Below are 55,323 nucleotides of genomic sequence, written 5' to 3'. Positions count from 1 at the left end.
AGGAGCGGCAAGCGGCTTCGGCAATGGCGCTGGCGCAGCGACTCTCGGCCCATCCGCTGGTGGCCCGCGTGCTCTATCCCGGCCTGCCGCAGCATCCCGGCCACGACATCGCGGCGCGACAGATGGAGAACGGCTTCGGCTTCATGCTCTCGGTGCAGGTCACCGGCGGCGAAGGTGCGGCAATCGCGACAGCGGCTCATGTCGAACTGTACAAGAGGGCGACCTCGCTCGGCGGCGTCGAAAGCCTGATCGAGCATCGCGCTTCGATCGAAGGCGCCGGCTCGCCCTGCCCGACCGACCTGCTGCGCCTCTCCACCGGCATCGAGGATGTCGATGACCTCCATGACGATCTCGACCGAGCGCTGAAGGCCGGGCACCGCCCGTAAGGCGCTTGCCATGTCCGTGACAGGCTCCGCCCCCATGCCTGCCGGCCAGACGGTCGGCAAGGTCCTCCTCATGGCCACGGCCCTTGGCTGGGGCCTCAACTGGTCGGTCCTGAAGTTCGTCCTGCAGGACTGGCCGCCGCTCTTCGCGCGAGGGACGGCCGGCCTGCTCGGCGCGCTGTGCCTCGCTCTGCTGGCAATGGCGCGCGGCGACAGCCTCGCCGTACCGAAGGAAGCCCGTGCGCCTCTCCTGGCCGCGGCATCGATCAACGTCTTCGCCTGGATGGGTTTCACTGCGCTCGCGCTGAACTGGCTCAAGGTCTCGGAAGGCGCGCTGATCGCCTACTCCATGCCGATCTGGGCGATGATGCTCGCCTGGCCCCTGCTCGGCGCGCGTCCGACCCGACGCAGCCTGGTGGCGCTGGGCCTGAGCATCACCGGCATGCTCCTTCTGATGGGTGGTCCCGAATTCACGGCGACCAAGCTCCCCGGCGTACTGTTCGCCTTCGCGGCGGCCGTGCTGTTCGCGCTCGGCACGGTCAAAGCCCGAAAGCCCCTTGCCATGCCGGGGCCGGCTGTCGCGGCCTGGCAGGTCGCCCTCGGCTGCCTGCCCATGGTTGCGCTGGGCCTCATCCTGGAGCGACCGAATGTCCTCTCGCTCTCGGCCAAAGGAGCGCTGGGTTTGACCTATATGGCTGTCGGCCCGATGGCGCTCTGCTATCTCACATGGTTCGGAGCACTCAGAAGGCTGCCGACGGCCGTCGCCGCCACCAGCATGCTGATCGTCCCCGTCGTGGGAACGCTGACCGCCATGCCGCTGCTGGGCGAGACTCTGGGCCTGCGAGAGGCGGCCGCGATCACGCTGACCATCAGCGGCGTTGCGCTGGCCCTGCGATCGTGACCTCTACGGCAGGTGCCGCAGAGGTCAGCGCGCAAGCAAGCCGCCGCGGGCAGCGAGTGTGGCCGATGCTACGGCCTTGGAGAGTTCCGCAAATTTCCGTAAACTGCGCCTTGCAGATATTTTAAGCTTGAAACATTATGGCCTGCGCGAGCCGAAGAAATCCGAGGGAACGGGGCCGCGCTTCAACTTCGTCCGGGAGAGCATCGATGACGGCATTCAGGTTCGGTCTGGCACTCGGTTGCGGCGCGCTGGCGCTGTCCGTCGCTTCCGCACAAGCGCAGGAGCCGATCAAGATCGGCGTGGTCAGTGTGCTGACCGGCCCGGCCGCCTCACTCGGTCAGCAGGTCCGCGACGGCTTCCAGCTCGCGGTCGACAAGAACGGCGGCAAGCTCGGCGGCGTGCCGGTCAAGATCACGGTGATCGACGACGAGCTGAAGCCCGATGTCGCGGTCGAGCGCGTGCGCTCGTTCGTCGAGAGCGAGAAGCCGGCCTTCGTCGTCGGCCCGGTCTTCTCGAACATCCTCGGCGCCATCGCCAAGCCCGTGCTCGATTCCGGCGCCTTCCTGATCAGCCCGAATGCCGGCCCCTCGACCATGGCCGGCAAGGCCTGCAACAAGAATTTCTTCGTCACCTCCTACCAGAACGATCAGGTGCACGAGGTCCTCGGCAAATATGCGCAGGACCAGAACTACAAGCGGGCCTATATCATCGCGCCGAACTACCAGGCGGGTAAGGACTCGCTCGCCGGCTTCAAGCGCTACTTCAAGGGCGAGATCGTCGACGAGGTCTATGCGCCGCTGAACGCGATGGATTTCTCGGCCGACCTCGCCAAGATCGCCTCGTCCAAGCCGGATGTCGTCTTCGCCTTCCTGCCCGGCGGGCTCGGCGTCAACTTCGTCAAGCAGTGGTCGCAGGCCGGGCTGCAGGGCAAGATCCCGTTCCTCTCCGCCTTCACGGTCGATGAATCGACCTTGCCGGCGCAGCAGGACGCCGCGGTCGGCCTCTATGGCGGCATGACCTGGGCGCCCAACATGGACAACGCGCAGACGAAGGACTTCGTCAAAGCCTATGAGGCGGCCTACAAGATCGTGCCCGGCTCCTATGCCCAGCAGTCCTACGACGCGGCCATGCTGATCGATTCCGCCGTGAAGGCGGCGGGCGGCGCCGGCAATGCGGACAAGCTGCGCGAGGCGATCAAGAAGGCCGATTTCACGTCGCTGCGCGGCAAGTTCAAGTTCAACACCAACGGTTATCCGATCCAGGACTTCTACCTCGTCAAGGTCGCGAAGCGCGCCGACGGCAAGTTCCAGACCGAGATCGCCCAGAAGGTGTTTTCGGACTACGCCGATCCGCACGCCAAGGATTGCGCGCTGAAGTAAGGGTACCTCGGCACCACATCCGCCGCCGTCATCCCGGACAAGCCAAGAAGCGGCGCTGATCCGGGATCCATCGAAGGGCAAACCCTGCAGGGGATGCGCTCCATGATGGATTCCGGGCCTTCGCTTCGCTACGCCCGGAACGACGGTCGAGCCTGATCGCGACGGCAGAGCGAGCCACCGATCCCATGACCCTCAGCCTCCTGATCGTCCAGCTCCTGAACGGGCTCCAGTTCGGCGTCCTGCTGTTCCTGGTCGCGGCCGGGCTGACGCTGGTCTTCGGCGTGATGGATTTCATCAACCTCGCCCATGGCGTCCAGTACATGCTGGGCGCCTATCTCGCCGTGACCTTCGTCAGCCTGACCGGCTCTTTCGTGCTGGGGCTCGTGCTCGCGCTGGCCGCCGCGCTGCTGCTCGGCCTTGCCCTCGAGTTCCTGGTCTTCCGCCATCTCTATGAACGGGACCATCTCGATCAGGTGCTCGCCACGTTCGGGCTGATCCTGCTGCTCAACCAGGCGGTGAAGATGATCTGGGGCGCCGCGCCGCTGTCGGTGCCGGTGCCGGAATTCCTGTCCGGCAATGTCCGATTGATGGACGGCATCCTCTATCCCGTCTACCGCTTCGCCCTGATCGCAGCGGGCCTGGGCGTCGGTGCCCTGCTCTGGTTCGTGGTCGAGAAGACCCGCGCCGGCATGCTGCTCAGGGCAGGCGCCTCGAACGCGCCGATGGTCTCGGCGCTCGGCGTCGATATCCGCAAGCTCTTCATGGTGGTCTTCGCCTTCGGCACCATGCTCGCCGGCTTCGCCGGAGCAATGGCGGCCCCCATCCTCTCGGTCGAGCCCGGCATGGGTGACACCGTGCTGATCCTCGCTTTCGTCGTCATCGTCGTCGGCGGCATCGGCTCGATCCGCGGCGCCTTCGTCGGTGCGCTGATCGTCGGGCTGGTCGACACGCTCGGTCGTTCCTCGATGAACGACCTGCTCCGGCTGTTCATGGCGCCGGCCTCGGCCCGCGCCACGGGCGCAGCACTCTCCTCGATGCTGATCTATCTCGTCATGGCGGCGGTGCTGTTCGTCCGGCCCGAGGGGCTTCTGCCAGCCAAGGGGCGCTCGTGAGCATGGCGAGCACACCCGCGCATTCCGGGGCAGCAACACGGCCTCCGGCGCCGAGAATGCGCCGGCTCGCACCGCTCGTCATCTTCGCCCTGCTTGCCCTGCTGCCGCTCGGCTCCGTGCTCGGCCTGCCCGGACATTGGCTGACGCTGGTGACGCGGGCGATGATCTTCGCGATCGCGGCGCTCTCGCTGGATCTCATCCTCGGCGTCGGCGGGCTGATCTCGTTCGGCCATGCGGCCTATATCGGCATCGGAGCCTATGGCGCCGGCATCCTGATCACCGAAGGCCAGACCGAGCTGCTGGTGGCGCTACCGGTCATCCTGCTCGCCTGCGCCGCCTTCGCGACTGTCACCGGTTATGTCTCGCTGCGCACGCGCGGCGTCGCCTTCATCATGATCACGCTCGCCTTCGGGCAGATGGCCTTCTACCTCGCGCAGGCGCTTTCGGCCTATGGCGGCGATGACGGCCTGACGCTCTACGAGAAGAGCACGCTGCTCGGGCGCGAGATCTTCAGCAACCGCACCGGCTTCTACTATATCGCGCTCGGGACGCTGGCCTTCTGCTACTGGCTGGTGCGGCGGCTCGTCGCCTCGCGCTTCGGCCGGGTGCTGCGGGCGGCGCGCGAGAATGCCGTGCGCGTCACCGTCACCGGCTACGACGTCAATCATGTCCGGCTCGGCGCCTATGTGATCAGCGGCATGATGGCGGGGCTTTCCGGCTTGCTGCTCGCCAATCAGACCGATTTCGTCAGCCCGGCCTACATGTCCTGGCCGCGCTCGGGTGAATTGATCTTCATGGTCGTGCTCGGCGGCGTCGGCTCGCTCTATGGCGCGATCCTCGGGGCCCTCGCCTTCCTGATCACCGAGGACGTGCTCTCCAGCCTGACGCAGAACTGGAAGGTCATCTTCGGCCCCCTGATCGTGCTCTTCGTGCTGTTCACCCATGGCGGCATCGCCGGCCTCGCCAGCAAGCTGAGGGGGCGCCACGATGGCTGAAGCGGCGCTCGCACTCAAAGGCCTCGCCAAGTCGTTCGGCGCGCTCAAGGTCACCAACGGCGTCGACCTCACCATCGCGCCCGGCGAATTGCACGCGCTGATCGGCCCGAACGGCGCCGGCAAGACCACGCTGGTCCACCAGATCTCCGGGACGCTCCGGCCGGATGCCGGCGCGATCCTGTTCGGTGGCCAGGACATCACCCGCCTGCCGCCGCAGGCACGGGCGCGTGCCGGGCTCGCCCGCACCTTCCAGATCACCTCGACCATCGCCTCGCTCTCTGCGCTGGAGAATGTCGCGCTCGGCGTGCAGGCGCATAGCGCCCATCCGCTCTCGCTCTTCCGCCACGCGGCCAACGACGAGGCGCTCAACCAACCTGCCTGGGAAGCGCTTGATGCGGTCGGCCTGACCGAGCGCGCCCATGCGCCTGCCGGCAGCCTCTCGCATGGCGAGAAGCGCGCGCTCGAGATCGCGATGGCGCTGACCCTGCAGCCCAAGCTCATCCTGCTCGACGAGCCCCTGGCCGGCGTCGGGCATGAGGAAGGCGAGCGCCTGATCGCGCTTCTGAACAGCCTCAAGGGACGCTTCGCCATGCTGCTGGTCGAGCATGACATGAGCGCCGTCTTCGCGCTCGCCGACCGTGTCACCGTTCTGGTCTATGGCGGCGTCATCGCCTCCGGCGCGCCGGCAGCGGTGCGCGCCGATCCGGCGGTGCGACAGGCCTATCTCGGCGAGGAGGGCTAACGATGCTCAGCGTCGAAGGGCTCGATGCCGGCTATGGCGAGGCGCAGATACTGTTCGGCGTCGACCTCGCCGTCGGCGAAGGCGAGGTCGTGACCCTGCTCGGCCGCAACGGCATGGGCAAGACCACCACGGTGCGCTCGATCATGGGCCTGCTGCCGACCCGAGCGGGGCGCGTTTCCTTCGGCGGGCGCGATCTTACCGGCGCTGCGCCCTTCCGCATCGCGCAGGCCGGCATCGGCCTCGTGCCGGAGGGACGCCAGATCTTCCCGACGCTCTCGGTCGAGGAGAACTTGATCGCGACCGCGGCAAACCGCTCGGGCAAGGAACGCTGGGACCTCGAACGAATCTACGCCTTCTTCCCGCGACTCAAGGAAAGGCGTGCTAACCGCGGCAATCAGCTCTCCGGCGGCGAGCAGCAGATGCTGGCTATCGGGCGCGCACTGATGACGAATCCCAAGCTGGTCATTCTCGACGAGGCGACCGAGGGGCTCGCCCCCCTGATCCGCGAGGAAATCTGGAACTGCCTGACTGCCCTGAAGGCGGAAGGCGAGGCGATTCTCGTGATCGACAAGAACGTCGATGCGCTGGTCCGGATCGCCGACCGCCATGTCGTGCTGGAGAAGGGGCGCGTCGTCTGGCGCGGCTCCAGCGCGGAACTGCGTAGCGACACTGCCGTGAAGGACCGCTTCCTCCACTTCTAGCAGATCACGTCACCGCCATCCGGCCCTCGCGCCGGCAGATGAGGAGAGCCAAGACCATGAACCCGCTGACCGCCGGCGTGACGCGCGCCAATGAAGGCCTCGACGGCATTTCCTGGAATATCCTCGGCCAGACCTATGTGCCGAAGACACTGACGCAGGAGAGCTTCTCCTGGCATGCGACCCTGCCGCCCGGCACCTTCGTGCCACCGCATATCCACACGACGCAGGACGAGTTCATCTACATGCTGGAGGGCCGGCTCGACCTGCTGCTCGACGGCAAGGAAAGCTTCGCCACCGCCGGCGACCTGATCAGGCTGCCGCGCAACATCCCGCACGGCCTGTTCAACAAGAGCGACGCGACCGTGAAATGCCTGTTCTGGGTTTCGCCGACGGCCCGGCTCTACGATCTGTTCTGGGGTCTGCATTCGATGGCCGAGCAGAAGCCGGCCGACGTCGTCGCGCTCTCGGCCAAGCACGAGGTCGACTTCCTGCCGCCTCCGCCCGACGCGGGCTGACGCCGCTCCCGCCAGGCAACACCGAGCCGATCCGCCGATTGCTGCGGATCGGCCGATATTAAGGCTAATCAAACCTTAAAGGTGAGACGGCGCTCGGCATCTGCTTAATAGGTTCTGAAATTCGAGGCCGTTGCAATCGGGAGCCTTGGCTATGGATGCCGAACGTCGCCGTTCGATGCGCCAGCGCACGTTGCTTGGCGGGGTCGTAGCATTCAACAGTCGGCGCTCGACGCTCGATTGTGCGATCCGCAACCTCTCCGACGAGGGCGCTCTCATGGTGCTGTCGGATGCGATTGCACTGCCCCAGGCATTCGAGATCGAGATTCCCTCGAAGCAGCGTCAATATGCTGCGCGCGCGATCTGGCGTCGCGGCGAACGGATCGGCATCGTCTTCACCGAACCGGCCGAGGCGGTACCGCTCGACCTGATGCGCCGCCTCAAAGCTTACGAGACAGCGAATGCCGGCCTGAAGGCGCGCATCCGCCAGTTGACCGAGGCTGGCTGATCAACCCTTGCGCCCTGCGAGCTGCTCGGCCGAGAATCCGGCCTTTCCGGCATAGCCCTTGACGATCTGTTCGCGGCTGGCTTGGTCGAGTATCTGTTCGATGTCGTCGAAGCCTTGCGGCGCCAACGCCTCGACCGCGTCGATCACCCGCTCCGGTCCACCTACCCGGTTCATCGCAACGATCTCCGCCGTCGCCGGCAGGCGCTGTGCCTCGTAGGCAGCCAACGCCTGACGCGGGTGCTCGGCCTTCGCCAGCCAGTCGGCGAGGCAGCGCGCGTCGAGGATCGCCTGCGAGGCGCCGTTCGAGCCGACCGGATACATCGGATGGGCGGCATCGCCGAGCAGCGTGACGCGGCCATGGGTCCAGCGCGGCAGCGGATCGCGGTCGCACATCGGATATTCCCAGAAGATCGAGGTCGCCCGGATCAGCGCCTGGATGTCGACGCCCGGAACGCTGAAGCGCCGCGCGAACGGTAGTACATCCTCGAGCCGGCCGGCTTTCGACCAGGCCTCCTTCGGCGGCGGCCTCTCGGGATCGCCGGTGCGGATATTGACGACCCAGTTGGTAAGGCGCGTCTGCGGCGTCGCGCCCTGACCGATGGGGTAGAGCACCAGCTTGCCGGCCATACCGCCGGCGATGATCATGCTTTCACCGTCGAGGAAGACGGGCCAGTCGCAGGCGCCGCGCCACATCTGCACGCCCTGCCAGCGTGGCGAGCCCTGGTCCGGGAAGTAATGGACCCGCACCGCCGAATGGATGCCGTCGGCGCCGATCAGGATATCGCCGCGCGCGGTCTCGCCGGCCTCGCCCAAGCGGGCATCGCTGAAATGCGCGGTGACACCGCCCTCGTCCTGGATGAAGCCCTGCAGCCGGCGCCCGGTCCTGATCGCGTCCTCGCCCAGCCGCTCGGCCACCGCATCGCGAACAACGCGCTGGAGCCGGCCGCGATGGATCGAGAATTGGGGTACCGGCGCCCCAGCATACAGGCCGCGGGGCTCGCTCCAGACCGTCTGCCCGAAGCGGTTCATATAGTGCAGTTCGCGCGTGCGGATGCCGGTTTCGTCCAATGCCGGCAACAGGCCGAGATCGGCGAGCTCACGAATGGCATGCGGCAGGGTGTTGATGCCGACGCCGACCTCACGGATCTCGCCGGACTGCTCGTAGACCGTCGCGGCGATCCCGCGGGCATGGAGCATCAAAGCCAGCGTCAACCCGCCGATACCGCCGCCGACAATGATGACCCGCATGACGTCGCCCCTCAGCGATCTTGATATTTTAAACTTGAAATATCTCCGCCCGCCTTGTCAATCGCGTACGATCCGGACCTTGAAGCTGGACCGGTTTTCCGGAACCGGATTCACCGACCGCGGCCAGCTTCTCACCCGGGAGGATATCAGACGACAGTTGACGACCAGGCGGAACAGACCGGGTGGAAATCGAATTCGACACCTGGTTACGGCCCGACAGGATCAGGCCGGCGGTCATAGCCGAATCTCGCAAAGGACGGAGCCATTGAACCAACATCCAGATCGACTTTCACGCGAGCCCTCAGCGTCCCTCAACCAAGCGCTCCGTCTGGATGGAGCCTCCGCGGTCGCCGCTTCGCTTCCGCCATGCGTGTCGCAAGCGCTCGGGACGACATGATCCTGGTCGGCCCGGCCGCCCTCGCCCCCGATGAGGCGCAGGCCATGCCGCTCCTGACCTGTCCCCAGCGCAGCTTTTTCGGCGAGGTGATCTGGCAGAAGGTCATGCCGCAGCTGATCAAGCGCTACCGTTGCGAAACGATCTGCGTGAAGTCGCTCAGCAGCGCACTGCGCGAGCTGCTGCTCGCAGGGCCGGGCTTCGCCTGGCTGCCACGCAGCCTCGTGCTCGACGATCCGGGGCGGGAGCAGATGATGCAACTCGACGAAGGGACGCTCTTTCATTCCATCGGCGTCGCAATCTACGCGTGTCCGCACGATTCAGGAGATTGTCACCAACGGTCCCGGAGCGCCTGCGTGCCGTCGATTTGCAGGCGCTGATCAACCGGAGGATTGAGAACCCTTAAGATCAGCGCCAGGGTCGTTCAGCATACGCCCCATCGGAGCCGTGGAACGGTCTGCGCCCTTGTTCAGCATCGCAACTCTTCGGCAAGTGGATTTCACGTCCGAAGATGCGATGTTCCAACCCCCTTTACGCGGGTGACGATTTCCTCGGCGAGCACGTCGAGCGCATCGAGCACCGGCACCCGCGCCTCGATCGAATCGGCCATGATCGACAGTTCGGTGCACGCCACCAGAATGACCCCCGCACCGCTTTGCACGAGTTGCTCCGCGATCTCGGCCAGCACTCTGCGCTGGGCTGCCCCGGTATCACCGGTCTTGACGGCACGGATGAGCGCCATGACCTCATCCTGGCGGTCGGGCGCGCCGATCGATAGGCCCCGACGTTTGAATGCCTGCTCGTAGAGGCCGATCTTGAACACGGCCGTCGAGGCCAGCAGCCCGACCCGGGTGCCAGCCGGCATCAGAGCCGCAATGCGCTCCACGCTCAACGCGACCATATTCAGGAAAGGCAGCGGCACGGCCTCGACGAGGCCGTCGGCATAATAATGCGCGGTGTTGCATGGCATGGCGAGCATCGTGGCGCCATTCGCGGCGAGACCTTTGGCCATGCGAACCAGCTCGGGAAGGGGGCTCGCACCCGTCCCGTCGATCAGCGCCGCGATACGCGACGGCACCCCCGGATTGTTGTCGACCAGCATGTGAACATGGTCGACGTCATCTCGCGCCGGCGTCGCCGCGATGACGCGCCGCATCAGGTCGACCGTCGCTTCCGGCCCCATGCCACCCAGAATGCCGACGACCGCCGGCCTCGCCTGGGACGGCTCAGCCATTGGTCAGGAATTCCCGCGGATAGGCGGTGAGCCCGATCTGGCCGCCGGTATGAAGGAAGACGACGGTTTCGCCCTTGCGGAATTGCCCCTTCCGCACCAGGTCGATCAATCCGGCCATACCCTTTCCGGAATAAACCGGATCGAGCAGGATGCCGTCGAGCGCGGCCAGCATGCGGATCGCCTCGATCGTACCCGGCGCCGGAAAACCATATCCTTCACCGACATAGTCACAATTTGCCACGACATGCTCGCGCTTGACCGCACCAGGCATGCCGAGCAGCTCCGCCGTGGCGCAGCCCAGCTTGAAGACGTTCTCCTCCTGCCTGTCCTTCGGCGCCCGAACGCCGATGCCGAGCAACCTGATGTCGCTATGCACGCCAGCGAGCCCGGCGATCAGACCGGCCTGCGTACCTGAGCTGCCCGTCGCATGGACGAGGTGATCGACCTTGAGGCTGGCCGTGTTCGCCTGCATCACCAGTTCCAGCGCCGCATTGACATAGCCGAGCGCGCCGGTCGGATTGGAACCACCGCCGGGAATGCAATAGACCTTGCGGCCGGATGCCGTGAGCTTCGCGCCAAGCTTGGCCAGCTCGCCATTCATGTCCGGGTTCGGCCCGCAGCGCTCGATGACCGCACCATGGAGGACGTCGAACAGGACGTTGGCGTTCTGCGTATAGTCGAAATCGGTCTTGCCGGTACGGTCCTCCAGCAGCACGTGGCAGGCCATGCCGAGCCTGGCTGCCGCCGCTGCGGTCTGGCGCGCATGGTTGGACTGGGTCGCGCCCTGCGTCACCACGGTATCGGCACCCTCGGCCTGAGCCGCCGCCATCAGATACTCGAGCTTGCGGGTCTTGTTGCCGCCCGTCGAAAGCCCCGTGCAATCGTCGCGCTTGATCCAGATTTCCGGACCGTTGAGCTCCCGCGTCAGATTGTCGAGCCGCTCCAGAGGAGTCGGCAGATGCGCCAGCGAGACGCGGGGAAAGCGAGCCAGATTCATGGGAAAAGTCACCTCGGTTTTCTGGTTGACCTTATCGCCCCAGTACCTTCGCGCGTCCAATGCAAAGGACGGGAAGTGGGGCGCCTTGCATGCAAATCCTGCATTCAGGAGCGGCGATCGCCTGCATCGGGCAGCTCTTCCGTCAACCTTGCGCAGCTCTGGGAAAAGCAACCCGTCAAACTCGATCGGGATGATCGAGCGCGCGGGGCGCGGGCCAGGCAAAGCCACTCGTTCGCCCCCTGACGCGCAAACCAGCGTTGCCGCATTCGGCGGGATCGCAAGGTGACGCCGTCGAGCCTCCCCACCGGTTTCGCCGCCGGCCGGAACGTGCCCGCGGGGCACGGCCAGACGTGCTCAGGCAGCCCTGTCTTGCGGCAGTTTCACGGGCTTTCCGCTTGAGACAGAGCCTCGGTCCAGCTTGAAGAACGAAACCAAAGCCGCGAGTTTATCTGCCTCCACCGCGAGAGAATGGGCCGCGGCCGTCGACTGCTCCGCCATTGCGGCGTTCTGCTGCGTCGCCTGATCCATCTCGCCGACGGCCGAGTTGACCTCCTGAAGGCCGGAGGCCTGTTCCTGCGCGGCGCCGGCGATCTCTGCGACGAGATCGGTGGCGCGCGCAATCTCCGTCGCCATGCGCTGAAGCGCCCCGCCTGTCTGCCCGACGAGATCGACCCCTTTCTCGACCTCGAGGGTCGAGGCGTCGATCAGGACCTTGATCTCTTTGGCCGCGGTGGCCGAGCGTTGCGCCAGGGCGCGCACCTCCGAGGCGACGACCGCGAAACCCTTTCCGGCATCGCCGGCCCGCGCGGCCTCGACACTGGCATTGAGCGCCAGCAGATTCGTCTGGAAGGCGATCTCGTCGATCAACCCGACGATCTGCGCGATTTCCTGTGCCGACTTTTCGATGCCTCCCATCGCGATCACGGCATCGCGGACGATACTGGTCGATTGCTCGGCCTCGCCTTTGACCTGCTCCGTCGCCTGGTTCGCGAGACGCGCGCTCTCGGCAGTCTGACGCACCGTGGCGGTGAGTTGGTCGAGCGCCGTCGCGGTCTCCTCCACGGAAGAGGCCTGCTGCTCGGTACGGCTGGCGAGATCGTCCGCCGCCTGACGGATTTCCGTCGATCCCGCCTTCATGCTGTCGGTATTCTGCGCAATCTGCCGCATCGTTTCCTGAAGCTTGGCGATAGCGGCGTTGAAATCATCCTTGAGCTTGACGTACTCGGCCGAGAACTCGGCGGAAATTCGTCCGCTCAGATCGCCGTTGGCCAGCGCCGCCAGCGCCTCGCCGAGCGCATCGACGACAAGACCGAGCTGAACCATCGCCTGCTGGCGCTCCGCCTCGTTTCGCAGTTGCTGCTCGTCCGCCGAGCGGCGTTGACCGTCGATCTCGCGCTCGGCCTCCTTCTGCGCGAGCTGCAGGCGCTCATTCTCGACCGCGGCGAGCTTGAAGGATTCGACCGCGCGAGCCATCTCGCCGATCTCGTCGCGGCGAGACAGCGACGGGATTTCCACCGCCCTGTCGCCGCCGGCCAGTTGCGTCATCGTGCGGGTCATGCCGCGGATCGGCGCCGCGATCCAGCGACGCAACAGCCAGGCACAACCCAGCGCCGCCATCAAGCTGACGAGCGCAATGCCGATCGAGGCGAGCTTGGCGGCATCCATGATCGAACTGAAGCTCGATACGTCCGAGGCGAGCGCATAGACACCGATGACGTCGCCGCGATAGTCCCGGACCGGAGCGTAAACCAGCGCGCTGTCGCGCCCGGCTATCCGGGCGTGCTCGATATCGGTTACGCCCTCGATGCCTCGCCGAAGCATGGCCTCCGAGAGCTGGAAATCGTCCGGCAGCGTCGAGGCGAAGCGCTTCAACTTGCCGTCCGCAAGAAGGAAGAAGGCGATGTCCTGCCGGAACGTCTTCTTGAACCTGTCGAAGAAAGGCTGCCCGAAGCTTAGCCCGATTTCGACCGTACCGATCTGCTTTCCGGCGGCCGATGCAACCGGGACCACACCACGGACACCCAAGCCTTCGACACCGTTCTCGAGACCATGGACGGGCTTGCCCGTCTTGTTCGCCTCCACGACCGTGAAGCGGAAAGAAGCGAGATCGTCGCCGAACTTCTCGGGTCTGTGCACACGCAGGAACGAGGTGGCAGGCGCCAGATGGAACTGAAGCTGCGTAACGCCATCGGCCTCCTTCAACGCAGGGAAACCGGGGACCATCGCGGCAGCGAGCGCAGCCCGGTCGCCCATGGCGAACTGAGACTGAACCTGTGCATTGCGCGCGATCATATGCGCCATGGACAGCGCGCGCTTGGCTTCCCCCTCCAGACTGGTCAACAGGCTGTCGCGCGCGCCAGCCATTTCACGGTTGATCGTCTCATGCAGAATGCGGTTGCCGAGCAACTGCGTCGATAGGGCGCCCGCAGCGGCAACGATGGCAACGGCCGCCGTCAACGCCACCCCCAGCACCCCTCCTATGCCGAGCCTTGCCTGTCGTCCCTTGCCGATTTCAGCAGCCAACATGACGTTTCCCCACCTGCCGCAAGGAAACATATTCATAAATTCGCTAATTTCGAATTAATCGCCGCCGAAGCGACGAGCCTCACATTTTTTTGCCGTCCTTGCCGAACTGCTTGAGGAAGGCCGTCAGGTCCGCGACTTCCTTCTCGTTCTTGATCCCGGCGAAGACCATCTTGGTGCCCGGAATCTTCGCTTTCGGATCCTTGATGTATTCCGCGAAGATCGCCTCATCCCAGTTCAGATTCGCGGCCTTGTTCGCTGCCGAGTAGCTATAGCCTTCGACGGCGCCGGTATGGCGCCCGAACAAGCCATTCAACTGCGGGCCGACGCCGTTCTTCGCGGTTTCACCGACCTGATGACAGGCGCGGCATTTGTTGAATGAACGCTCGCCGGCGGCGATGTCCTGCGCCTTGGCGACATGAACGGTCGCCAAGGCGAGCAGGAGGGTCACGGAAGTCAAAATCTTCATGCGTAGTTCCCTGAGCTTCAATCCACGAGCATTGATGTCCAGCGGCCAGAGCCGGTCCAGTTTTGTCGCATTGTCTTCGCGAACGGGTGTCCGCCTCACTCGAAAATACGCTACCCGAACATGTCCGCGGTGATCGCAGCGTACCAGCCGAGGTTCTCGGCCTGGTTCTGCCGGCGCTGATCAGCGGGCTCGTCTTTCTGGGAGACGAAGGTTTCGACCGCCGCGATGCGGCCGTCGCGCGGCTCGTAACGGCCACCGACCTTGATCGCATCATCGGCATCGACCAGCGACCAGCAGGTGTTGAGGTAGCGCGGCGGGAAGCTGCGTGCCCCCGCCAGCTCCGCCCGGATCGTCATCGCGGCGACCTTGGCCTGGCTGTTGGCGGCGAAGGCCGATTTCGGCATATCGCCGGCGATGCAGGCATCCCCCAGAACATGGATATTCGCATCGACCGTCGACTTCATCGTCGCCGGATCGATGGCACAATAGCCGCCCTCCGGTGCGAGCCCCGCATTGCGGGCGATCTCACCGGCCATCTGTGCCGGCACGACATTGACGAGGGCGCAGTCACGATACGTCTCGAAACCGGTGACGACGGTATTCGTCGCGGGATCGACCGATTTGATTCCGTCATGCACCTTCGGCCCGAGCCATTCGATCATCGTGCCGTAGTGTTTCTCCCAGCCTTCCTGGAAGACGCCCTGCTTGGAGAAACTCTCCTTGGGGTCAAGGATCACGATCCTGGCGTCGCCGCGCCCGGTGCTCTTCAGCACATGGGCGAACATCGAGGCGCGCTCGTAAGGCCCCGGCGGGCAGCGATAGGGATTGGGCGGCGCGATCATCACGATCGTTCCGCCATTAGGCACGGCGTCGAGCTTCCGTTTGATGAGCTGCGTCTGCGGGCCGGGTTTCCAGCCATGCGGCATGGTCTCCTCGGCCGCCTTCGACCAGCCGGGCACGGAATCATATTTGAGGTCGATACCGGGCGAGACGACGAGGCGGTCGTAAGGCAGGCGCTGTCCCTGCGCGAGAACGACCTCGCGTTTATCCCGATCGATCCGCATGGCCCGCGCCCGGGCGAGCGCAACGCCGTATCGATCCGTCAACGCATCGTAGCGGTGCGTGATCTCCCCGTAGGATTTGAAACCTCCGAGGTAGAGATTCGAGTGGAAGCAGGTGTGATAGACCTCATTCTCCTCCACGAGCGTCACGGCCCATGCGCCGTTCGAATCCTTGGCAAGATAGCGTGCCGCAGTGGCGCCGCCCGCGCCGCCGCCGATCACCACGATGCGTGGTTTGGCTTGGCCGAGCACGGCCGGCGCCGCCAGCGTCGCCGCAGCCGCCAGCCCGGAGCGCAGAACCGTTCGTCGATCGAGTTTCATGGCGTCCTCATGCGATCTTCAGATAGGAGAAGCCCTTCGCCTGCAGCACCGCGACTGCCGCGACGCCGGAGGGAACGAAGCTGATGAAGGGGAAATCCCTCGCGTTCGCCTTGTCGATTTTGTTCCGCTGGAAGGTGATTTCGCACAGATGAATCTTGAGGCCGTTCTTCGCGAGCCCCTCGACCCGCTCGAACGACTTCAGCGCGGCGCCGTCACCCGCCCAGGCCGTCGCCTCGAGGTCCTTCAGGAAGAACTTCACGCCTGCGCCATGCGCGACGATGGCGAGTTGCAGTGCGAACGGATCGGCACCATACGCCGAATAATGGTTCGCGATATTGGTCAGCATCTGGTCGAACCTGGCCGCGTCACCGAAGTCGCAGTGGTAGACGCAGGCGATATCGGCCTCCTTCTTGATGTCCGCGAGATCGAGCGCCTTTGGAGCCGCCACGGCGGAGGTGGCCGCGACCGCGAGACCGGCGCCGGCAGCCCCGAGCAGGCCACGGCGCGAGGGTATCACTGCGTTGTGCGTCATCATTTCCTCCCTGTTTGCCGCCGCATATCGACGGTCAGGGGGCTTTCAGCCCCTCGTAATAGGCGGCCAAGGCCGCGACATCCTCTTCCGAAAGCTGCTTCGCGATGTTACGCATCGCGGCATTGTCGCGAATACCGCTGCGATACGTCATGATCAGCGCGGTGAACTGGTCGGCGGGCATCCCCGCGAGCGGTGGTATGGCGCCGGCCTTCGGCGCGGTGCCCGCATGGCAGGTCGCGCACTCGGCCGAGAGATATTCCCCGAGCGCCCGGTCGGCCGCTGCATGGGCCGGGGCCGCGGCGAGCCCCGCGGCAACCGCAGCGAAACTCATCCAGCCCGATCCTGCTTGGGGGCCCGGCATCAATCCACCTTCGGCGCCGTCTTGGAGTCCGGGGTGACGTCGAGCACAGCGGCGCGGCCGGTGATCTTCACCTCGCTCTTGCAGTCCTTCATGCAGGGCTGCTTGCCCCAGAACGCCTTCTCGGTCGTCTCGCGATCGTCATCGTAGAAGGCCGCGGCATTGGGCAGCTTGATCGAGGTGAAGTTCTTGTCCGAAAGCTCGAAATCCTCATCCTTCACGATGTCGTTGAGATAGAGGAGATAGGCCGTCAGGGCATAGACCTCGTCCGGCTGCAACGACTGCGCGTTGCCATAGGGCATGGCGCGGTGGATATAGTCGAAGACCGTGGAGAGATCCGGCCAGAACGAGCCGATCGTCTTCTCCGGCCGATCGTCCTTGAGCGACCCCTGCCCGCCGGCCAGGACCGGCCAGCGCCCGTTGCCCTGCCCGAACTCGCCATGACAGGCCGCGCATTGCGCCTGGAAGAGTTCGTCGCCCTGCCGGACCGTACCCTTGCCGGGAGGCAAACCCTGCCCGTCCGGCCGCACACCGATCGACCATGCCTTGATCTCCGCGGGCAGCGCCTCGCGCCCCAGCCCGAGCTTCGGGGCTGCGGCCGGGGCGACCGGAGCAGCGGCCTGCGCAGCATGAGGAGGCTTCGCCGGCGCGTGGTTCTTGGGCGCCGGCTGCGCCAGGAGCGGCCCGACCAGGGCGACGGCAAGCCCGGCGGCACCGGCCAGCAGCGCGATCCTAGGAGATTTCGACATTCTCGGTCTCCCCGTTCGGCTTCACATGCCAGGTCTGGATGCCGTTGTTGTGATAGATCGAATTGGCGCCGCGGATCTTGCGCAGCTCCTCCTTGGTCGGCTGAAGGTAGCCGGTGGAGTCCATCGCCCGCGACTGCACCAGCAACTCCCCGCCGTTCCAGTCGAAATCGACGTAGAAGCGGGTCAGGGACTTGTCGAGCACCGGCCCGTCGATCCGCGCGCTCTGCCAGTTCTTGCCGCCGTCGAGCGTGATGTCGACACGCTTGATCGTGCCGCGGCCGGACCAGGCCAGGCCCGAGAGCACATTGCGGCCCTTGTGCTTCAGGGGCGCCTGCGGCGACGGGTTGGTGACGACCGACTTGGCATCCATGAAGAAGGTGAAGCGGCGCGAGCGCCCGTCGGCCAGGAGGTCGGTGTATTTCGAGGTCTCCTCGCGCGCCATCCAGGGCATGTCGCCAACCTCGATGCGACGCAGCCACTTGACCCAGAGATTGCCCTCCCAGCCCGGGATGACCGCACGCAGCGGATAGCCCTGCTCCGGCCGCAGCGCCTCGCCGTTCATGGCGAAGGCGATCAGTACATCGTCGAGCGCCTTCTCCAGCGGCAGCGAGCGGTTCATGCCGGAGGAATCGGCGCCCTCCAGCATCAGCCATTTCGCCTTCGGCTTCAGGCCGGCCTCGGCCAGGATCACCCGCAGCGGCACGCCGGTATACATGACGTTATGGACCATGCCGTGCGTGAACTGGCAGCCGTTGAGCTGCGAACCGCGCCATTCCATGCCGGAATTCGCCGCGCATTCCAGGAAGTAGACGCGGTTCTCGCGCGGCATCCGCCTAATGTCCTCCATGGTGAAGACGAGCGGCTTCTCGACGAGGCCGTGGATCATCAGGCGGTGATTGGCCGGGTCGATATCGGCGATCCCGCCGTGGTGGCGCTCGAAGCACAGGCCGGAGGGCGTGATGATCCCGTCGAGATCGTGCAGCGGCGTGAAATTCACCGAGGATTCCGGCGAAGCCGTCAGCCATGGCACGTCGCGCCGGATCACGTTCTTCTCGTAACGCGAGGGCACACCGTAGGGGTGCTTGTCGACCCCTTCGCCGAGATAGCGGTTCCAGTCCTGGACGTCGGTGATCAGGGGATCGGGCTTGCCTGCCTCGGCGCGGGCGGAACCGGCCGTGACGAGGCCTGCACCGGCCAGGGCCGCGCCACCCAGGAAGCGGCGCCGGCTCGGGGCCGGATCGTCTCGATGCGAGGTCATCGTCTCATGTCCTCCGATTGCGGGGCGATGCGGCACGGCGGCGCTCAGGCGCCGCTGACCTTCACCGCGGTGTTCGGCTTGAGGAAAATGGTCTTGGCCTTGGCGACGTGATCGCGCACGACGTCCCAGATCGGCGGGCCCTGCGTGCCTTCGTTGACGCTGGCCCAGCCCGAAACGACATAGCGCTTGCCGGCCTCGATCGGCTGCCCCGTCTTCAGATGGGTCAGTTCCGAGATGCGGCTGCCCATCGGCCGGGCGATGTCGATCGCGTAGCCCATGCCGCCGACGCGGACCATGTCGCCGCCGCCCTGAAAATACGGATCGGGATGGAAGATGTTGTCGGCGACATCCTCCAGCACATCCTTGAGCTGCTGGCCCGTCATCTCCATCCGGTAGCAGTTCGGATAGGTGATGGCGGTGGCGTTGGTGATCGCCTCCCAGGTGATGGGATCGTCCGGCAGGAGCGTGCCGCCCCAGCGGAAGCCGGGCGACAGCGTGATCTCGGCATCGCGCTGCTCCATCATCGCGGCGCAGATCAGGTCGTCGAAGGTGCCGTTGAAATTGCCGCGCCGATAGAGCAGCGAATCCGTACGGCCGATCTCCCGGGCGAGATCCGCGGCAAAGGGCTCGCGGGCCTTGCTGATCAGGGCCGCCATCTCGGCATCGGGCGTGATCGCATCGGCAAAGACCGGCATCAGCTTGAAGCGGATATCGGAGACCTTGCCGTCCTTCACCGCGATATCGAGCCGCGACAGGAACTTGCCATGCGAGCCGGTGGCGACGAGGACCGTGTCCCCGACCCGGACCAGACCCGGCATGGCGTCATGGGTATGGGCGGTCAGGATGATATCGATGCCCTTCACCCGCGAGGCGAGCTTGCGGTCGACATCGAAGCCGTCATGCGACAGCAGCACCACCACGCCCGCGCCCTCGGCACGCGCCTCCTCGACCTGCTTCTGCAGCTCCTCCTCGCGGATGCCGAACTCCCAGTCCGGGAACATCCAGCGCGGATTGGCGACAGCGGTGCGCGGCAAAGCCTGACCGATGACCGCGACCTTGGCGCCCCCCCTCTCGAAGACCTTGCGCGGCGGAAAGACCGGCTCGTTCCATTCCTTGTCGCGGATGTTCTGGGCGAGGAAGGCGAAGGGAGCGGCCTCGACGATCTCCTTGACGCGGTCCGCGCCGAGCGTGAACTCCCAATGCGAGGTCATCGCATCGAGCTTCAGGGCGGACATGGCATCGACCATGTCCTGGCCCTTGGTCTTGAGCGCGCTCCAGCTACCCTGCCAGGTATCGCCGCCATCGAGCAGCAGCACCTTGTCGTCGCCGCGCTCGGCGCGAATCGCCTTCACCAGCGTAGCCACCCGGTCGAGACCGCCCATCCGGCCGTAGTTGCGCGCGAGCTGGACGAAATCGTCGGAGGTCAGCGCGAAGGCGTCCGGCGTGCCGGCCGCCACCTTGAAATGGTCGCGGAAGGCCGCGTCGGTCAGATGCGGCGGCAGGCCCTTGACCTCCCCGACGCCGAGATTGACCGACGGCTCGCGGAAATGCAGCGGCATGAGCTGCGCATGGATGTCGGCGAGATAGAGGATCGTGACCGTACCGAGCGGATCGAAGCGCAGGATGTCGGCCTGTGAGAGTCTCTGCTGGGCGGCGGCGCGCCCGAGCGGCCCCAGCCCACCGGATACGGTCAATGCCCCGGCGACAGCAGTCGCCTGCAGGAATTCGCGTCTCGAGATCATGACTCATCCTTCGGGCACGCGCATGCTGCGCCCCGGAAAGTGATCGGATTGTCAGGCATGGGCCCGGCGCTGCACCCTCGCGCCCGCCGGGCGGAAAGCGGGCGTCAGCCCACCGTCAGCTTGCTCTTGGCGGTGTATTCGGAGCCGTCGTCGTCCTTCCAGGCGAAAGTGAACTCACCGGACTCGGCCGCCTTGAAGAAGAAGGACTGGTAGGGATTCGCCGAGATCGCCGGATTCCAATCCGCGACGAAGACGGGCTTGCCGTTGAAGCTCGCCGTGAACTTGTTGATGATCTTGCGCGGGATGGTCTCGCCCTTGGAATCCTTGCGCTGGCCGGATTCCATCTCGTGCGAGATCAGGGTCTTGATCTCGATCATCTCGCCGGCGGCGACCTTCGCGGGAACGCGCACCCGGGGCGTGGGCTTCGTGGTCATGGGTTTCCTCGCCTTCTTGGTTTTCTGATCAAGCTGGAGGGCGGCCGGTCAGCCGCCGCAGCCGCCGATCGTGACCTTGACGTTGGCCTTGGCCGAGTAGAGATCGCCATTCGACATCTCGGCGATGCAGATCACGTCCTGCGTCTGAGCGAGGCGCATGCGGGTCGCCGCGGAAGCCTTTCCGCAAGCGGGCGTGAACTGGTAGCTGACGATGCCCGGCTGCGGATTGCCGTCGGCGAAGACGTGTACCGCCTTGACGTAATCGGCCTCCGTCATCGGACTCTCGATCTCGACATTGACCGGGACGACGAGGCCGTTCTCCGCGATTTCGGGAACGTCGAGCTTGATCTTCCCCTCGGCCATCTTCTTGTCGCCGTAGAGTTTCTTGATCTCGGCCGCGACGGCCTTCTCATCGGCGAAGGCCAGCCGCGGCGAGATCGCCCCGACAGCGAAAGCCAGGGCCGCAGCCCGAACGGCATCGCGGCGTGACAGCCCTGAAAGGCCCTTGTTCATGCGTGTTCCTCCCTGGAACTGGTCGATTTTTATAGCTTGACGAAGCGACCGATCGCCGCACATCATTTGCACGTATCGTTATATTGTTTTTTTTGAATGTAAAGCCCGGAACGGCTTTGCGCCAAGCCGCAGCATAAGCGGCTGATGGGGAAACGAAAGGGCGAGGAATGAGGATTCCGCTGATTGCGGCAGCCGCACTGATAGCTGCCATGGGCCTGGCAGGCACCCGTCTGGCCGCGCAGTCGCCGCCGGACGACAGCGAGAAGGAGATCGAGCGTTACCGGCAGATGCTGTCAGACCCGTTCTCGAATCCGGGCTTCCTCGCCGTCGACCGCGGCGAGGTGCTGTGGAGCGAAGCACGGGGACCGAAGAGCGTCTCGCTCGAAGGCTGCGATCTCGGCGAAGGCCCCGGAAAGCTGGACGGCGCCTATGCCAAGCTCCCCCGTTACTTCGCCGACAGCGACAAGGTCATGGATCTGGAACAGCGCCTTCTCTGGTGCATGGACAAGGTGCAGGGCCTCGACACCAAGGATGTCGTCGCCCGCCGCTTCTCCGGCCCGGGCAAGGCCTCGGACATGGAGGATCTGGTCGCCTTCATCGCCAACAAGTCCAACGGAATGAAGATTGCGCCGCCGCTCTCCCATCCGAAGGAGAAGGAGGCCGCCGCCGTCGGCGAAGCGCTGTTCTACACCCGCGGCGGCGTCAACGATTTCTCCTGCGCCACCTGCCATGCCGAAGAAGGCAAGCGCATCCGCCTGCAAGGCCTGCCCAACCTCTCGGTCAAGGGTAAGGCCGCGCAGGAGACGATGGCCTCGTGGCCGACCTATCGCGTCTCGCAGAGCGCGCTGCGCACCATGCAGCATCGGCTCTGGGACTGCTATCGCCAGCAGCGCTGGCCCGTTCCGGAATATGGCTCGGACGCGCTGACCGCCCTCACCGTCTTCCTGGAAACCCGGGCGGAAGGCGGCGAGATCAACGTTCCGTCGATCAAGCGGTGAGGACCTGACGATGCTGAAGCTCACCATCACCCTCGCAGCCGGTCTCCTCGTCGCCGGCCAGGCCTGCGCCCAGGATCGCCCGAGCCAGGCGGTCATCGACGCCTACATCAAGTCGACCTTCGGCAAGGCCTCCCCCGAATGGCAGGCCCGCATCAAGCCGGACGAAACGCTCGCGGTCTGCAATGCGACGCGCAACACCCCCTCCTCGGCGCAATCCGAGGAGATGCTGAAACGCGAGGCGGCCCGCGTGGCCTATCCGGCCGACGGCAAGTTCCTCGGCGACTGGAAGAAGGGCTATCAGGTCGCGAACAATGGCCGCGGCGGCCAGTTTTCCGATCCGCCGGGAACGGTTTCGGGCGGGAACTGCTTCGCCTGCCACCAGCTCGACCCCAAGGAGGTGAGCTACGGCACGCTGGGCCCGAGCCTCTCCGCCTATGGCAAGGACCGCAAATACGATCCCGAGAGCATCAAGGACGCCTACACCAAGGTCTATGATTCGATGGCGGTCGTGGCCTGCTCGAACATGCCGCGCTTCGGCGTCAACAAGGTGCTGAGCGTGGAGCAGATCAAGGACGTGATGGCCTATCTGTTCGACCCTGAATCTCCGGTCAACAAATAGGTCGGGCATGCTGACGCGTCGCTTTATCCTTGCCGCCGGGGTTGCAGGCCTTGCCGCCCCGGCGCGGGCACAGGTGGTCACCACGCTCGGCTCCGAAGCGGAGCGAATCACCATCCTGAGCGACGGCGGCTTCGAGATGCCGCTGTCGACCCTGGCCCGCGACGTGCCGGCCGCCGAGATCACCGCACAGGCGGGTCCGTCCGATCCTTTCCGGACGCCCCTCAACGTCACCTGTCTGCGACGCGGCAAGGAGCTGATTCTGTTCGATTGCGGGGCAGGAGCCAATTTCCTGCCCGGTACAGGCCAGCTGCAGGACAGTCTGCGCGCCGCCGGCATCGAGCCCGAAGCGGTGACGCATGTGCTGTTCACCCACCTTCACCCCGATCATTTCTGGGGGGCGCTCGATGAATTCGACAGCCCGCTCTTCCCCAATGCGCGCTGGCTCGCCGCGAGCCGGGAGATCGATTTCTGGACCGGCGCCAAGGTCTATGACCGTCTGCCCGCGGACCGGCACGCCTTCGCCGCCGGGGCGCAACGCATCGCGAAGGGCTTAGGTGACCGGTTGGAGCGAATGGAACCGGGGCGCGAATGGCTGCCGGGCATCGCCTCCATCGACACGGCCGGGCACACGCCGGGCCATGTCTCCTTTGCGCTCGCGCTGGCTGAAGGCCCAGTGATGGTGCTGGGCGATGCCCTCACCCATCCGCGGATCTCCTTCGCGCATCCCGACTGGCGGCCAGCGTCGGACCAGGATGCCGAGCAGGCCGTCGCGGCCCGCCGTCGGCTGCTCGACGAATTGAGCCGGAGCGGCGCGCGAGCGATCGGCTACCACCTGCCCGGCGCCGCCGGACGCGTCGAACGGCAAGGAACGGCCTATCGTTTCGTCGGTGCCTGACTCACGATCCCGATCGTCCCGACGCAAGCCCGTGCGAGCGGCCCGCAGCGGGATGATCGGCCCTCAGCCGCCAATGCCAAGATAGAACTTGGCCTTGTCGGGCTTGTAGGTCCAGGGCAGCCCGGCATTCCGCCAGCCGTTGACGTTTCGATGTCCCGCCGGGGACATGTCGCCTTCGAAGCCCTCATATTGACTGTAGACCTGCGTGTAGCCAGCCTCCGCCAGCTTGTCCGCCGCCCGCGCCGAACGATCGCCCGAACGGCACATCAGGATGACCCGGTCCGTTCTGGCCAAACCTTTCGCGGCGAGCAGACGGCCGACACCCTGGGAGAAGGTGGCGTTCGGCTCGAGCTTGTAGCGGTTTTCCTTGTCGTCCCAGTCCCAGAACTCGGTGACCTCCACGAACGGCACGTTGCCGTCGATCAGCGGCGCCCAGCCGGTGAACATCATTTCCGCCCGCGTGCGCACGTCGACGAACAGCGTCCTGGTGCCATCCCTCGCCATCACATCCGCCGCTTCGCGCGGCGTCATGTAAAGGCCGAGCGAGGTCTGCTTCGGCTTGGGGACGCTCCCTGGCACCGCGTCAGCCCGTGGAGCAGCCGGCTGCTGGGCATATGCCCGGCCTGCGATCGCACCGGCGGCCGCGACGCTCGCAAGAGACAGGATGGTTCTGCGGTTCATGTTGCCCTCCTTCAGGCGCGGCTGCTCAGGCCATGACGACCGCGTATCCGCGCCAAACGACATAGAGACCGACGAGCGCGACGATGCCCGCGAAGACGCGCGTCAGCGCCGCCTTCCGGGTCGAAAGCCGCTGAGCCAGCAGCGTGCCGCCGATGCCGCCGGCCACGCCACCGGCAACGAACAGAAGCGCGATGTGCCAATCGACAAGGCCGGAGAGCGCATAGGAGACCGCCGTCGTGATTCCGAAAGCCGTGACGGCGACCAGCGACGAGCCGATGGCCGCGATCATCGGCATATGCGCGGCACCCATCAGCCCGGGCACGATCAGGAAGCCGCCGCCAATACCGAAGAAGCCCGAGAGGCCGCCGACAAGGCCGCCCGTTCCGAGCAGTCGCGGCAGCAGGGTCGCAGCGGTCGCCCTGCAGAGCGGCTGGAACCGCGCGCCGTGCTCCTGCCGGCGAACGAGCATCATGAACGCGATGACGAGCATCAGAAAACCAAAGAGGAGAAGCAGCTTCTGCCCATCGAAGCGCTTGCCGAGAGACGACCCCGCCGCCGCGCCGGCAATGCCAGCCGCCGAGAAGACAAGAGCACAGGGCCAACGAACGTTGCCGGCCCGTGCATGGCCAATCAGATTGGAGAATGCGCTGAGTGCCACGGCGACCGAGCTGGTGCCGATGGCAACATGCGGCGAAGCGACTCCCACGACATAGACGAGCAGCGGGACGGCAAGGATCGAACCGCCGCCGCCAATGAGACCGAGCACGAAACCGACAAGAGAGCCGGAACCGACCGAGGCGATATCGGGTGTCGCAAACATACCTAATGTTCCGGCTGGAGAGCCATTGGCGGCGTATTATAATCATATATCTGAATAAATGAATATTTCAATCTTCGCCGCGAAACTTGATCGCCGGTCCGCGCTCGTCCGGCGCCGATCATCCACGATCTAGGCCGCAATCCATCCGCTCAACGTCTCTGCAAGAGGCCCCTGAGCGAGCCTTCCATCAGAAAGGCGATGCCGATGCGCGCTCCGACCATCATGCCGGCGACGGATATCGGCCAGGACAGCGCCATCATCGATCCCGCAGATATCCCCTGGCCGATCGTGCAGCCACCGGCCAGCACGCCGCCGCCTCCCATCAGCACCGCACCGACGAGGTGACGTCTCATCTCCCGGTCGTCGTCGAAGGCCTCCCAGCGGAACTCCCGATCGTAGAGGGCGGACAGAAAGGACCCAGATACAACCCCGACAAGTGCCCCGATGCCGAATTCGAGCAAGGCGGCCGGCACTGACAGAACGGCATAGAGGGCGCGCCCGACCGGGGAGACGAATGTCAGGCTCTGTGCCCGCGGAACATGATCGAAGGCATCGACCGCAACCCCTGTAACCCACCACCCCGCCACCACGCCGAGGCCTAATGTCGCGCCGGCCATCAACAGGCGCGGCGACCGGCGCAGCCTCGAATCGACCGCGACTGCCGCCACCAGCACCAGCACCGCGATGGCCGTGAGCGCCAGGCGGGAATGCGGTGCGCCGAGATAGGCAAGCACACTGTTGAAATCGCCTTTCAGGCCGCCGGGAACGGGCCACGCGACCTTTTCGAGGATTTCGATCCTGACCGGCGCCAGCATGCCGCGCAGCGTCGCATAGGCGACCGACCCGAACACCATCATCACGATCAGGCTGCGCAGGTCCCCCGAACCCAGCCGCACAAGCGAGCCGAAGCTGCAGGTGCCTACCAGCGCCATGCCGAGGCCGAACATGCTGCTTCCGACGACGATCGAGAGCCAGGGCAAGGCCGGCTGCACATAGGTCGAGTTCGACGGATCGAGCCAGCCGAGCCCGACCAGGGACTGCGCGCCGATCAGCGCGATCGCCAGCGCGAGACCGAAAATCCGCAGGCGGCGCGTGTCGCCGCCCATCCATGCGTCCTCGATCGCTCCGAAGGAGCACAGCCGCGCGCGACGCACCGTGAAACCGCAAGCGGCACCGACGACGACGCCGATCAGTGTCGAAGCCCAGACCGAGAGACCTGTCATGGCGGTTCTCGCAGAACTGGGCCGGGCTTCGTCACGACCTCGGATTGTCGGCCGCGTTGGCCCCGCAGAAGATGTCGTAGATCAAGGCCACGACGCGGCGAACGTCGTCATTGGCGATGCTGTAATACATCGTCTTGCCATCGCGACGGGTGGTCACCAACTGATCGAGTCGCAGCCGTGCAAGCTGCTGGGACACCATCGGCTGGCGGAGCGAGAGCAGGTTTTCCAGCTCGGTCACGGAGCGCTCGCGTTCCGCCAGAAGACAGAGCAGCAGAAGCCGGTTCTCGTGTGACAAGGCTTTGAGGAAGTCGCTCGCCTTGCGCGCCTTCCGCATGAGCTGGTCGAGTTCGAAGGAGAACTCGGCGCCATCGCGCATCTCGTCCTCTAGGACCTTCGAGACGATCGCAGTCATCGTGAATTCACCTGAAGGCGTGGATTTTCTTCGCTTCGGTCAATGCCAGCAACGAGCGATCCAAGCAAACCCCAAAACATGTCGTCGTTCAGATAGCCGGTGATGCGCCCGATCTCGCGTCCGCCTTCGAACAGCACGAAGGTCGGCGTCGCTATGACCGGTTCCTTGAGACCACCGCCCCGCACGCCGCCGGCGGGAAGCTGAACCCATTTGAGCGGCGCAAGCGCACCTTGCCGCGTCTTCGGATAGATCGGAGCGACCTCGCGCTCAAACCGGGCGCAGTACGGACACCCGTCCCGCCGGTATACGGCGAGTTCGGCGCCACCTGCCGAGGCGCAGCACAGAGCCGACAGCACGGCCGCTGCCGCAATGCTCTTGCACCCAAGAAGCCAGCTTGCAATCATGCCGATAACATAGTCGTATTCATATGTTTATACCAGAGACTTCCACACTGCTGCGGGAGGCTGCCGATGATTACCCGTAGACGCTTGCTTGCTCCGGCCCTGGGGGCAGTCCTCGCCGTCTCCGACCTGCTTCCGGCCCTCGGCAAGGCGCGGCTCAGCGAGGATGGACTCTACGAATTCGACTGGTATCTGAAGAGCTTTCTCGACCTCGCCGACGATCTCGCCGCGGCCACACGGGACGGCAAGCGTTTCGCGATCCTGTGGGGACTGCGCAACTGCCCCGCCTGCCGGCGCATGCATGAAGTCTACATGGCCGACCCAGCGGTCGAGGCCTATATCCGCGACCATTTCGCCATTCTTCACCTCAACATTCTGGGTTCTCGCGAGGTGACCGATTTCGACGGGGCCCGATTCACCGAAAAGCGCTTCGCCGCACATTACGGGATCGTCGGGACGCCAGCGATTCAGTTCTTTCCCGAAAAGGCCGAAGGCCTTTCTGCAAAACAGCCGCGGGATCGCGAGCTGTTCCGGATGGAGGCCCTGCCGGATCAGGATCGGTTTCTCGCCCTGTTCCAGGACCAGCTTCGATAGAGCCGCCCGAAACGCGCCGCTGCGTTGAAGGCAACCTGTTTTTCCACGCGATTTCCGACATTGCCGGCCCGTTACTCCGGCCAAACGGGCGGACGGCACCGCACCGAGTTCTGTAACGACCGCGGATTCGCGCGCGAGGCGAATATGTACGCACTGCATGGAATGCAATGTCATTTGCTATTGCTTTCAAGCGGGGTTTGATCACGAAATCGGCGCTCACCCTCTGGTACTCTGCATGCCTATCTCCCAGGCGTTCTTCCAACGCTCGAACGCCCTGCTTCTGGCCATCGGCATCGCTGTGCTGGTCGCCATCGTAGCGACGTCGCTGTGGTTGACGAACGCAAGCGAGCGCTATTTCGGCGAAGTGACGGCGACACGCGCGGTCCGGAGCGCCACTGCCGATCTGCTGTCACTGGTGCAGGATGCCGAGACAGGCCAGCGCGGCTACCTGCTGACGCGCGACGAAAGCTACCTTTCGCCCTATCAAGCCGCGGTCTCACGGCTTCCGGATCAGCGCGCCCGACTTGAACGGGCTGCAGCGAGGCTGCCCGAGATCGATCCCCTCCTGCAGCGGGTGACGAGAGAGCTCGACCAAAAGATGGCGGAGCTGGCCGCAACTGTCGAAGCCACCCGCAAAGGCGATACCGAGACCGCGCTGAATCTCGTCCGCAACGGCACCGGCAAGCGCCTGATGGACGAACTGCGCACCGATCTCAACGCCATTCTCGAGACCTCGGAAAAGGAGCTCGGGGAGGCGATCGATGCCCAGCTTACCGCTTCGGCGAGGTTGCGCTGGACAACGACCATCGGCGCGATCCTGATCCTCGCCATGGCCGGCGCCGCGAGCTGGACCATTATCGGCTATACGCGTGAACTCGTCGCCGCGCGCCGCGAAGTCGAAACGCTCAATGTCGGTCTCGAAGCGCGCGTGCGTGAGCGCACCGACGCACTCGTCAAGGCGAACGAGGAGGTCCAGCGCTTCGCCTATATCGTGACGCATGACCTGCGGGCCCCGCTGGTCAACATCATGGGCTTCACCAGCGAACTGGAGGCGATGTTCAAGCCCATCGACTCCTATGTCACCGCCGGAAGCACAGCCTCCCCGGAGCAGAAGGCAGCGGCCGAAGAGGCGCTGCGCGTCGATGTCGCCGAGGCAATCGGCTTCATCCGCTCGTCGACGCGCAAGATGGACGGCCTCATCAACGCCATCCTCAAGATCTCGCGCGAGGGCCGGCGTGAATTGCGGGTTGAAAGCGTCGATCTGACCGCACTCATCGAGACCGCGGCAGCGGCAGTCCATCATCAGGCAAGCGCGGAGGAAGGTGGCGGGATCGAGATCGACTCGCAGGTTCCCCGCATCACGAGCGATCGCCTCTCGCTTGATCAGGTCATGGGCAATCTCCTGGACAACGCCATCAAGTACAGGGCGCCGGAGCGCCCGATCCGGATCGCCGTCCGCACGCGCAGGGAGCGCCGCGGCTGGGTGAAGATCGAGATCGAAGACAATGGCCGCGGCATCGCGGCGACGGATCACGAGCGCATCTTCGAGCTGTTCCGGCGCTCAGGCACTCAGAACACGGCAGGCGAAGGCATCGGCCTCGCCCATGTCCGCACGATGGTGCGCAATCTCGGCGGCGACATCGCCGTGCGCTCAGAACTCGGGAAGGGCACGACCTTTACCGTGACCCTGCCCCCCAATCTCGCGGCCGACAGACGGAGTGCCGAAGCATGACCAAAGGAAAGCCCGTCTCGATCATCATGATCGAGGACGATGAAGGCCATGCCCGCCTCATCGAGAAGAACATCCGTCGCGCCGGCGTCAGCAACGAGATCATCCCCTTCGCCAACGGTACGGATGCGCTGAACTACCTGTTCGGCGCCGACGGCTCCGGCACCGTCAGCGCCGGCCGCCAGCTCCTGATCCTGCTCGACCTCAACCTGCCCGACATGGGCGGCGTCGACATCCTCGAGAAGGTGAAGGCGAACACGCATACGAAACGCTCGCCGGTCGTCGTGCTGACCACGACCGACGACAGCCGCGAGATTCAACGCTGTTACGATCTCGGCGCGAATGTCTATATCACCAAGCCCGTGGACTATGACGGCTTCGCCCATGCGATCCGCCAGCTCGGGCTGTTCTTCTCCGTCATCCAGGTTCCGGAAACGCCATGACCGGCTTGCGTGGCCACCGCTGATGCCTAACCGGCCGATCAACGTCCTCTATATCGACGACGACGCCACGCTGGGGCGGCTCGTGCAGCGCATGCTCGCGCGCCACAACTACCTCGTCGAGCATGTCGAGGCCGCCGAGGCGGGCCTGTCGCGCGCCCAAGCTGGCGGGATCGATGTCATCATCCTCGACCACGACCTCGGGACGGCGTCCGGGCTCGACGTGCTCGCCGAGCTGTCTACCCATGCCACGCCGCCCGCGGTCATCTACGTGACGGCCTCCTCGGAACTGTCGATCGCCGTGACCGCGCTGAAGGCCGGGGCCATGGACTATGTCGTAAAGACCGTTGGCGAGGATTTCGAGGTGCTGCTTCGGGCGGCGCTGGAGCATGCGGTTGTGAAGGCGCGCCTGACCCGCGCTCGCGAGCAGGCCGAGCAGGACGTGCGTGCGGCTCGCGACCGGGCCGTGATGCTGCTGGCCGAGGTCAATCACCGCGTCGCCAACAGCCTGGCACTGGTCGGCTCGCTCGTCAGGATGCAGGCCAACTCGGTCGAGGATCCCGGCGCCAAGGCCGCACTCGCCGAGACGCAGGCGCGCATCACCGCGATCGGCAACCTGCATCGCAGCCTCTATACCTCGGACGATGTCCGCGCCGTCGATCTCGCCGGCTATCTCCGTTCGCTGCTCGAGGAGTTTGCGCAATCGCTGGCCGCCTCCGGACAGATGCCGGCAATCCGCTTCGAGGCCGTGCCGGTACTGGCGAAAACCGACAAGGCGATCTCGATAGGGCTGATCGCGACGGAGCTCGTCACCAATGCATTGAAATACGCCTATCCGAACGGCCAGGGTGAAGTCCGGGTCAGTCTCTCCTGCAAGGGCGAGACCGTCACGCTCAAGGTCGTCGATGACGGAATCGGTTGGACCGGGACCGGCACGATCAGGGGAACAGGCCTTGGCAGCAAAATCGTCCGCGCGATGGCAAAGAGCCTCGCCACCGAACTGGAATACGAGGACACAGGTGGACGTGGCACGCACGCCATGATGAATTTATCCCTATCGGAGATCACGGGCGCTCACTGAAATGATCGCGGTCATCGCGGGAAAACGCGCCAATGTCGTTTTGCGCGTTTCGACAACGCCGTTCCCGGATTTGATTCCGATGTTGTGACCACGCATTGCACTCGCGCCATGCTGGAAAGGACTGCCGGCCTCATGGGCTGCCGGCCGTTCAGGCAGCGGACGAGCCCGCCGTGGTCTGATCGCCAAAAGCCGCGGCCGGGTCTTTGCGAGAGGGGGAGATCAAGCGGTCGCGCGCCCTGCCCTCGCGGGCGCCACGATGACGACACCAGAACGAAGGTCCCGATCTCTGGCGAAAGCCTCACCGAGCACCTGCCGACCCCTTTGACATCCGGACTTGCCCTTATCAGGCCGCCGAGGCTGTGCGCTTTCGGAGCACCGGGGGGCGCCGACCAATTTTTCGTTTTTTGCCAATATGCTACGCGGAATTCGACTTGACGGAATCCGAGGCTGGATGATTGACTGGCGGGGCGGGAGAGATCGCATGTCTTCGACGATGCGGCGCCGATGGAGCAACCACCCCGGAAACTCTCAGGCAAAAGGACCGCACCACGTTTCGACTCTGAAAAGCGAGGCCGCATGCCTCGCGCCGATGGTGTAAGTTCGGGCTCGAAATCACGAGCCGGATGAAGCTCTCAGGCCAATGACAGAGGGGGTTCCAGGTCCCGCATGACGGGCAGGAGCACCTATGTCGAATCGTTCCCTACGCGTCGCCGTGATCGGCGCCGGCATTACAGGCGTGACGACCGCCTACAACCTCGTCAAGCGCGGCTGCGCGGTGACGGTATTCGAACGCCAGCCTTACGCCGCGATGGAAACGTCCTTTGCCAATGGCGGGCAGCTCTCCGCGTCCAACGCCGAGGTGTGGAATAGCTGGGCAACGATCGCCAAGGGCCTGAAATGGATGTTCACGCCCGGCGCGCCCCTGCTCGTGAACCCTCGTCCAAGCTGGCACAAGCTGTCCTGGATGACCCAGTTCGTCGCCTCGATCCCACAATACGAAGAGAATACCGTGACCACCACGCGCCTGGCGATCGAGGCCAGAGCCCATCTCAAGCGAATGGCGGCCGAGGAAAACATCGATTTCGACTGTGAGGACCGCGGTATTCTTCACGTCTATCAGTCGAAGGCGGAGTTCGCGGCAGCAGCGAAAGTAACGGCTCTGCTGGCCAAGGGCGGCCTCGAAAGGCGCGCCGTCGGGCCGGAGGAAATCCGTGCGATCGAGCCTGCGCTTTGCGGCGATTTCCATGGCGGCTTCTTCACGGAAAGCGATTTCACCGGCGACATCCACAAATTCACCAACGGTCTTGCCCGTGCCTGTGAAAGGCTTGGCGTCGCCATGAAGTTCGCGACGGAGATCACCGCGATCGACCAGGGCTCCGATACGATCACGGTCTCCTCCCTGCCGGCCGGCGAAGCGGCGAACACCTCGCCGTCTCAGGAGACGTTCGACAGGCTGGTCGTCTGCGGCGGCGTCGGCTCGCGCGCGCTGGCCGCCCGCCTTGGCGATCACGTGAACGTCTATCCGGTGAAAGGCTACTCGATCACGGTCAATCTGCTCGAGCCGGCCGACAGGCAGGCCGCGCCATGGACGAGCCTGCTCGACGACAGTGCGAAGATCGTCACGAGCCGCCTCGGACCCGATCGCTTCCGCGTCGCTGGCACTGCGGAGTTCAACGGTTTCAACAAGGATATCCGTCGCGCCCGGATCGATCCGTTGATTGCATGGTGCCGCAAGCATTTTCCGGGGATGAGCACCCGGCAGGTGGTCCCCTGGGCCGGCTTGCGCCCAATGATGCCCGACATGATGCCGCGCGTGATGCGCGGCCGTGACCCGCGGGTGCTCTACAATACCGGGCACGGCCATCTCGGCTGGACGCTGTCCGCTGCGACCGCCGATGCCGTGGCGGCGCTGACGGTGGCGAAATCCAACCTGGCCGACTGAAGGCCTAAGGGGCCGCCTTTCCTCTTGCAGGCGGCCCGGAATATTGACGGGAACTGGATGGTCCCTTCCAGCACTACGCCTGCTGTCCCGGGGCTTCGCGGAATCAAGAACCCGGGACGGCAAGGCATTTCCAGGACACTACGAGCCAGTTTCAACAGACGCGGGGAGGACCGCCGATCATCGAGCCCGCCGCGCTACCGTCCCGCAGCCGCTCCACGGCGACGGGCTTGACCTCCGGCCTGCTGCCGGCTTTTTGAACACCGGGATTGGCGGTTTCATGAAACCGACAGTATCCTGAAAATGGCCGGAGCCTTCTTCGCGAAGGACGTGACATGTGGTTGGCGTTCATCGCGAAGCACCGGGGAATTCGGCCTGTGACGTCGCTTTGCGAAGCGCTGGACGTGTCACGATCGAGCTTCCATGCCAGCGCTCCCCGTCGCCGAACCGGCATACGCGGATTGCGGCCTTCATCGATCTCAACGCTTCAGGAATTTCTCCCGCGCTCCCCTGCCCTCGTCGCTGTCACGGCAGACCATGGCCTGGTCGGCGTCCATGTAGATGCCGATGCGGTGCAGCGGGGTCGCGCAGGCATTCACCGCTTCCTTGGTCATTCGCAGCAGGGCGGGCGGGGTGACGCCAGCGGCCGTGGTCAGGGCGAGCGCCGCCTCCACCGCCTGTCCGGGCTCGGCGATCTCCTCGACGATGCCCCAGTCCAGCGCCGTCTCGGGCGAAATCCGTTCCGCAAGCAGGATCGCCCGCTTGGCCCGCGCCGCGCCGACCAGCGCGACGATGCGCGGGATCGCGCCCCAGCCCATGTTAAGTCCGACCTTGGTCTCCGGCAGGTAGAGGAAAGAGGCCCGGTCCATGACGCGCCAATCGCAGGCCAGCGTCAGGGCGACGGCGCCGCCAACGGCAGGGCCGTTGATCGCCGCCACGGTCAATTGCGGCAGGTCCTGCCAGAGCTGACAAAGCCGCGCCCCGCGCTGGGCCACGCTGCGGCGCGCCAGCAATGCGGTGTCGTCCTCATTCCATTTGGCCGGGTCCTTCAGGTCGATGCCGGCCGAGAAGATGTCCGCCGTGCCGGTCAGAACGACGCTGTGGATGTCGAGCGTATCGGCAAGGTCGTGCGCGAGCTCGGTCAAGGCGAGGATCGTGTCCTGATCGATGGCGTTGCGGTTCGCGCCGCGGTCGATGCGGACGATCGCGGTCGTGCCGTCCTGCGCGACCGTCACGCTCTTGCCATAGGTGGTCTTCATCGATCGGTCCGGTTCATTGTTGCAGGTTGATGCGGCTGCTGTACTGGAATTCGTACGGCGGATAGTAGGAGACGGAGACTTCGACGAGCCTGTCCTGCGCGCTGTAGAAGCGCCGGATGATCAGCAGCGCCGGGTCGCGCGGGTCGTATTTGAGGATGCGGGCGATGTGCTCGGGGAAGACCGAGGCCGAGACGTCGATCTCGACATGCTTGATCGCGACATCGTATTTCTTCGACACCATCGCGTAGATGCCGCCGCGGAACTGGCCGATGAGATCGGCGATGCCGTCATATTCCTTGCGGATATAGATATAGGACCATGAGATCGGCCGGTTGATGCCGGGTACGCTGCGATATGTGTTGAGCAGCGACCAGCCGGCGAGATCCCCGTCGAGCTTGAACTCGGCCGGCTGCGCGGTCAGCGGCTCCGCCGCGCCGACGAGGTTCAGGTCGGTATGGCGGAGGTAGCGGCCGAGGCTGTCGGCGGCTTCGATATCGAGGCCGTAGCGGGCGCGCGACTGGCGGTTGATCACCTTGGTGCCGGCACGCTTGCGTCGCTCGACGAGGCCGCGCTCCTGCAATTGCCGGATGGCCTCGCGCATCATGTAGCGGCTGACGTCGAACTCCTCGCAGAGCTGCAATTCGTTGGGGATGTTGGACCCGACGAGATACAGGCCGTCTTCGATCCGGGACGACAATATGTCGATGATCTTGCCGACATTGTATTTGGCGGGCAGCGTTTTCGGCATGCATTCCATCCTGATGGGAGAATCGCGTCTCTACGGGCTGTCCTGATCCAGCATGCTCCTGATCCTGTCCTTCAGCATGAATTTTTGCACCTTCCCCGAGGAGGAATGCGGCAGCGCATCGAGGATGACGAAACGCTTGGGGACCTTGAAGGCTGCGAGCTGCGCGCGGCAGAAGGCCCGCAACTCGGCGACATCCGGCACCGTATTGCCGGCCGGCACCACAGCCGCGACCAGCTCCTCGCCCCAATATTCATGCGGCATTCCCAGCACGGCCGCTTCGGCGACCTGGCCGTGGCGGACGAGGCAGTTCTCGACCTCCAGCGCGGCCACGTTCTCGCCCCCGGTCTTGATCATGTCCTTGCTGCGACCCATGAAATAGGCAAAGCCGTCGCTGTCCAGCCGGATGATGTCCCCGGTATGCAGCCAGCCGTCGGGCGACAGGGTCTCGGCCGTCAGTTCGGGCTGGCGCCAATAGCCCTTGAAGATCGTCGGCCCCCTGATCTCCAGGATGCCCGGGCCGTTCTGGTCGGCGAGGAGTTCGCGCTGCTCGTCGACGAAGCGGTAGTTGAAATGCCGCCAGAAATAGCCGGTCGAGCCGGGATGCGTCAGGATCTCGTGCGTGTAACGATTCTTGATCGTGGTCACGCAGCTTTCCGTCTGGCCGAAGCCCCAGCTGAACTCGGCCTTGGAGAAGACCTGGCGGATCTGCTCCTGGCGCCATTCGCCGAGCGGGGCTGCGGCAGTTTGCACGAAGGTCACCGAGGGGACGCTGTGCTCGGTGAAATCCGGCAGGTCGGTGAGGCCGACCCACATGGTCGAGAGCAGGAAGAGATGTGTCGGCTTGACGGTGTGGAGCACGTCCAGCGTGTCGCGGGGCCGGAAGCGCGGCAGAATATGCAGGGAGCCGCCGGCATAAAGCACCGGCCCGTTGACGACGCCGAAGCCGCCGACATGGAAGAGCGGTGTCGCCAGGATCGCGCGCGCCGTCTCGTCGACGCCGAGCTCGACCATGTAGTTGATCGCGTTCCAGGCGAGGTTGCCATGGGTGATCATCGCACCCTTGGGGCGCGAGGTCGTACCGGAGGTGTAGAGGATGATCGCGACGTCGTCGTCGGCGACGGTGCCGAAGCGCCGGGCCAGAACCGATAGTGCGTCATGGTCCGGCAGGTCCGCCGGCAGGGCATCCAGGATCGCGATGCTGCCGCCGAGCCTCTCCTCGATCATGGCGACGGTCGGCCGGAATTCGGGATCGACGATCAGGACGCGCGGCTCGCAATCGTTCAGCAGGTAGAGAAGCTCGTCAGCGCTGTAGCGGATATTGACCGGCACGAGGATGAAGCCGGTCACCGCCGCCGCATGCATCAGGGCGAGATAGTCGATGCTGTTATCGGCCATGATCGCGACGCGCTCGCCGGGCCTGGCGCCGAAGCCTTCGAGATAGAGCGCCAGCGCCCGCGCCCGCTCGCAGAAGCGCCCGAAGCTCAGGCTCGACGCGGCGTCGGAGACAGCGACTTTCCCGGGAAAGCGCTGCGCGTTGAACATGGCACTCTGGTAAATATTGGGCATCCACGCATCCGCTTTTCGCGATCATTTCCCCGGCGCCGGAGGCCTCGGGTCACCGCCGGCCGCCCGGAGATACCGGATGGGCGCGGATATCTCTTCGGGTAATATGTTCGACATTTATTGTCTACATATTGTTCAGAGAGCAGGCATGCCACAGTACGATATGATCGATATTGTGACGTATCGCGCTTGGCTTTCCGCCGCTTGACGCTTGATTGCGTTATATGTACGACATATCAAATCGAACGCAGAGTCGATGAGTTACCGTCTCAATCAATGATAAATATGGGAGGAGGCGCGCATGCGGGCCGGCCTTAAGATCATCGCCGTCATGGGCGGCCTCGTTGCGTCTGGAGCGCTGGGTGCAGCCCATGCCGCGACGCTCGACGAAATCAAGCAGAAGGGCGAGGTCGTCTGCGCCACGCAGGATGCCGCGCCGCCCTACGGTTTCCGCGATACGGCCAGCGGCGGCTATGCCGGCTACGACGTCGAGATGTGCAAGGCGATCGCCGAGCATATCGGCGTGAAGCTCACGCATAAACCCGTCTCGACGGAAGCGCGCATCGGCGAATTGAAGATGGGCCGCGTCGATGTCCTCGCCGGCGCCGTGACCTATCTGCCGGAGCGGGCCGAGCAGTTCGACTTCAGCGTCCAGTATCTCCAGGCCGCGGTGCGCGCCCTGGTGCGCGAAAGCTCCGGCATCAAGTCGCTGGCCGAGCTGAACGGCCAGAAGATCTGCGCCGCCAAGGGCTCCAGCGGCGCGGCGCTCGCGGCACAGAAGTTCAAGGATTCGCAGCTCGTCACGCTGCCGGGCCTGGCAGCCTGCTATCTCGCCCTGCAGAGCGACAAGGTCGCGGGCGTGATCGGCGGCGAGCTCACCATGGCGCGCTTCGCCATCGAGGCGAAGGAAGGCGGCAAGGACCCGGTCAAGCTCCTCGAAGAGCCGGTGGCCCAGGAGCATATCGGCATCATCGTCCAGAAGGGCAATGCGAGCCTGCTCAAGGCGGTCGACGAAACCATCGTCGCCATGGACAAGGCCGGCAAGCTGAGCGCGGCTTACGACAAATGGTTCGGCTCGCAGTCGATCTACAAGTTCAAGCGCGATTTCGCAGTCGAGCCGATCGCCCGCTAAGCCGATGACGCTAGACCTGAGTTTCCTGGCGCGGGGAGGTCACCTTCCCGCGCTGCTCGACGGGCTCCTCACGACCTGCAAACTCTTCGTCGTCTCGTGGATCTGCGGGTTCCTGATCGCGCTCGTCCTGGCCAATCTCAGGGATGTCCGCTTCGCGCCGGTGCGCTTCGTCGCCGGAATCTACCTCGAATATCATCGCAATGTGCCGACCGTCGTGCAGATGCTGGTCTGGTATTTCGCGATGCCCGACCTGCTGCCGGATTCGATCCGGCTCTGGATCAACCGGGGCAATACCGAATTCCTGTTCGCCTGGATCGCGCTGTCGCTGAATGTCAGCGCTTATTTCGCCGAGGATATCCGCTCGGGAATGCGGGCCATTCCCCATACCCAATATGAAGCCGCCCGGGCGATCGGGCTCGGGGCGCTCGGCGCGCTCGTCTACGTCATTCTTCCGCAAGCGGTGCGGATCACCATTCCGACGATCCTCAACCGCACGCTGATCCTGTTCAAGGATACCAGCCTCGCCATGGCGATCGGCGTGTCCGAATTGACCTATCAGGTCCGGAATATCGAGAACGCCACCTTCCGCGCCTTCGAAGTCTATTTCATCGCGACCATCACTTATCTCGTGATCTCGCTCGTCATCATGTTCCTCGGGGCCTGGTTCTCCCGGCGCTTCGCCGTGACGCACAGGGCCTGACAGCGATGCTCGGCTTCCTCGAGAAATACGGGCTGTTCTATCTCACCGGCGGCTGGCCGGCCTCCGAGATCGGGGGCTTCGCGGGCACGCTGATCCTGGCCGGCGTCGGGCTTGCCGTCTGCTTCCCCCTGGCGATCCTGATCGGACTGGCACGGACCTCGCAGCGGCACGCCTTCTTCATCTCGGCGACAATCTGGGTCTATGCGCTGCGCGGCATCCCGCTGCTGATGGTGCTGCTCTGGTCGTATTTCCTGCTGCCCGAGCTGACCGGACATTCGTTCACGCCCTTCACCACGGCGATGGCGGCGATCATCGTCTATGAATCGGCCTTCATGGCGGAGATCGTGCGCGCCGGCATCCAGGGACTGCCGAAGGGCCAGATGGAAGCGGCGCGCTCGATCGGGCTCGGCTACTGGCAGGCAATGCGCGAAGTCATCCTGCCACAGGCGCTGGTCAACATGATCCCGTCCTTCGTCAACCAGTTCGTCTCGACGGTGAAGGCGACCTCGATCGTCTACATCATCGGCGTGTCCGAGCTGACCTTCGTGGCGCAGCAGATCAACAATGTCGAAGTCGGCAACCCGATCCGGACCTATGTCGTCCTGGCCTTCTTCTACTTCATTCCCTGCTGGGGTCTCTCGCTCCTGTCGCGGAAGATCGAGCACAGCATCAAGGCGCGGCAATCGAGCGCCGCCGCCGTCCGGTGAGGAACTCCATGGCAAGCGATAGGCAAGGCGCGATGGTCGAGCTGCGCGGGCTGGAGAAATCCTTCGGCTCCTACAAGGTGCTCGACGGCATCTCGGGCGCGGTGAACAAGGGCGAAGTCATCGTCGTCTGCGGGCCGTCCGGCTCCGGAAAATCGACGATGATCCGCACGATCAACCGCCTGGAGGAGATCGACGGCGGCTCGATCATCGTCGACAGCCGCGACATCCACGACAAGGCCTATGACATCAACACGCTGCGCTCGAAGATCGGCTTCGTGTTCCAGCAGTACAACCTGTTCCCGCATCTCTCGGCGCTGCAGAACGTCACGCTCTCGCCGATCAAGGTCGCGAAGATGCCGAAGGCCGAGGCCGCCGACCTCGCCGCGCATCTGCTCGAAAAGGTCGGGCTGAAGGACAAGATCAACGCGATGCCGGCCAATCTCTCCGGCGGCCAGCAGCAGCGCGTCGCGATCGCCCGGGCGCTCGCGCAGAACGCCTCGGTCATGCTGCTGGACGAGCCGACCAGTGCGCTCGACCCCGAGATGGTCGGCGAGGTCCTGCAGGTGATCCAAAAGCTCGCCGAAGAGGGGATGACGATGATGGTCGTCACCCATGAAATGGGCTTCGCCAGCAAGGCGGCAGATGTCGTCTGGTTCATGGACCAGGGCCGGATCATCGAAAAGGCCAAGCCCGAGGCCTTCTTCAACAACCCGACCCATCCGCGCCTGCAGAAATTCCTCTCCGACCTGCTGCACTGAGCGGCCGGGCCCCGCTTAGCGGACCAGGGTGGCTCCGGATCGGAACTTATCGAACGGCCTGAAGACGATCCCGATCTGGCGGTCGAAACCGCCGATATCCGCAATCGCGCCGGATCTGGAACCAACTCAACGCCGATCGGTCGGCCTTCTTTCCAGGCAGGCGATTGAACTCATCGGCGATCGGATTGTGTGAACCTTGCTGTCAGGCGGGATGGCTCACACAATCCAATCGCCTTGCTTGAGCTTGCCCGGCCACGAGCTCTCAGTCGCCGCTGCCACGCAACCGACCTGCGCCATAATCAGACATAGAGCAACTGCCCGGAAGTGAGCGCTTCCAGACCTGTTTTCCGATGCCGCCTTCGACCCAAGTCGGACATCGGACATTAGGTGAGGCTGTGACCCCAGATTGGCCCGTGGCGACATTCGGACGGCTGGGTCCGGGCCGGTGACCTGTTGGTCTGGCAAGACAGAGGCCAAGGCGGCATGTCGCCGCGCTCTGCGGATGCGCTCCAACTACTCGATGGCGCGACGGGCCAAGCGCCGTCAAAATACGTCATCCCAGCCCTGTCGACGGGCCGCTGCCGATGGCTGGGAATACCTGCTTTACAGGCCGTGGCTGCGTCTTGGAGCGGGCTTCGCTGCACGACTGCGATCTCTGCCGTGCGGCATACCGCACCCTTGCTACGCCCGGCATGAAGCGTGCGATCCGAGCAAAAGCTGATGAAATTCGGCGTGCTGCCCGGCCGACGGCTCAGAGGCGCCCCTCTATCAGATGACAAGCAACCTCATGCTCATCATCTGTGCGCAGAAGCGGCGGAGAGATCGTGGCGCAACGATCGAAGGCGCGTGGGCAGCGCGGATTGAAATGACATCCTGCCGGCGGGTTCAGCGGACTGGGCAATTCGCCCGTAAGGGCCGTGAATCTGCGGCGCGCCGGATCGAGCCGTGGGATCTCGGACAGCAAGGCCTGGGTATAGGGGTGCTGGGGCGCGCGGAAGATCTGATCGACGCTGCCCTGTTCGACGATACGCCCGAGATACATGATCGCGACCCGGTCCGAGATGTGCTCGACCAACCCGAGGTCGTGGCTGATGAACAGATAGGTCAGCCCCAGCTCATGGCGCAGGTCCATGAACAGATTGATGATCTGCGCCTGGATCGAGACGTCGAGCGCTGCGACCGATTCGTCGCAGACCAGCAAATCCGGCTGCACGGCAAGAGCCCGCGCGATGCCGACCCGCTGGCGCTGGCCGCCCGAAAGCTCGTGCGGGTAACGATTGCGCAGATGGGCCGGCAGGCCGGCATAATCGAGATAGCGGCCGACATAACTCGCTTCGTCGAGCCCACTTGCGGCGATAAGCCCATGCACGCGCGGCGCTTCGCCCACGATCCGCTCGACGGTGATGCGCGGGTCAAGCGAGGCGAACGGATTCTGGAAGATCATCTGCATGCGCAGCTTGGCGGCGCGCCAGTCGCGCCTTGCAAGCATCGCGGTATCGCGGCCACCCCATAACAGCCGCCCACCGCTGAGGGCAGTGATGCCGGAGATCATCCGGCCAAGGGTCGACTTCCCGCAGCCGGATTCGCCGACGAGGCCCAGGACCTCGCCACGCCGAACCTCGAGCGTCACCGCATCGACCGCCCGCACCTGAGGTGGCGGCGACAACAGCCCTGCGCGCTCGGCGAGCCGGCCGATCAGATCACGCTGCGACCCGAAGCTTTTCGAGCCCGCATCGAGCCGTGCAATACAATCGCCGATACTCATCGCACGCATCCCTCCTGGACGGGGTGGGCGCAGCTATGCCACCGATCACCGTCGGCGCGCCGGCTGGGGAGGGCGCGGCAGGCATCGTCGGCGGCCTCACAGCGTGGCCGAAAGGCACAGCCCTGCGGCATGGCGAAGATCGAGGGCGCAGTGCCGGGGATCTGGAAGAGGCGCTGGCCGCGGCCATTGCGGCTCGGCACCGAATGCAGGAGCCCGTTGGTGTAGCGGTGGCGCGGATTGCGGATCACCTCGCCGACCGGACCGTGCTCGACGATCCGTCCGCCATACATGACCGCGATCTCGTCGGCGAGGCCGCAGACGATCGACAGATCATGGGTCACCCAGATCAGCGCGGTGCCATGGCGCTCGGTCAGGCGCTGCACTTCGGACAGGATCTGCGCCTGGATGGTCACGTCGAGCGCCGTGGTCGGCTCGTCCGCGATGATCAGATCCGGACGATGCAGCAGAGCGATGGCGATCGACACGCGCTGCCGCATCCCCCCCGAGAATTCGTGCGGATAGCTGTCGAGCCGCTCATCGGGGCGGGGGATGCCCACCTGGCCCAGCGCATCGCGGGCCCGCGCCCGGGCTTCCTCCTGCGAAACCTTGTCATGCGCGAGCACGGTCTCGATCAATTGGGTGCTGATCCGGAGCACCGGATTCAGCGTCATCATCGGATCCTGGAAGATCATCGCGATGCGCTTGCCGCGCCATTCGCGCATCTCCTCGTCGGACAGCCTCGCCAGATCGGTCCCATCGAACAGGATCTGTCCTGCGGCGATCCGCCCGGGATTCTCGATCAGCCCCATGATCGAGAGGCCGGTCACGGATTTGCCCGAGCCCGATTCACCAACCAGCCCGAGGATGCGCCCCCGCCGCAGCGAAAACGAGACATCGTTGATCGCGATCCCCTCGCCGCCTTCGCCGCGGAAGGCGACCGTCAGGCCGCGCACGTCCAGAAGCGGGGCTTCCGATGAACGCGCTGCAATCGGGCCATGGGTCATTGCAGTCTCCGCACGTTGATGACGTCGCGCAGATGATCGCCGACCAGATTGATCGCCAGGATGATCACCAGGAGCATCAGGCCGGGATAGAGGCTGATCCAGTACTTTCCCGACAGGAGATACTGGTAGCCATTCGCGATCAGCAGTCCGAGGCTCGGCTCAGTGATGGGCACACCGATCCCGAGAAAGGACAGCGTGGCCTCGAGCGTGATGGCGCGTCCCGTCTGCACAGTTGCGATGACGATCAGCGGCGGCAGGCAATTGGGCAGGAGATGCTGGAACAGAATGCGCCAGCGCGGGATGACGAGGCATTCCTCGGCTTCGATATACTCCTTGCGCCGCTCGACCATGGCGACGCTGCGGGCCACGCGGGCATAGGTTGCCCATTCCACGATCACGAGAGCGAGCACGACATTCATCACCCCGCGCCCGAGCACGGCGAGGATCATCAGCGCGATGAGGATGGTCGGGAAGGAGAGCTGCAGGTCGATCACCCGCATCACGAGCGCTTCGATCCGGCCCCCGCGATAGGCCGCGAAAATGCCGATGCTGGTGCCGAGAATTGCCGCAGCCAAGGCCGAAACCACGCCGACCATCAGCGAGGTTCGCAGCCCGTAGACGATGCCGGACAGCATGTCGCGGCCCTGATCGTCGGTACCGAGCCAATAGGTATAGCCCGCTGCCGAGGGCGAGCCGGGAGAGAGCTGTCCGTCGAGCACATCGAGCTGCATCAGGTCGTAGGGATCCTGCGGCACGACCAGCGGTCCGAAGACCGCCAGCAGGATCAGGCCGAGCAGCACGCCGAGCCCAGTGACCGCCAGCCGCGAGCCGACGAATGCGCGCCATATCCGGCGTGCAGGCGAGCGCGATCGCGGCGGCGCAATGTCGGAGTCCGATGGGTCGAGACTGGTCATCAGGAAGCCATCGTCAAAAGCTGGACAACCGCACGCGCGGGTCGAGCAAGGTGTAGAGGATGTCGACGATCAGATTGATGGCGACGAAGAGGAAGACGATGATGATCAGGTAGGCGACGATCATCGGCCGATCGAGCATGTTGATGCTGTCGATGATCAGCTTGCCCATGCCTGGCCAGGCGAAGATCGATTCCGTCACCACCGAGAAGGCGATCAGCGAGCCGAATTCGAGCCCGATGATCGTGACCACCGGGATCATGATGTTCTTCAGCACGTGAACGTAGAGGATGCGCGGCCGCTTCAGCCCCTTGGCCCGGGCGAATTTCACATATTCCTGCGGCAGAACATCCCGCACGCCAGCGCGGACCATCCGCATGACCAGCGAAATCTTGAAGATCGCCAATGTCATCACCGGGAGCGCGAGGTGGCGCAACCCGTTGCCGGTCATGAAGGACCATTCGATACCGAAGAGCTGCCCGGTTTCGCCGCGGCCTCCGGCCGGAAACCAGCCGAACTGCACCGAGAAGATCAGGATCAGGATCAGGCCGAGCCAGAAGACCGGCACCGAGAACCCGATAATCGAGCCCGACATCGCGATCTTTGCGGGCAGCGATTCCGGGTGCAGTCCGGTATAGAGGCCGAGCGGAACCCCGAAGAGCAGCGAGACGATCATCGTGCCGATGGCGAGCTCGATCGTCGCCGGCATCCGTTCGAGGATCACCTGCAGGGCCGGCATGCCATAGACGAAACTGTTGCCGAAATTGCCCTGGAGCGCACCGGCGAGGAAGGAAAAGTACTGCCGCCAGAGCGGCTGGTCCAGGCCAAGCTGGGCGATGATCCGCTCACGCTCGATCTGGTTGGCATCAGGCGAAATCAGGATCGCTGCCGGATCGCCGATCACGTTGACCGCGAGAAATACGATGATCGTCATCGCGACGACAACGATGAGCGATTGAACGATTCGCCGTGCGAACCAGGCCAGCATGATCTCTCCTCGGTATGGTCGGGCTCTTCTGTACGGCCCTTTTCGCTACCCGTCCGGATGGAGCGGCCGCGGCGACATGGCCGCGGCCGCTCCTGTCTGTTGCACAAGGCGGGCCGTGATCAGCGGGAGGGATGAACGTCCTGCGGCATGGATGCCTCGTCGGCCCGTCCGGCGTAGCTGAAGCCCTTCTTCACCGCCCAGACATTCTTCTGGATGTAAAGCGGCAGGATCGGCATGTCCGCGACCAGCATCCGCGTGACGTCCTGGAGCATCGCTTCACGCTTGGCGTCATCCATCTCCGAGGTCGCCGCGGCCAGGGCCTGGTCGAAGGCAGGATTGCTATAGCGGCCGCGGTTGATCGAGCCCGTGCCCTTTGCCTTGTCGAAGGTGGCCAGCGTGTTGGTCATGCCGATGCCCGGCTCGCCGCTACTACCCCAGGTGCCGAGGAAGGCTGCGAATTCCTGCGCGCTGGCGCGGCTCTGGAACGGGCCGTAGGGCATGGCATCGACGGCGGTGCGCACGCCGATCCGGGTCCACATCTGGCCGATCGCCTGCAACACGCGCGCGTCGTTCGGGAAACGGTCATTCGAACCATGCAGGGTGATCCGGAAGCCCTCGGGATAGCCGGCCTCGGCGAGAAGCTTCTTGGCGCCGGCCGGATCGGCCGACGACGGCGCCAGGTCCTTGGCAAAACCATAGGCGTCGGGTGGCATGTACTGCATCGAGGGGATGGCGGTTCCATCCATCACCCGATCCGCCAGCACCTGGCGATCGATCGCCAGCGAAAGGGCCTTTCGCACCCGCACGTCCTTGAGAGGATTCGTCGCCAGAGGCTTGCCGGCGTTGTCGGTCAGGAACACCGGATCCTTGGTGCGCGCGTTGTCGAGGTTGATATACATCAGCCGCAGCCCGACTTTGCTGACCACCTTGGCATTGGCATTCTGCGAGATGCGCGGCACGTCGGCGCTGGCCACCTGATCGATCAGGTCGACATCTCCGGCGAGGAAGGCCGCGGTCCGGGCAGCGCTGTTGGTGATGATGCGGTAATCCACGCTTTCCCAATCGGGCGCCGGACCCCAGAAATCCTTGTTCCGCGCGAGCTTGATCCCCGCATTGGTGCTGCCCGAGACATAGCGGAACGGCCCGGTGCCGATCAACGCCCGGCCGGCATTGAAATCCTCCGTGGTGGCATTGGCGTGGGTGGCGCTGTCGAGGATGGCGATGTTGTGCATCATCAGCGGCAGGATGGGCACCGGATATTCGGTCTTGATGCGCAGGGTGTAGGGGTCGACGATCTCGGTCGCGCTGATCCCGCGCAGGTAGCTGGTATAGGGGCCGGGGCTGTTCACCACCCGGGGGATGCGCGCGAAGGTGAAGACCACATCCTCGGCGGTAAAATCATTGCCGTTGTGGAACTTGACCCCCTTCCGCAGCCGGAATTCCCAGGTCAGCGGGTCGATCATTTTCCAGCTTTCGGCCAGCCCGGGCAAGACGCGGGAATTCTCGTCCGTCTCGGTCAACCGGCTGAAGATCGTATACGCGAAGGCCGAATTGGGTCCGGCGCTGTGGTAATGCGGGTCGAGCGAGGTGACGTTTCCGCCAAGCCCCATGGTCAGACCCTGCGCCTGGGCGAGAACCGGGGCGAGGACGGCGAGTACCGAGGTCAGCAGAAACTTCTTCATCTGGTTCACTCCCTGTCATGATCCCTGACGAACGAGAGCACGGTGCGGCTGAACGTGGCGGCGTGCTCGCGGAACGGGTAATAGCCGGCGCTGTTGAAGATGCGCAGCTCGGTATCCCTCTGCCGGGGCGTCAGGAGCTCCATCAGATATTCGGCATTGGCAACCGGCGCGATCGGGTCGTTCAACCCCCAGACCACCAGCGTCGGACAGGGGAGGCCCGTCTTGTCCATCACGCGGTGGATCGCCGAGCGGCGCGCTGTCCAGGATTTCACATAGGTGCGCAGATAGCGGTCGTCCTCGCGCATCGTGGCGACGGCGGCGCTGGTCTTGCCTGCCGCGCCGACGGCAACCGGCTCGTCGAGCCAGTCTTCGGTCACGACCTGGTGGCTGAAGGATGCGGTCTCGTAGATCCAGCGCAGGCTTTGCCGGCTGAGGAGAGGCTGTGGCGGGTGGGCCTGGACGATGCTGCGCCGGTCCGAGCCCGGCGTCAGCGCATTGGCCGAAACCAGCGTCAGGCTGCGCACCATTTCGGGATGCTCCACCGCGATCTGCGCGGCAATGAAAGCACCCTCGTCATGGCCGACGATATGGCAGCTCGCCTTGCCGAGCCTGCGCAGCGTCGCCACGACATGGGCGGCGATCGCATCGACGGTGTAGTCTTCAGGCCGCTTCGGATTGTCGGTGAAGCCCTGGCCCAGCCGGTCGATGGCGATGGCATTCACCGCCGGGCCAAGTCGCCGCAGAATCGGCGCCCAGATCGCGGCGCTCTGAATCTCGACCGGATCTCCCGGATACCCGCCGTGAAGGAACAGAACCGGGATGCCGTCTCCGTGCTGAACGACCCGGGTCCGGATGCCGTCCACGTCCAGCATCTGCGGCGCTTCGAAGCCTGCCTCAGTTTCCATCGTAGCAGCCATCGAGGTGGTCCTTCAGGGCGCGGATAAATTGCATCGGGCGTTCGCGATAGAGCGAATGGCCGGACTGGTTGACGACATGCATCGACACGCGCGGCTGATGCTTCGAGACCAGGTGCAGAAGCTGGTACCCCATGCTGATCGGGGCCGTCGGGTCGTTATAGGCCCACAGGATCAGCACCCGCCGCGTCAGCGGCTGATGCTCGAGCCGCATGAACAGATCCTCCCGGTCGGCGAGCAGGCCAGGCAGATAGCGCCGCACGCGCAGCCCGCCCTCGCCCATCGTGCGGATCGCCTCGCGGATCTTGGGTTGGGCCAGAATCTCCAGCTCCTTCTCGAAGCCGCCATCCGCCTTCACCGCCGGATCGAAGTAATAGTAGCGAGCGGTGAACTCCATCGCCTCGCGCGTCCCCGGCGGGTGGGGATTGCGGATGTGGATCGCTTCGTTGCGGGCACCGCCGGGCGCCACAGTATTGCTGTCGCCGATAGTCAGACTCTCGACCAGATCGGGGCGTTCCAGCGTGGTGCGTGTCACCACATAGCCGCCGCGGGAGTGCCCAACCAGATGATAGGGCCCCTTCCCGAGCTTCTCGAGGAAGGCAATGAAATGGCGGACCGAACCTGCCATGGTCCAGCCTTCGTCATCACCGTCGAGCGGATTTCCGGTATAGCCCTGCCCGATGCGATCCACCGCGATGGTCTCGCGGCCCTGCCCGACGAGGGGCAGGATCGATCCGAAGTCGTTCGCCGAGGAGCCGGCGCTGGCATCGCCGATCGTGCCGCCATGCACGAAGACGACGGGGCGCCCCCCCTGCCCCACTGTGAGGTAGCGGGTGCGAACACCCCCTACGTCGATCCAGGATTCCTCCATGAGCGTTCCCTCGATAGCGCCTGCGTTGCGGGGCTTTCCGCAGGTCATTGCTAGAGAGGTTGAATAATTCACTCAAACGAAATAAAAGACTTAATATATTCCTTTTGAGACTTTATCATGAACGAGGATATCGGCAGTCGCGAGCTGCTGGCCTTCAGCACCCTGGCGCGGATGAACAGCTATACCCTCGCCTCGTCGGCGCTCGGGATGACGCAGTCCTCGCTCAGCAAGAAGATCAAGGAGCTGGAAGCGAAGCTTCAGGTCCGTCTCTTCGACCGCACCACCCGCATGGTGCAGATCACTCCGGAGGGGCAGGAATTCCTCCGCCACGCCACGCGTTTCCTCGAGCAGATGGAACGCTCGCTCGAGGATCTGCGGGCACGGGCTGCGGGCGCACGCGGGCGGCTCTCGATCGCGGCCGGCCCACACATGGCGGGCAATATGCTGCCGCCGGTGATCGCCGAGTTCGCGATGCGGCACCCAGAGGTCGATATCGTCCTCTATGACAGCCAGAGTCGTGAAACCCTGAGCCATATCCTGTCCGAGCAGGCCGAGATCGGCATCACGGTCCGCCCGATCGAGATGATCGACCATCCGCAGCTCGACTATCAGCGTTTGGTCGAGCGCAATGTGCCCCTGATGGCGGTGATGCATCGCTTGCATCCGTTGGCCATGCAGGCCGATGTGACCCTGGAAAATCTCCACGTCGAGCGAGTTTTGCTGCTGCGCCAGACCAGCGCTGCAGCACAACTGGTCGAGCCTGCATTGGTGGAGAGCGGGACAAGCTTCGACCAAGTCTTCGAGGTCTCGCTGATCGATACAGCGCTCGGCATGGCGGCATCGGCCTACGGGATCGCGATCCTGCCTGGCTATGTGAGTTCACGCCACCGCGAGGACATCCTCGCCTATCGCCCCATCCGCGGAACCTCCGTCCGATTCCACATCGCCCTGCAGTTCCTCCGCGGCCGCTCGCTGTCGGGCCCGGCCCGCAGCTTCGCCCGCTATCTGCAAGCCTCCCAGAGCCCGTCCCGGAGGTCTGAGTGATTGCACGTCAGATGTCATCTGGCCGTGCCCCGATCATCGGGCATCCTTTCCTTGCAGCAACGCCGCGGCGATCGGATCGACTTGATAACCTCCGAATACCCGGCTCCAGAACTAGCAATGGCAGCTGGACTGCTTCGCAAGCCGATTTGCCGCGGGGTAGTTAAGCGCGGACGATCGTCCGCTGGAGCTGCGAAGGGACGAGAGCTGCCTACTCGCTGCAAAATCAGCTGGCGTCCGCTTGCAGGCAAAGCGCAAAGGCCGGCTGCTGGCGTATCCCGGCCTGATGCATTGGGTGCTCGAACGACCTGCTTGTATGGGAATCCGACGTTCAACGGCCTCTCTGTTGGCTCAATCGCGCCAGGAGCGGACACTCTGAAGCTGCCTGAAAGCGGACATCACCGGGGCGGTTTCCTCCATAAGATCAAGCACAGTCTCATCGACATCACCTTCCATGTTCGTCATGGACGAACTGAAATCGACCATGACGAGTTCACTTGGCTTTGCTGTGTGGTGCGGTGTGAGCGCCCGCGCTATTTCTCCGAACGCGGATCGAAGGCGTGCTGCATGGCGTCGCCGAGGAAATTGACAGCGATCACCGTGACGAAGATCAGGAGCCCGGGATAGATCGCCAGCGCCGGCGCGGTCGTCACCAGCTCCTGGGCGTTGTTGAGCATGTTGCCCCAGCTCGGCGTCGGCGGCACGATGCCGAAGCCGAGGAAGCTCAGCACCGACTCGAACAGGATGACGCGCCCGACGGTCAGGGTGAAGGCCACGATGATCGGCGTGATCGTATTGGGCAGGATGTGCCGCGCCATGATGTAGAGCGCATTCGCACCGCTGCCGCGCGACGCGCTGACATAGTCGCGCTCCTTGACCGAAAGAGTGGCGGCCCGGACGATCCGGGCGATGGCCGTCCAGTCGACCAGGGCGATGATCAGGATAATCCGCCAGAAGGCGACCGATTGCGAATGGGCGGCCTCGGCGGAGAAGCCGAGCTTGGTCAGATCGACAGCGCCGAGGACGATCAGCAGCGGCAGCAGCGGCAGGGCGATCATGCCGTCGGTCAGCCGCATCAAGGCGTTGTCGAGACGGCCGCCATAATAGCCGGCAAGCAGCCCCAGCGAGACCCCGAACACGCCGCCGATGATGGTTGCCAGCAAGCCGACCAGCAGCGAAACCTGACCGCCATACATCAGCCTTGCCAGCACATCGCGCCCGGCATCGTCGGTCCCGAGCCAATGCTCGGCCGAGATCGGCTGGTAACGCTTGAACAGATCGGTCTGCGTGGCATCAACGCCGCGCCAGGCTTCCAGCGGCCCCGCCATCAGGCAGAATACAACCAGCAAAGCGAGCACGACGAGACTCGCGACGCCGGTGCGGTGCGCGCGAAAACGACGCCAGCGCAGCGCCCAGATCGTCTGTGTCGCGACGGTGCGCGGCTTGCCGCCTTCGCTTGGCGCCATCGGCGTGTCCAACGTGCTCATTCCAGTCGAATCCGCGGGTCGAGGGCGACATAGGCCAGATCGGCCAGAAGATTGGCCATCAGCGTCGTAAACGTCGCAAACAGCAATCCGATCAGCGCAAGATTGAAGTCATTGGACAGGATCGAGTCATAGATCATCTTGCCCATGCCCATCTGCGCGAACATCGTCTCGGTGACCAGGGCGCCGGAGAACAGCGAGCCGAAGCTCAACGCCATGATCGTCACGAACGGCACCATGGCGTTGCGCAGCGCGTGCACGAGGATGATGCGCCAGCTGCCGACCCCTTTCGCGCGTGCCGTCCGGACGAAATCCATCTGCAGCGTCTCGATCATGGCCGCGCGGACATAGCGGGTGAACTGGCCGGTATTGGCCAGCGTCAGCGCCAGGACCGGCAGCGTGAGATGCCGCACCTGATCCCAGAAGCCGAAATTGCCGACCTGCCCCATGCCGCTCGCCGGCAGCCATTGCAGCCCGACCGCGAAAGTCAGGATCAGCACCAGGGCGAGCCAGAAGATCGGCACCGAGATCCCGGCGAAGGCGAACAGGCTGACGAAGCCGTCGATCCAGCCGCCTGGCTTCAGCGCCGAGACGATGCCCAGGATCAGCGACAGGATCACGCTGAGCGTGAAGCTCGCCAGCATGAGTTTGCAGGTTTGCAGCAGGGCCGGGGTCAAAACCTCCAGCACGGGCCGCGCATGGGTGCGCGAAAAGCCGAAATCGCCGCTCAGCACCGCCATCAGCCAGCGCACATAGCGAACCATGAGCGGCTGATCGAGCCCATAGATCGCCCTGAGATTGGCCATGACCTCCGGTGTCATGCCGGGCTGGCTCGCCGCCATGATGTCGACGGGGTCGCCGGGCATCAGCCCCATCAGCCCGTAGACCACGAACGACATGACGAGCAACACCACGAAGGTCTGCAGCAGCCGGCGGGTGATGAAGGACGCCATCAACCCAACTCCCTATCGCGGCGCGCTGCCGCGCGCCGCAGCATGAGGCCTTGCCCGCTCAGCGGCCGCATCGTCGCGGCCGCGGTTGAGCTCGCAGCTGGTCCGATCACTCGGAACGCCAGTTCTCGCTGAACATCGAGCCGTAATGACCATGTCCGGTCGGCTCGTAGCCCTTCAGCCATTTCGGATAGACATGCGCCTCCGAACGGAAGAACAGCGGGATGACAGGCAGTTCCTCGGCATAGATCTTCTGCATCTCCGCCCAGAGCGCCTTGCCTTCCTCCGGATCGAGCACCGATTCGGACTTGGTGATGAGCTCATCCATGCGCGGATTGGAGAAGTTGATGTAGTTGGCGCCACCCCAGCCATTGGCTTCGGTCGGGATATTGTCGCTCGCCAGCGTCCGGCGCGGCGATTCCGTCACGCTGCTCGACCAAGCGTACATCGCCAGACCGCTATAGGTGCGTTTCTTCATGGTCTCGCCGAAGAGGGTTCGCGCCGGTTCGTTCTTGATGCGGACCTCGATGCAGGCGGCCTTCCAGTTGTTCTGCAGCACGGCCTGCTGCAGCTCGCGCAGGCGGTTACCCGCCGTGGTGGCGAACTCCAGCGACAGGCGCGTGCCCGCGGCGTCGCGGCAGATGCCGTCCGGGCCGGGCTTCCAGCCCGCTTCCGCCAGGATGGCCTTGGCCTTGGCGAGGTCATAGGGGTAGTGCAGCGTGTCCTTGGTGAAATTCGCATTGAGCGGATTGACCCAGGTGTCGGCCACCGGCTGCAGGCCCTGGAACAGGCGGTCGGTCAGCGTCTTGCGATCGGCCGAGTAGATCAGGGCCTGCCGGACCCGCACGTCCTTCAGCAGCGGGTTGCCGTTCTGCAGATCGATATGCTCGTAGTTCAGGCTCGGCTTGAACAGGTACTCGAAGCGATCGGGATGCTGCTTGCGCAGCTCCAGGACCTGATCGATCGACAGGCCGACGCCCTCGCCGCCGATCATGTCGACATCGCCCGACAGGAGATTGGCCTGCAGGGCTGCGGTGTTCTCGATCAGCTTGAGGATGATGCGCTTGAAGCCGGGCTTGGTGCCGGCCCAGTGCGGATTGGGCTCGAGCACGACCTGGGATCCGGAGGTATAGCCGGTGACCATGTAAGGGCCGTTATACAGGCCGGGCGTGGTCGGATTGCGGGCATAGGTCGTCTGCTTGATGTAGTCGCCCGCCTCCTTGGCCTTCTCGTAGACGGGCCCCTCGATATGCTCCGGCAGGATCTGGTCCCACTCGTTATAGGACGACAGCACCTTGTCGAGGGTGAGCACCGCCGTGGTCGCGTCGATGATGTCGAGCTTGACGGCGCGCGTCCAGGGCTGGGAATTGGAGAAACCGGTCTTCGGGTCGCGCCCGAGCTTCCAGGTGAATTCCAGATCCTTGGTCGTGACAGGCTTGCCGTCCGCCCATTTCAGATCCGGCTTCAGCTTGATCGTGACCTCCATGCCCTTGCCGCCATTGGGCAGGTCGATGATCTTGGCCGTGCCGTTCTTCACGCTGGGAAGCTCGACGCAGCTCAGGCAGCTGTTCTTCCAGTCCTTGTCGAACGCCGTGATGTTGCGGATGACGAAGCCCAGCGTATAGGACTTGATCACCTCGGCATCGATGTTGGGGTGGAGCGTCGAGGGGAATTGCGCGACGCCGATGGTCAGCTGATCCTTGGCTGCCTGCGCCGGTGCAGTGGTCATCATCAAACCCGCAATGCCCAGTGCGGCCAGTGTCGTCCTGAAAATCATCAAAATCACCTCCGGCTTCATTCGAGCGCTCACCGTGTCGCCGAGCAGCGACACTGGGCCTCACCTGCCGGCTTTCTGAGACCGGCTTCTGGAATGAGGATATTGCCATCGCTTCACTCAACGCAATCGTCGATCGGCGCTTCCCCGACGCCCCCTGGAAGCGAGCCGAGAAGGACCCGCCGGCTATGCCGGAGTTGGAGCGGCCCCGCTTCGGCGCCCTCTTCACGATTTTGGCGTGCCAGATCACTCTGCCGCCTGAATTCCGCCGAGCATGCGGCTCGAAAGCGGGGCATCGGACACTCCAGATATTGACTTCGAGGGTGTCCACGAAACCGGGCAACTCCGCCTCCAAAGCCTGACGGCAGCCAATGCCCGGCTCTGGACGATTCAGGACGCTCTTCTCCCGCGCCGGTGCGTTGTACTCTGAGCAGCTAAAAAGGGAGGGCGGCCCGGATCTGCAGCTTAGTTCAGAGCGAATCTGCGAGCGGGCTCGTCAGGTCAGCACGGCGACCTGATCGCCTGCTGGAAGATACGGAATTGCACGGTGAAGCGATGGGGGCGGTTCGCTCGACGATCAAGCGGAGCGCGGCCACGCCAGGCGGCTGTGGCCAAGTGGATCCTGAGCTTCCGGTCGCCCTTGGCACGGCGTCGCATCCGTTTTCTGGGCTCGAACGCGAAAACCCCGCCTGTTTTGGAGGCGCGGCGTCGCATCCGTTTTCTGGGCTCGAACGCGAAAACCCCGCCTGTTTTGGAGGCGGGGTTTTTGGCGATATTGGTTGCGGGGGCCAGATTTGAACTGACGACCTTCAGGTTATGAGCCTGACGAGCTACCGGGCTGCTCCACCCCGCGTCGACTTTTTGGCCTTTTGCGTCCTGGATTGGCCTGGCGGCCTGACCTTGGGCGTTCTGGGCTTTAAACGTGAACGCGGCGGCGACTTGTGGTCGACCGCCGCGTTGAAGCGATTTGTCTTTGTGATGAGGGATATCCTTGACAGGCCCGGCAACGACCTACTCTCCCGGGTCTTGAGACACAGTACCATCAGCGCTGAGGAGTTTAACGGCCGAGTTCGGGATGGGATCGGGTTCTGGCTCCTCGCTCAAGCCACCGGGCCGGCGAAGGATATTGGCAAGCATTGGTCTTTTGATTGTCGCGTTGTGTTGGTGTCGCGGACATTGATCATGAGAACGATCAAGCCGATCGAGCAATTAGTACCGGTAAGCTGAACGCATTGCTGCGATTACACACCCGGCCTATCAACGTGGTCGTCTTCCACGGCTCTCGAGGGAGAACTCGTTTTGAGGTGGGTTTCCCGCTTAGATGCCTTCAGCGGTTATCCCGTCCGTACATAGCTACCCTGCACTGCGGCTGGCGCCACAACAGGTCCACCAGAGGTACGTCCACCCCGGTCCTCTCGTACTAAGGGCAGATCCTCTCAATTCTCCTACACCCACGGCAGATAGGGACCGAACTGTCTCACGACGTTCTGAACCCAGCTCACGTACCACTTTAATCGGCGAACAGCCGAACCCTTGGGACCTTCTCCAGCCCCAGGATGTGATGAGCCGACATCGAGGTGCCAAACGATTCCGTCGATATGGACTCTTGGGAATCATCAGCCTGTTATCCCCGGCGTACCTTTTATCCGTTGAGCGATGGCCCTTCCACGCGGGACCACCGGATCACTATGGCCGTCTTTCGACTCTGCTCGACTTGTCAGTCTCGCAGTCAGGCAGGCTTATGCCATTGCACTCAACGAGCGATTTCCGACCGCTCTGAGCCCACCTTCGCACGCCTCCGTTACTCTTTGGGAGGCGACCGCCCCAGTCAAACTGCCTGCCATGCGCTGTCTCGGACCCGGATGACGGGTCGCGGTTAGACATCCATGACGATAAGGGTGGTATTTCAAGGATGACTCCACCAGAGCTGGCGCCCCGGCTTCAAAGTCTACCACCTATCCTACACATGCCGACACGAATGCCAGCGCAAAGCTACAGTAAAGGTGCACGGGGTCTTTCCGTCTGACCGCAGGAACCCCGCATCTTCACGGGGAATTCAATTTCACTGAGTCTATGCTGGAGACAGCGGGGAAGTCGTTACGCCATTCGTGCAGGTCGGAACTTACCCGACAAGGAATTTCGCTACCTTAGGACCGTTATAGTTACGGCCGCCG

At 64.3% G+C, this 55,323-nt stretch carries 54 protein-coding genes, 1 tRNA gene, 2 rRNA genes, 1 pseudogene and 2 riboswitches (1 of these 60 only partly in view); of the genes and pseudogenes, 24 read left to right on the top strand and 34 right to left on the bottom strand.

The features are described 5' to 3' along the window. The 9 genes from J0I42_RS17715 to J0I42_RS17675 form a co-directional block, all read left to right on the top strand. A protein-coding gene (locus tag J0I42_RS17715; RefSeq protein ID WP_291656678.1) for a trans-sulfuration enzyme family protein crosses the window boundary here: on the top strand, window positions 1–386 show its 3' end. The gene continues 772 nt to the left of window position 1, outside the view; the window shows 386 of its 1,158 coding nt (coding positions 773–1,158); its start codon lies off the left edge, out of view; its stop codon occupies window positions 384–386. Window positions 387–396: 10 nt separating this feature from the next. Then, window positions 397–1,284, top strand: a complete 888-nt coding sequence (locus tag J0I42_RS17710; RefSeq protein WP_291656677.1) for a DMT family transporter — start codon at window positions 397–399, stop codon at window positions 1,282–1,284. Between the two features lie 206 nt (window positions 1,285–1,490). Further along, window positions 1,491–2,663: an ABC transporter substrate-binding protein gene (locus J0I42_RS17705; RefSeq protein WP_291656676.1), complete on the top strand. Its 1,173-nt coding sequence runs from the start codon at window positions 1,491–1,493 to the stop codon at window positions 2,661–2,663. A gap of 185 nt (window positions 2,664–2,848) precedes the next feature. Next, window positions 2,849–3,775, top strand: coding sequence for a branched-chain amino acid ABC transporter permease (locus J0I42_RS17700; RefSeq protein ID WP_291656674.1), 927 nt, complete (start codon window positions 2,849–2,851; stop codon window positions 3,773–3,775). Between the two features lie 56 nt (window positions 3,776–3,831). After that, complete coding sequence (locus tag J0I42_RS17695; RefSeq protein ID WP_291656673.1) at window positions 3,832–4,770, top strand: branched-chain amino acid ABC transporter permease; 939 nt, start codon at window positions 3,832–3,834, stop codon at window positions 4,768–4,770. Continuing rightward, complete coding sequence (locus J0I42_RS17690; RefSeq protein WP_291656672.1) at window positions 4,763–5,512, top strand: ABC transporter ATP-binding protein; 750 nt, start codon at window positions 4,763–4,765, stop codon at window positions 5,510–5,512. The genes J0I42_RS17695 and J0I42_RS17690 overlap by 8 nt, the downstream gene beginning before the upstream one ends. A gap of 2 nt (window positions 5,513–5,514) precedes the next feature. Beyond that, complete coding sequence (locus tag J0I42_RS17685) at window positions 5,515–6,213, top strand: ABC transporter ATP-binding protein (RefSeq protein WP_291656671.1); 699 nt, start codon at window positions 5,515–5,517, stop codon at window positions 6,211–6,213. A 56-nt stretch (window positions 6,214–6,269) separates the two neighbouring features. Further along, entirely contained in the window at window positions 6,270–6,728 is a 459-nt protein-coding gene (locus J0I42_RS17680) for a cupin domain-containing protein (protein WP_291656670.1), read from the top strand. Window positions 6,729–6,879: 151 nt separating this feature from the next. Beyond that, a complete protein-coding gene (locus J0I42_RS17675) occupies window positions 6,880–7,233 on the top strand; it encodes a PilZ domain-containing protein (protein ID WP_291656669.1) in 354 nt (117 codons plus the stop codon). Here J0I42_RS17675 and J0I42_RS17670 read toward each other — a convergent pair whose 3' ends face one another. After that, complete coding sequence (locus J0I42_RS17670; RefSeq protein WP_291656667.1) at window positions 7,234–8,481, bottom strand: flavin-dependent oxidoreductase; 1,248 nt, start codon at window positions 8,479–8,481, stop codon at window positions 7,234–7,236. 393 nt (window positions 8,482–8,874) lie between these two features. Here J0I42_RS17670 and J0I42_RS17665 point away from each other — a divergent pair, with 393 nt between their 5' ends. Continuing rightward, entirely contained in the window at window positions 8,875–9,255 is a 381-nt protein-coding gene (locus tag J0I42_RS17665; protein WP_291656666.1) for a hypothetical protein, read from the top strand. Window positions 9,256–9,374: 119 nt separating this feature from the next. Here the strand turns inward: J0I42_RS17665 and cuyB are convergent, their stop codons facing one another. From cuyB to soxY, 12 genes are all read right to left on the bottom strand, one after another. After that, window positions 9,375–10,109, bottom strand: a complete 735-nt coding sequence (cuyB, locus tag J0I42_RS17660; RefSeq protein ID WP_291656664.1) for a cysteate racemase — start codon at window positions 10,107–10,109, stop codon at window positions 9,375–9,377. Further along, complete coding sequence (cuyA, locus tag J0I42_RS17655; protein ID WP_291656663.1) at window positions 10,102–11,106, bottom strand: D-cysteate sulfo-lyase; 1,005 nt, start codon at window positions 11,104–11,106, stop codon at window positions 10,102–10,104. The genes cuyB and cuyA overlap by 8 nt, the downstream gene beginning before the upstream one ends. Window positions 11,107–11,460: 354 nt before the next feature. After that, window positions 11,461–13,632, bottom strand: coding sequence for a methyl-accepting chemotaxis protein (locus J0I42_RS17650; RefSeq protein WP_291656661.1), 2,172 nt, complete (start codon window positions 13,630–13,632; stop codon window positions 11,461–11,463). 79 nt (window positions 13,633–13,711) lie between these two features. After that, the gene (locus J0I42_RS17645; protein WP_291656659.1) at window positions 13,712–14,098 is read right to left on the bottom strand and encodes a c-type cytochrome; all 387 of its coding nucleotides are present in this window, start codon (window positions 14,096–14,098) and stop codon (window positions 13,712–13,714) included. Between the two features lie 110 nt (window positions 14,099–14,208). Further along, the gene (locus tag J0I42_RS17640) at window positions 14,209–15,480 is read right to left on the bottom strand and encodes an NAD(P)/FAD-dependent oxidoreductase (RefSeq protein ID WP_291656658.1); all 1,272 of its coding nucleotides are present in this window, start codon (window positions 15,478–15,480) and stop codon (window positions 14,209–14,211) included. Window positions 15,481–15,487: 7 nt separating this feature from the next. Then, complete coding sequence (locus tag J0I42_RS17635) at window positions 15,488–16,012, bottom strand: DsrE family protein (RefSeq protein WP_291656657.1); 525 nt, start codon at window positions 16,010–16,012, stop codon at window positions 15,488–15,490. Window positions 16,013–16,046: 34 nt separating this feature from the next. After that, window positions 16,047–16,343 (bottom strand): c-type cytochrome, encoded by a 297-nt coding sequence (locus tag J0I42_RS17630; RefSeq protein ID WP_291656656.1) that lies wholly within the window; start codon window positions 16,341–16,343, stop codon window positions 16,047–16,049. Between the two features lie 29 nt (window positions 16,344–16,372). Then, a complete protein-coding gene (locus J0I42_RS17625; protein WP_291656655.1) occupies window positions 16,373–17,119 on the bottom strand; it encodes a c-type cytochrome in 747 nt (248 codons plus the stop codon). After that, on the bottom strand, window positions 17,103–18,377 hold the full coding sequence (gene soxC / locus J0I42_RS17620) for a sulfite dehydrogenase (protein WP_291656654.1): 1,275 nt from the start codon (window positions 18,375–18,377) through the stop codon (window positions 17,103–17,105). Before soxC ends, J0I42_RS17625 begins: the two co-directional genes overlap by 17 nt. Before the next feature lie 44 nt (window positions 18,378–18,421). After that, window positions 18,422–20,119, bottom strand: a complete 1,698-nt coding sequence (soxB, locus tag J0I42_RS17615; RefSeq protein ID WP_291656653.1) for a thiosulfohydrolase SoxB — start codon at window positions 20,117–20,119, stop codon at window positions 18,422–18,424. 104 nt (window positions 20,120–20,223) lie between these two features. Next, window positions 20,224–20,553: a thiosulfate oxidation carrier complex protein SoxZ gene (gene soxZ, locus J0I42_RS17610; RefSeq protein ID WP_291656652.1), complete on the bottom strand. Its 330-nt coding sequence runs from the start codon at window positions 20,551–20,553 to the stop codon at window positions 20,224–20,226. Between the two features lie 48 nt (window positions 20,554–20,601). Beyond that, entirely contained in the window at window positions 20,602–21,066 is a 465-nt protein-coding gene (gene soxY, locus J0I42_RS17605) for a thiosulfate oxidation carrier protein SoxY (RefSeq protein ID WP_291656650.1), read from the bottom strand. Between the two features lie 209 nt (window positions 21,067–21,275). Here soxY and soxA point away from each other — a divergent pair, with 209 nt between their 5' ends. From soxA to J0I42_RS17590, 3 genes are read left to right on the top strand one after another with little or no spacing between them, the layout of a single operon-like run. Then, a complete protein-coding gene (soxA, locus tag J0I42_RS17600) occupies window positions 21,276–22,064 on the top strand; it encodes a sulfur oxidation c-type cytochrome SoxA (RefSeq protein ID WP_291656648.1) in 789 nt (262 codons plus the stop codon). 10 nt (window positions 22,065–22,074) lie between these two features. Next, window positions 22,075–22,683, top strand: a complete 609-nt coding sequence (soxX, locus tag J0I42_RS17595; RefSeq protein WP_291656646.1) for a sulfur oxidation c-type cytochrome SoxX — start codon at window positions 22,075–22,077, stop codon at window positions 22,681–22,683. A 7-nt stretch (window positions 22,684–22,690) separates the two neighbouring features. Next, window positions 22,691–23,578 (top strand): MBL fold metallo-hydrolase, encoded by an 888-nt coding sequence (locus J0I42_RS17590; RefSeq protein WP_291656644.1) that lies wholly within the window; start codon window positions 22,691–22,693, stop codon window positions 23,576–23,578. 63 nt (window positions 23,579–23,641) lie between these two features. Here the strand turns inward: J0I42_RS17590 and J0I42_RS17585 are convergent, their stop codons facing one another. From J0I42_RS17585 to J0I42_RS17565, 5 genes are all read right to left on the bottom strand, one after another. Continuing rightward, window positions 23,642–24,259 carry a rhodanese-like domain-containing protein gene (locus J0I42_RS17585; protein WP_291656643.1) on the bottom strand — a complete coding sequence of 206 codons (618 nt, stop codon included), beginning with the start codon at window positions 24,257–24,259 and terminating at the stop codon, window positions 23,642–23,644. Between the two features lie 25 nt (window positions 24,260–24,284). Next, window positions 24,285–25,079: a sulfite exporter TauE/SafE family protein gene (locus tag J0I42_RS17580; protein WP_291656641.1), complete on the bottom strand. Its 795-nt coding sequence runs from the start codon at window positions 25,077–25,079 to the stop codon at window positions 24,285–24,287. 149 nt (window positions 25,080–25,228) lie between these two features. Continuing rightward, a complete protein-coding gene (locus tag J0I42_RS17575; RefSeq protein WP_291656639.1) occupies window positions 25,229–26,302 on the bottom strand; it encodes a YeeE/YedE family protein in 1,074 nt (357 codons plus the stop codon). Window positions 26,303–26,333: 31 nt separating this feature from the next. Then, complete coding sequence (locus tag J0I42_RS17570; protein ID WP_291656637.1) at window positions 26,334–26,714, bottom strand: ArsR/SmtB family transcription factor; 381 nt, start codon at window positions 26,712–26,714, stop codon at window positions 26,334–26,336. Then, window positions 26,711–27,118, bottom strand: a complete 408-nt coding sequence (locus J0I42_RS17565; protein ID WP_291656635.1) for a thioredoxin family protein — start codon at window positions 27,116–27,118, stop codon at window positions 26,711–26,713. The genes J0I42_RS17570 and J0I42_RS17565 overlap by 4 nt, the downstream gene beginning before the upstream one ends. 66 nt (window positions 27,119–27,184) lie before the next feature. Here J0I42_RS17565 and J0I42_RS17560 point away from each other — a divergent pair, with 66 nt between their 5' ends. The 6 genes and pseudogenes from J0I42_RS17560 to J0I42_RS17535 all read left to right on the top strand — a co-directional run. Continuing rightward, a complete protein-coding gene (locus J0I42_RS17560) occupies window positions 27,185–27,709 on the top strand; it encodes a thioredoxin family protein (protein ID WP_291656632.1) in 525 nt (174 codons plus the stop codon). Between the two features lie 235 nt (window positions 27,710–27,944). Then, complete coding sequence (locus J0I42_RS17555) at window positions 27,945–29,441, top strand: sensor histidine kinase (protein WP_291656631.1); 1,497 nt, start codon at window positions 27,945–27,947, stop codon at window positions 29,439–29,441. After that, the gene (locus J0I42_RS17550; protein ID WP_291656630.1) at window positions 29,438–29,881 is read left to right on the top strand and encodes a response regulator; all 444 of its coding nucleotides are present in this window, start codon (window positions 29,438–29,440) and stop codon (window positions 29,879–29,881) included. Before J0I42_RS17555 ends, J0I42_RS17550 begins: the two co-directional genes overlap by 4 nt. Window positions 29,882–29,903: 22 nt before the next feature. Then, a complete protein-coding gene (locus tag J0I42_RS17545) occupies window positions 29,904–30,959 on the top strand; it encodes a histidine kinase dimerization/phosphoacceptor domain -containing protein (RefSeq protein WP_291656628.1) in 1,056 nt (351 codons plus the stop codon). 458 nt (window positions 30,960–31,417) lie between these two features. After that, a riboswitch (glycine riboswitch) is annotated at window positions 31,418–31,513 on the top strand. A 3-nt stretch (window positions 31,514–31,516) separates the two neighbouring features. After that, window positions 31,517–31,608, top strand: a riboswitch (glycine riboswitch). Between the two features lie 36 nt (window positions 31,609–31,644). After that, a complete protein-coding gene (locus J0I42_RS17540; protein WP_291656626.1) occupies window positions 31,645–32,901 on the top strand; it encodes a D-amino acid dehydrogenase in 1,257 nt (418 codons plus the stop codon). A gap of 299 nt (window positions 32,902–33,200) precedes the next feature. After that, window positions 33,201–33,326 (top strand): annotated as a pseudogene (locus J0I42_RS17535) (IS3 family transposase); the annotation flags it as partial. Window positions 33,327–33,377: 51 nt separating this feature from the next. On the opposite strand, the gene J0I42_RS17530 reads toward J0I42_RS17535, so the two are convergent. From J0I42_RS17530 to J0I42_RS17520, 3 genes are read right to left on the bottom strand one after another with little or no spacing between them, the layout of a single operon-like run. Next, a complete protein-coding gene (locus tag J0I42_RS17530) occupies window positions 33,378–34,157 on the bottom strand; it encodes an enoyl-CoA hydratase/isomerase family protein (RefSeq protein WP_291656624.1) in 780 nt (259 codons plus the stop codon). A gap of 13 nt (window positions 34,158–34,170) precedes the next feature. Further along, window positions 34,171–34,905: a GntR family transcriptional regulator gene (locus tag J0I42_RS17525; protein WP_291656622.1), complete on the bottom strand. Its 735-nt coding sequence runs from the start codon at window positions 34,903–34,905 to the stop codon at window positions 34,171–34,173. 30 nt (window positions 34,906–34,935) lie between these two features. Continuing rightward, the gene (locus tag J0I42_RS17520) at window positions 34,936–36,471 is read right to left on the bottom strand and encodes a class I adenylate-forming enzyme family protein (protein ID WP_291656620.1); all 1,536 of its coding nucleotides are present in this window, start codon (window positions 36,469–36,471) and stop codon (window positions 34,936–34,938) included. A gap of 298 nt (window positions 36,472–36,769) precedes the next feature. Between J0I42_RS17520 and J0I42_RS17515 the strand changes: the two genes are divergently transcribed. The 4 genes from J0I42_RS17515 to J0I42_RS17500 are packed head-to-tail and all read left to right on the top strand — an operon-like array spanning window position 36,770 to window position 39,765. Continuing rightward, window positions 36,770–37,600: a transporter substrate-binding domain-containing protein gene (locus J0I42_RS17515; RefSeq protein ID WP_291656618.1), complete on the top strand. Its 831-nt coding sequence runs from the start codon at window positions 36,770–36,772 to the stop codon at window positions 37,598–37,600. Window positions 37,601–37,604: 4 nt separating this feature from the next. Further along, window positions 37,605–38,300, top strand: a complete 696-nt coding sequence (locus tag J0I42_RS17510; RefSeq protein WP_291656616.1) for an amino acid ABC transporter permease — start codon at window positions 37,605–37,607, stop codon at window positions 38,298–38,300. Between the two features lie 5 nt (window positions 38,301–38,305). Beyond that, on the top strand, window positions 38,306–39,007 hold the full coding sequence (locus J0I42_RS17505) for an amino acid ABC transporter permease (RefSeq protein WP_291656614.1): 702 nt from the start codon (window positions 38,306–38,308) through the stop codon (window positions 39,005–39,007). Between the two features lie 8 nt (window positions 39,008–39,015). Then, window positions 39,016–39,765 carry an amino acid ABC transporter ATP-binding protein gene (locus tag J0I42_RS17500; protein WP_291656612.1) on the top strand — a complete coding sequence of 250 codons (750 nt, stop codon included), beginning with the start codon at window positions 39,016–39,018 and terminating at the stop codon, window positions 39,763–39,765. 751 nt (window positions 39,766–40,516) lie between these two features. Here J0I42_RS17500 and J0I42_RS17495 read toward each other — a convergent pair. The 7 genes from J0I42_RS17495 to J0I42_RS17465 form a co-directional block, all read right to left on the bottom strand. After that, a complete protein-coding gene (locus J0I42_RS17495; RefSeq protein WP_291656610.1) occupies window positions 40,517–41,530 on the bottom strand; it encodes an ABC transporter ATP-binding protein in 1,014 nt (337 codons plus the stop codon). Next, entirely contained in the window at window positions 41,527–42,534 is a 1,008-nt protein-coding gene (locus J0I42_RS17490) for an ABC transporter ATP-binding protein (RefSeq protein WP_291656609.1), read from the bottom strand. The genes J0I42_RS17495 and J0I42_RS17490 overlap by 4 nt, the downstream gene beginning before the upstream one ends. After that, complete coding sequence (locus J0I42_RS17485) at window positions 42,531–43,448, bottom strand: ABC transporter permease (protein ID WP_291656607.1); 918 nt, start codon at window positions 43,446–43,448, stop codon at window positions 42,531–42,533. Before J0I42_RS17485 ends, J0I42_RS17490 begins: the two co-directional genes overlap by 4 nt. 13 nt (window positions 43,449–43,461) lie before the next feature. Beyond that, window positions 43,462–44,433 carry an ABC transporter permease gene (locus J0I42_RS17480; RefSeq protein WP_291656606.1) on the bottom strand — a complete coding sequence of 324 codons (972 nt, stop codon included), beginning with the start codon at window positions 44,431–44,433 and terminating at the stop codon, window positions 43,462–43,464. 119 nt (window positions 44,434–44,552) lie between these two features. Next, entirely contained in the window at window positions 44,553–46,115 is a 1,563-nt protein-coding gene (locus J0I42_RS17475; protein WP_291656604.1) for an ABC transporter substrate-binding protein, read from the bottom strand. Window positions 46,116–46,120: 5 nt separating this feature from the next. Then, a complete protein-coding gene (locus J0I42_RS17470) occupies window positions 46,121–47,032 on the bottom strand; it encodes an alpha/beta fold hydrolase (RefSeq protein ID WP_291656602.1) in 912 nt (303 codons plus the stop codon). Continuing rightward, window positions 47,010–47,900, bottom strand: coding sequence for an alpha/beta fold hydrolase (locus J0I42_RS17465; RefSeq protein WP_291656600.1), 891 nt, complete (start codon window positions 47,898–47,900; stop codon window positions 47,010–47,012). The genes J0I42_RS17470 and J0I42_RS17465 overlap by 23 nt, the downstream gene beginning before the upstream one ends. A 117-nt stretch (window positions 47,901–48,017) precedes the next feature. Between J0I42_RS17465 and J0I42_RS17460 the strand changes: the two genes are divergently transcribed. Further along, entirely contained in the window at window positions 48,018–48,944 is a 927-nt protein-coding gene (locus J0I42_RS17460) for a LysR family transcriptional regulator (RefSeq protein WP_291656598.1), read from the top strand. 530 nt (window positions 48,945–49,474) lie between these two features. On the opposite strand, the gene J0I42_RS17455 is transcribed toward J0I42_RS17460, so the two are convergent. From J0I42_RS17455 to J0I42_RS17430, 6 genes are all read right to left on the bottom strand, one after another. Beyond that, window positions 49,475–50,428 (bottom strand): ABC transporter permease, encoded by a 954-nt coding sequence (locus J0I42_RS17455; protein ID WP_291656597.1) that lies wholly within the window; start codon window positions 50,426–50,428, stop codon window positions 49,475–49,477. Next, window positions 50,425–51,378, bottom strand: coding sequence for an ABC transporter permease (locus J0I42_RS17450; RefSeq protein WP_291656595.1), 954 nt, complete (start codon window positions 51,376–51,378; stop codon window positions 50,425–50,427). Before J0I42_RS17450 ends, J0I42_RS17455 begins: the two co-directional genes overlap by 4 nt. A 106-nt stretch (window positions 51,379–51,484) precedes the next feature. Further along, on the bottom strand, window positions 51,485–53,152 hold the full coding sequence (locus J0I42_RS17445) for a peptide ABC transporter substrate-binding protein (RefSeq protein WP_291656594.1): 1,668 nt from the start codon (window positions 53,150–53,152) through the stop codon (window positions 51,485–51,487). A 773-nt stretch (window positions 53,153–53,925) separates the two neighbouring features. Continuing rightward, window positions 53,926–54,002: transfer RNA gene (locus J0I42_RS17440), tRNA-Met, on the bottom strand. Window positions 54,003–54,147: 145 nt separating this feature from the next. Next, window positions 54,148–54,262 (bottom strand): 5S ribosomal RNA (rrf, locus tag J0I42_RS17435). A gap of 75 nt (window positions 54,263–54,337) precedes the next feature. After that, window positions 54,338–55,323, bottom strand: a 23S ribosomal RNA gene (locus tag J0I42_RS17430); the annotation flags it as partial.

The sequence above is a fragment of the Allobosea sp. genome, from assembly GCF_017308015.1.
Taxonomy (GTDB): Bacteria; Pseudomonadota; Alphaproteobacteria; order Rhizobiales; family Beijerinckiaceae; genus Allobosea.
This window is presented reverse-complemented; position numbering and strand designations above follow the sequence as displayed.

Coding starts and splice junctions, on each gene's coding strand:
- J0I42_RS17560 (WP_291656632.1), top strand. CDS start 27,185: ATGATTACCCGTAGACGCTTGCTTGCTCCGGCCCTGGGGGCAGTCCTC.
- J0I42_RS17585 (WP_291656643.1), bottom strand. CDS start 24,259: ATGAACCGCAGAACCATCCTGTCTCTTGCGAGCGTCGCGGCCGCCGGT.
- J0I42_RS17515 (WP_291656618.1), top strand. CDS start 36,770: ATGCGGGCCGGCCTTAAGATCATCGCCGTCATGGGCGGCCTCGTTGCG.
- J0I42_RS17460 (WP_291656598.1), top strand. CDS start 48,018: ATGAACGAGGATATCGGCAGTCGCGAGCTGCTGGCCTTCAGCACCCTG.
- J0I42_RS17465 (WP_291656600.1), bottom strand. CDS start 47,900: ATGGAGGAATCCTGGATCGACGTAGGGGGTGTTCGCACCCGCTACCTC.
- J0I42_RS17555 (WP_291656631.1), top strand. CDS start 27,945: ATGCCTATCTCCCAGGCGTTCTTCCAACGCTCGAACGCCCTGCTTCTG.
- J0I42_RS17635 (WP_291656657.1), bottom strand. CDS start 16,012: ATGACGCACAACGCAGTGATACCCTCGCGCCGTGGCCTGCTCGGGGCT.
- J0I42_RS17530 (WP_291656624.1), bottom strand. CDS start 34,157: ATGAAGACCACCTATGGCAAGAGCGTGACGGTCGCGCAGGACGGCACG.
- J0I42_RS17625 (WP_291656655.1), bottom strand. CDS start 17,119: ATGTCGAAATCTCCTAGGATCGCGCTGCTGGCCGGTGCCGCCGGGCTT.
- J0I42_RS17470 (WP_291656602.1), bottom strand. CDS start 47,032: ATGGCTGCTACGATGGAAACTGAGGCAGGCTTCGAAGCGCCGCAGATG.
- J0I42_RS17665 (WP_291656666.1), top strand. CDS start 8,875: ATGATCCTGGTCGGCCCGGCCGCCCTCGCCCCCGATGAGGCGCAGGCC.
- J0I42_RS17695 (WP_291656673.1), top strand. CDS start 3,832: ATGCGCCGGCTCGCACCGCTCGTCATCTTCGCCCTGCTTGCCCTGCTG.
- J0I42_RS17445 (WP_291656594.1), bottom strand. CDS start 53,152: ATGATTTTCAGGACGACACTGGCCGCACTGGGCATTGCGGGTTTGATG.
- J0I42_RS17675 (WP_291656669.1), top strand. CDS start 6,880: ATGGATGCCGAACGTCGCCGTTCGATGCGCCAGCGCACGTTGCTTGGC.
- J0I42_RS17550 (WP_291656630.1), top strand. CDS start 29,438: ATGACCAAAGGAAAGCCCGTCTCGATCATCATGATCGAGGACGATGAA.
- J0I42_RS17670 (WP_291656667.1), bottom strand. CDS start 8,481: ATGCGGGTCATCATTGTCGGCGGCGGTATCGGCGGGTTGACGCTGGCT.
- J0I42_RS17640 (WP_291656658.1), bottom strand. CDS start 15,480: ATGAAACTCGATCGACGAACGGTTCTGCGCTCCGGGCTGGCGGCTGCG.
- J0I42_RS17490 (WP_291656609.1), bottom strand. CDS start 42,534: ATGACCCATGGCCCGATTGCAGCGCGTTCATCGGAAGCCCCGCTTCTG.
- J0I42_RS17480 (WP_291656606.1), bottom strand. CDS start 44,433: ATGCTGGCCTGGTTCGCACGGCGAATCGTTCAATCGCTCATCGTTGTC.
- J0I42_RS17700 (WP_291656674.1), top strand. CDS start 2,849: ATGACCCTCAGCCTCCTGATCGTCCAGCTCCTGAACGGGCTCCAGTTC.
- J0I42_RS17685 (WP_291656671.1), top strand. CDS start 5,515: ATGCTCAGCGTCGAAGGGCTCGATGCCGGCTATGGCGAGGCGCAGATA.
- J0I42_RS17510 (WP_291656616.1), top strand. CDS start 37,605: ATGACGCTAGACCTGAGTTTCCTGGCGCGGGGAGGTCACCTTCCCGCG.
- J0I42_RS17570 (WP_291656637.1), bottom strand. CDS start 26,714: ATGACTGCGATCGTCTCGAAGGTCCTAGAGGACGAGATGCGCGATGGC.
- J0I42_RS17485 (WP_291656607.1), bottom strand. CDS start 43,448: ATGACCAGTCTCGACCCATCGGACTCCGACATTGCGCCGCCGCGATCG.
- J0I42_RS17525 (WP_291656622.1), bottom strand. CDS start 34,905: ATGCCGAAAACGCTGCCCGCCAAATACAATGTCGGCAAGATCATCGAC.
- J0I42_RS17475 (WP_291656604.1), bottom strand. CDS start 46,115: ATGAAGAAGTTTCTGCTGACCTCGGTACTCGCCGTCCTCGCCCCGGTT.
- J0I42_RS17575 (WP_291656639.1), bottom strand. CDS start 26,302: ATGACAGGTCTCTCGGTCTGGGCTTCGACACTGATCGGCGTCGTCGTC.
- cuyA (WP_291656663.1), bottom strand. CDS start 11,106: ATGAATCTGGCTCGCTTTCCCCGCGTCTCGCTGGCGCATCTGCCGACT.
- J0I42_RS17690 (WP_291656672.1), top strand. CDS start 4,763: ATGGCTGAAGCGGCGCTCGCACTCAAAGGCCTCGCCAAGTCGTTCGGC.
- J0I42_RS17545 (WP_291656628.1), top strand. CDS start 29,904: ATGCCTAACCGGCCGATCAACGTCCTCTATATCGACGACGACGCCACG.
- soxA (WP_291656648.1), top strand. CDS start 21,276: ATGGGCCTGGCAGGCACCCGTCTGGCCGCGCAGTCGCCGCCGGACGAC.
- J0I42_RS17500 (WP_291656612.1), top strand. CDS start 39,016: ATGGCAAGCGATAGGCAAGGCGCGATGGTCGAGCTGCGCGGGCTGGAG.
- J0I42_RS17630 (WP_291656656.1), bottom strand. CDS start 16,343: ATGAGTTTCGCTGCGGTTGCCGCGGGGCTCGCCGCGGCCCCGGCCCAT.
- J0I42_RS17705 (WP_291656676.1), top strand. CDS start 1,491: ATGACGGCATTCAGGTTCGGTCTGGCACTCGGTTGCGGCGCGCTGGCG.
- cuyB (WP_291656664.1), bottom strand. CDS start 10,109: ATGGCTGAGCCGTCCCAGGCGAGGCCGGCGGTCGTCGGCATTCTGGGT.
- J0I42_RS17455 (WP_291656597.1), bottom strand. CDS start 50,428: ATGAGCACGTTGGACACGCCGATGGCGCCAAGCGAAGGCGGCAAGCCG.
- J0I42_RS17710 (WP_291656677.1), top strand. CDS start 397: ATGTCCGTGACAGGCTCCGCCCCCATGCCTGCCGGCCAGACGGTCGGC.
- J0I42_RS17540 (WP_291656626.1), top strand. CDS start 31,645: ATGTCGAATCGTTCCCTACGCGTCGCCGTGATCGGCGCCGGCATTACA.
- soxC (WP_291656654.1), bottom strand. CDS start 18,377: ATGACCTCGCATCGAGACGATCCGGCCCCGAGCCGGCGCCGCTTCCTG.
- soxX (WP_291656646.1), top strand. CDS start 22,075: ATGCTGAAGCTCACCATCACCCTCGCAGCCGGTCTCCTCGTCGCCGGC.
- J0I42_RS17565 (WP_291656635.1), bottom strand. CDS start 27,118: ATGATTGCAAGCTGGCTTCTTGGGTGCAAGAGCATTGCGGCAGCGGCC.
- soxY (WP_291656650.1), bottom strand. CDS start 21,066: ATGAACAAGGGCCTTTCAGGGCTGTCACGCCGCGATGCCGTTCGGGCT.
- soxB (WP_291656653.1), bottom strand. CDS start 20,119: ATGATCTCGAGACGCGAATTCCTGCAGGCGACTGCTGTCGCCGGGGCA.
- J0I42_RS17680 (WP_291656670.1), top strand. CDS start 6,270: ATGAACCCGCTGACCGCCGGCGTGACGCGCGCCAATGAAGGCCTCGAC.
- J0I42_RS17450 (WP_291656595.1), bottom strand. CDS start 51,378: ATGGCGTCCTTCATCACCCGCCGGCTGCTGCAGACCTTCGTGGTGTTG.
- J0I42_RS17505 (WP_291656614.1), top strand. CDS start 38,306: ATGCTCGGCTTCCTCGAGAAATACGGGCTGTTCTATCTCACCGGCGGC.
- J0I42_RS17650 (WP_291656661.1), bottom strand. CDS start 13,632: ATGTTGGCTGCTGAAATCGGCAAGGGACGACAGGCAAGGCTCGGCATA.
- J0I42_RS17520 (WP_291656620.1), bottom strand. CDS start 36,471: ATGCCCAATATTTACCAGAGTGCCATGTTCAACGCGCAGCGCTTTCCC.
- soxZ (WP_291656652.1), bottom strand. CDS start 20,553: ATGACCACGAAGCCCACGCCCCGGGTGCGCGTTCCCGCGAAGGTCGCC.
- J0I42_RS17590 (WP_291656644.1), top strand. CDS start 22,691: ATGCTGACGCGTCGCTTTATCCTTGCCGCCGGGGTTGCAGGCCTTGCC.
- J0I42_RS17580 (WP_291656641.1), bottom strand. CDS start 25,079: ATGTTTGCGACACCCGATATCGCCTCGGTCGGTTCCGGCTCTCTTGTC.
- J0I42_RS17645 (WP_291656659.1), bottom strand. CDS start 14,098: ATGAAGATTTTGACTTCCGTGACCCTCCTGCTCGCCTTGGCGACCGTT.
- J0I42_RS17495 (WP_291656610.1), bottom strand. CDS start 41,530: ATGAGTATCGGCGATTGTATTGCACGGCTCGATGCGGGCTCGAAAAGC.